This window comes from Amorphus coralli DSM 19760, from assembly GCF_000374525.1.
GTDB classification, from domain to species: Bacteria; Pseudomonadota; Alphaproteobacteria; order Rhizobiales; family Amorphaceae; genus Amorphus; species Amorphus coralli.
On record NZ_KB894570.1, the window covers coordinates 113,830 to 169,160 of the forward strand.

The 55,331-nt window shown below is 66.4% G+C and carries 56 protein-coding genes, 1 tRNA gene and 1 pseudogene (2 of these 58 only partly in view); 35 read left to right on the forward strand and 23 right to left on the reverse strand.

Annotated elements, in window-relative coordinates; genetic code table 11:
* On the forward strand, positions 1–97 hold the 3' portion of the coding sequence (locus tag C507_RS0100535) for an arabinose transporter (RefSeq protein WP_018697688.1). The gene continues 1,106 nt to the left of window position 1, outside the view; 97 of the gene's 1,203 nt are visible here — the last part of the coding sequence; the start codon falls outside the window, past its left edge; the stop codon is at positions 95–97.
* Positions 98–162: 65 nt separating this feature from the next.
* On the opposite strand, the gene C507_RS0100540 is transcribed toward C507_RS0100535, so the two are convergent.
* From C507_RS0100540 to C507_RS0100550, 3 genes are all read right to left on the reverse strand, one after another.
* On the reverse strand, positions 163–1,569 hold the full coding sequence (locus C507_RS0100540) for a TRAP transporter large permease (RefSeq protein WP_018697689.1): 1,407 nt from the start codon (positions 1,567–1,569) through the stop codon (positions 163–165).
* 3 nt (positions 1,570–1,572) lie between these two features.
* A complete protein-coding gene (locus C507_RS0100545) occupies positions 1,573–2,238 on the reverse strand; it encodes a TRAP transporter small permease subunit (protein WP_018697690.1) in 666 nt (221 codons plus the stop codon).
* 70 nt (positions 2,239–2,308) lie between these two features.
* Positions 2,309–3,337: a C4-dicarboxylate TRAP transporter substrate-binding protein gene (locus tag C507_RS0100550; protein ID WP_018697691.1), complete on the reverse strand. Its 1,029-nt coding sequence runs from the start codon at positions 3,335–3,337 to the stop codon at positions 2,309–2,311.
* 194 nt (positions 3,338–3,531) lie between these two features.
* On the opposite strand from C507_RS0100550, the gene C507_RS0100555 reads away from it, so the two are divergent.
* From C507_RS0100555 to C507_RS0100570, 4 genes are all read left to right on the forward strand, one after another.
* Positions 3,532–5,373, forward strand: coding sequence for an ATP-binding protein (locus tag C507_RS0100555; protein WP_083923318.1), 1,842 nt, complete (start codon positions 3,532–3,534; stop codon positions 5,371–5,373).
* Positions 5,366–6,721, forward strand: a complete 1,356-nt coding sequence (locus tag C507_RS0100560) for a sigma-54-dependent transcriptional regulator (protein WP_018697693.1) — start codon at positions 5,366–5,368, stop codon at positions 6,719–6,721. The genes C507_RS0100555 and C507_RS0100560 overlap by 8 nt, the downstream gene beginning before the upstream one ends.
* 239 nt (positions 6,722–6,960) lie before the next feature.
* Positions 6,961–7,356: a hypothetical protein gene (locus tag C507_RS0100565; RefSeq protein WP_018697694.1), complete on the forward strand. Its 396-nt coding sequence runs from the start codon at positions 6,961–6,963 to the stop codon at positions 7,354–7,356.
* A 3-nt stretch (positions 7,357–7,359) separates the two neighbouring features.
* The gene (locus tag C507_RS0100570) at positions 7,360–9,456 is read left to right on the forward strand and encodes a pyrroloquinoline quinone-dependent dehydrogenase (RefSeq protein ID WP_018697695.1); all 2,097 of its coding nucleotides are present in this window, start codon (positions 7,360–7,362) and stop codon (positions 9,454–9,456) included.
* A 73-nt stretch (positions 9,457–9,529) separates the two neighbouring features.
* Here the strand turns inward: C507_RS0100570 and C507_RS0100575 are convergent, their stop codons facing one another.
* Complete coding sequence (locus tag C507_RS0100575; RefSeq protein WP_018697696.1) at positions 9,530–9,880, reverse strand: nuclear transport factor 2 family protein; 351 nt, start codon at positions 9,878–9,880, stop codon at positions 9,530–9,532.
* Between the two features lie 117 nt (positions 9,881–9,997).
* On the opposite strand from C507_RS0100575, the gene C507_RS0100580 reads away from it, so the two are divergent.
* Together C507_RS0100580 and C507_RS0100585 are read left to right on the forward strand one after the other, a co-directional pair.
* A complete protein-coding gene (locus C507_RS0100580; protein ID WP_040400477.1) occupies positions 9,998–10,807 on the forward strand; it encodes a helix-turn-helix domain-containing protein in 810 nt (269 codons plus the stop codon).
* Positions 10,804–11,145, forward strand: coding sequence for a putative quinol monooxygenase (locus C507_RS0100585; protein WP_018697698.1), 342 nt, complete (start codon positions 10,804–10,806; stop codon positions 11,143–11,145). The genes C507_RS0100580 and C507_RS0100585 overlap by 4 nt, the downstream gene beginning before the upstream one ends.
* Here C507_RS0100585 and C507_RS0100590 read toward each other — a convergent pair.
* The 7 genes from C507_RS0100590 to hemB all read right to left on the reverse strand — a co-directional run bounded on the left by C507_RS0100590 (position 11,121) and on the right by hemB (position 18,494).
* A complete protein-coding gene (locus tag C507_RS0100590; protein ID WP_018697699.1) occupies positions 11,121–11,804 on the reverse strand; it encodes a L,D-transpeptidase in 684 nt (227 codons plus the stop codon). The genes C507_RS0100585 and C507_RS0100590 overlap by 25 nt on opposite strands.
* 513 nt (positions 11,805–12,317) lie before the next feature.
* Positions 12,318–12,572: a hypothetical protein gene (locus C507_RS0100595; RefSeq protein WP_018697700.1), complete on the reverse strand. Its 255-nt coding sequence runs from the start codon at positions 12,570–12,572 to the stop codon at positions 12,318–12,320.
* Positions 12,573–12,640: 68 nt separating this feature from the next.
* On the reverse strand, positions 12,641–13,384 hold the full coding sequence (locus C507_RS0100600) for an arginyltransferase (RefSeq protein WP_018697701.1): 744 nt from the start codon (positions 13,382–13,384) through the stop codon (positions 12,641–12,643).
* A gap of 83 nt (positions 13,385–13,467) precedes the next feature.
* Positions 13,468–15,297: a sodium:proton antiporter gene (locus C507_RS0100605; protein WP_018697702.1), complete on the reverse strand. Its 1,830-nt coding sequence runs from the start codon at positions 15,295–15,297 to the stop codon at positions 13,468–13,470.
* 251 nt (positions 15,298–15,548) lie between these two features.
* Entirely contained in the window at positions 15,549–16,067 is a 519-nt protein-coding gene (locus tag C507_RS0100610; RefSeq protein ID WP_018697703.1) for an RDD family protein, read from the reverse strand.
* A gap of 97 nt (positions 16,068–16,164) precedes the next feature.
* The gene (locus C507_RS0100615) at positions 16,165–17,421 is read right to left on the reverse strand and encodes a threonine ammonia-lyase (protein ID WP_018697704.1); all 1,257 of its coding nucleotides are present in this window, start codon (positions 17,419–17,421) and stop codon (positions 16,165–16,167) included.
* A 35-nt stretch (positions 17,422–17,456) separates the two neighbouring features.
* Entirely contained in the window at positions 17,457–18,494 is a 1,038-nt protein-coding gene (gene hemB, locus C507_RS0100620; protein ID WP_018697705.1) for a porphobilinogen synthase, read from the reverse strand.
* Positions 18,495–18,698: 204 nt separating this feature from the next.
* Here hemB and C507_RS0100625 point away from each other — a divergent pair, with 204 nt between their 5' ends.
* From C507_RS0100625 to mmsB, 3 genes are read left to right on the forward strand one after another with little or no spacing between them, the layout of a single operon-like run.
* Positions 18,699–19,739: an enoyl-CoA hydratase/isomerase family protein gene (locus C507_RS0100625; protein WP_018697706.1), complete on the forward strand. Its 1,041-nt coding sequence runs from the start codon at positions 18,699–18,701 to the stop codon at positions 19,737–19,739.
* Between the two features lie 60 nt (positions 19,740–19,799).
* Complete coding sequence (locus tag C507_RS0100630; protein ID WP_018697707.1) at positions 19,800–20,213, forward strand: DUF6163 family protein; 414 nt, start codon at positions 19,800–19,802, stop codon at positions 20,211–20,213.
* A 39-nt stretch (positions 20,214–20,252) separates the two neighbouring features.
* Positions 20,253–21,155, forward strand: coding sequence for a 3-hydroxyisobutyrate dehydrogenase (gene mmsB, locus C507_RS0100635; protein WP_018697708.1), 903 nt, complete (start codon positions 20,253–20,255; stop codon positions 21,153–21,155).
* A gap of 139 nt (positions 21,156–21,294) precedes the next feature.
* Here the strand turns inward: mmsB and C507_RS23535 are convergent, their stop codons facing one another.
* Positions 21,295–21,981: a CAP domain-containing protein gene (locus C507_RS23535; protein ID WP_083923319.1), complete on the reverse strand. Its 687-nt coding sequence runs from the start codon at positions 21,979–21,981 to the stop codon at positions 21,295–21,297.
* Complete coding sequence (locus C507_RS0100645; protein WP_018697710.1) at positions 21,902–22,666, reverse strand: LysM peptidoglycan-binding domain-containing protein; 765 nt, start codon at positions 22,664–22,666, stop codon at positions 21,902–21,904. The genes C507_RS23535 and C507_RS0100645 overlap by 80 nt, the downstream gene beginning before the upstream one ends.
* A 205-nt stretch (positions 22,667–22,871) precedes the next feature.
* Between C507_RS0100645 and C507_RS0100650 the strand changes: the two genes are divergently transcribed.
* On the forward strand, positions 22,872–23,381 hold the full coding sequence (locus tag C507_RS0100650; RefSeq protein ID WP_018697711.1) for a MarR family winged helix-turn-helix transcriptional regulator: 510 nt from the start codon (positions 22,872–22,874) through the stop codon (positions 23,379–23,381).
* A gap of 102 nt (positions 23,382–23,483) precedes the next feature.
* Here C507_RS0100650 and C507_RS19920 read toward each other — a convergent pair whose 3' ends face one another.
* The gene (locus tag C507_RS19920; RefSeq protein ID WP_018697712.1) at positions 23,484–24,311 is read right to left on the reverse strand and encodes a DUF1295 domain-containing protein; all 828 of its coding nucleotides are present in this window, start codon (positions 24,309–24,311) and stop codon (positions 23,484–23,486) included.
* 211 nt (positions 24,312–24,522) lie between these two features.
* Between C507_RS19920 and C507_RS0100660 the strand changes: the two genes are divergently transcribed.
* From C507_RS0100660 to C507_RS0100705, 10 genes are all read left to right on the forward strand, one after another.
* Complete coding sequence (locus C507_RS0100660) at positions 24,523–25,788, forward strand: L,D-transpeptidase family protein (RefSeq protein WP_018697713.1); 1,266 nt, start codon at positions 24,523–24,525, stop codon at positions 25,786–25,788.
* Positions 25,789–26,118: 330 nt separating this feature from the next.
* The gene (glyA, locus tag C507_RS0100665; RefSeq protein WP_018697714.1) at positions 26,119–27,438 is read left to right on the forward strand and encodes a serine hydroxymethyltransferase; all 1,320 of its coding nucleotides are present in this window, start codon (positions 26,119–26,121) and stop codon (positions 27,436–27,438) included.
* 6 nt (positions 27,439–27,444) lie between these two features.
* Positions 27,445–27,918 (forward strand): transcriptional regulator NrdR, encoded by a 474-nt coding sequence (gene nrdR, locus C507_RS0100670; RefSeq protein ID WP_026318723.1) that lies wholly within the window; start codon positions 27,445–27,447, stop codon positions 27,916–27,918.
* A 9-nt stretch (positions 27,919–27,927) separates the two neighbouring features.
* A complete protein-coding gene (ribD, locus tag C507_RS0100675; protein WP_018697716.1) occupies positions 27,928–29,067 on the forward strand; it encodes a bifunctional diaminohydroxyphosphoribosylaminopyrimidine deaminase/5-amino-6-(5-phosphoribosylamino)uracil reductase RibD in 1,140 nt (379 codons plus the stop codon).
* A gap of 25 nt (positions 29,068–29,092) precedes the next feature.
* Positions 29,093–29,719, forward strand: coding sequence for a riboflavin synthase (locus C507_RS0100680; RefSeq protein ID WP_018697717.1), 627 nt, complete (start codon positions 29,093–29,095; stop codon positions 29,717–29,719).
* Positions 29,720–29,858: 139 nt separating this feature from the next.
* Positions 29,859–30,311: a 6,7-dimethyl-8-ribityllumazine synthase gene (gene ribH / locus C507_RS0100685; protein WP_018697718.1), complete on the forward strand. Its 453-nt coding sequence runs from the start codon at positions 29,859–29,861 to the stop codon at positions 30,309–30,311.
* Between the two features lie 5 nt (positions 30,312–30,316).
* Positions 30,317–30,832, forward strand: coding sequence for a transcription antitermination factor NusB (nusB, locus tag C507_RS19925; protein ID WP_018697719.1), 516 nt, complete (start codon positions 30,317–30,319; stop codon positions 30,830–30,832).
* Positions 30,829–31,827 carry a thiamine-phosphate kinase gene (gene thiL / locus C507_RS0100695; protein WP_018697720.1) on the forward strand — a complete coding sequence of 333 codons (999 nt, stop codon included), beginning with the start codon at positions 30,829–30,831 and terminating at the stop codon, positions 31,825–31,827. The genes nusB and thiL overlap by 4 nt, the downstream gene beginning before the upstream one ends.
* Before the next feature lie 102 nt (positions 31,828–31,929).
* Complete coding sequence (locus C507_RS0100700) at positions 31,930–33,147, forward strand: MFS transporter (RefSeq protein ID WP_018697721.1); 1,218 nt, start codon at positions 31,930–31,932, stop codon at positions 33,145–33,147.
* A gap of 175 nt (positions 33,148–33,322) precedes the next feature.
* A complete protein-coding gene (locus C507_RS0100705) occupies positions 33,323–35,452 on the forward strand; it encodes a sodium-translocating pyrophosphatase (protein ID WP_018697722.1) in 2,130 nt (709 codons plus the stop codon).
* Between the two features lie 75 nt (positions 35,453–35,527).
* On the opposite strand, the gene C507_RS0100710 is transcribed toward C507_RS0100705, so the two are convergent.
* On the reverse strand, positions 35,528–36,028 hold the full coding sequence (locus C507_RS0100710) for an outer membrane protein assembly factor BamE (RefSeq protein ID WP_018697723.1): 501 nt from the start codon (positions 36,026–36,028) through the stop codon (positions 35,528–35,530).
* Positions 36,029–36,068: 40 nt separating this feature from the next.
* Here C507_RS0100710 and C507_RS19930 point away from each other — a divergent pair, with 40 nt between their 5' ends.
* From C507_RS19930 to C507_RS22935, 6 genes and pseudogenes are all read left to right on the forward strand, one after another.
* Positions 36,069–36,620: a ubiquinol-cytochrome C chaperone family protein gene (locus C507_RS19930; protein ID WP_018697724.1), complete on the forward strand. Its 552-nt coding sequence runs from the start codon at positions 36,069–36,071 to the stop codon at positions 36,618–36,620.
* On the forward strand, positions 36,617–37,156 hold the full coding sequence (locus C507_RS0100720) for a YceD family protein (protein ID WP_018697725.1): 540 nt from the start codon (positions 36,617–36,619) through the stop codon (positions 37,154–37,156). Before C507_RS19930 ends, C507_RS0100720 begins: the two co-directional genes overlap by 4 nt.
* Positions 37,157–37,403: 247 nt before the next feature.
* Positions 37,404–38,471: a phosphate acyltransferase PlsX gene (plsX, locus tag C507_RS0100725; RefSeq protein ID WP_018697726.1), complete on the forward strand. Its 1,068-nt coding sequence runs from the start codon at positions 37,404–37,406 to the stop codon at positions 38,469–38,471.
* Positions 38,468–39,445 (forward strand): beta-ketoacyl-ACP synthase III, encoded by a 978-nt coding sequence (locus C507_RS0100730; protein ID WP_018697727.1) that lies wholly within the window; start codon positions 38,468–38,470, stop codon positions 39,443–39,445. Before plsX ends, C507_RS0100730 begins: the two co-directional genes overlap by 4 nt.
* Before the next feature lie 144 nt (positions 39,446–39,589).
* A complete protein-coding gene (locus C507_RS0100735; RefSeq protein WP_018697728.1) occupies positions 39,590–39,907 on the forward strand; it encodes an integration host factor subunit alpha in 318 nt (105 codons plus the stop codon).
* Positions 39,908–40,135: 228 nt separating this feature from the next.
* A pseudogene (locus tag C507_RS22935) lies at positions 40,136–40,429 on the forward strand (MerR family transcriptional regulator); the annotation flags it as partial.
* Between the two features lie 819 nt (positions 40,430–41,248).
* Here C507_RS22935 and C507_RS0100745 read toward each other — a convergent pair.
* Both C507_RS0100745 and C507_RS0100750 read right to left on the reverse strand, forming a co-directional pair.
* On the reverse strand, positions 41,249–42,568 hold the full coding sequence (locus C507_RS0100745) for an O-antigen ligase family protein (protein ID WP_018697730.1): 1,320 nt from the start codon (positions 42,566–42,568) through the stop codon (positions 41,249–41,251).
* A gap of 306 nt (positions 42,569–42,874) precedes the next feature.
* A tRNA-Pro gene (locus C507_RS0100750) sits at positions 42,875–42,951 on the reverse strand.
* Positions 42,952–43,109: 158 nt separating this feature from the next.
* Here C507_RS0100750 and C507_RS0100755 point away from each other — a divergent pair.
* Complete coding sequence (locus C507_RS0100755) at positions 43,110–44,480, forward strand: P-loop NTPase family protein (protein ID WP_018697731.1); 1,371 nt, start codon at positions 43,110–43,112, stop codon at positions 44,478–44,480.
* Positions 44,481–44,504: 24 nt separating this feature from the next.
* Here C507_RS0100755 and C507_RS0100760 read toward each other — a convergent pair whose 3' ends face one another.
* Positions 44,505–44,720 carry a DUF2842 domain-containing protein gene (locus C507_RS0100760; protein WP_018697732.1) on the reverse strand — a complete coding sequence of 72 codons (216 nt, stop codon included), beginning with the start codon at positions 44,718–44,720 and terminating at the stop codon, positions 44,505–44,507.
* Positions 44,721–44,899: 179 nt separating this feature from the next.
* On the opposite strand from C507_RS0100760, the gene C507_RS19940 reads away from it, so the two are divergent.
* The gene (locus C507_RS19940) at positions 44,900–45,991 is read left to right on the forward strand and encodes a COX15/CtaA family protein (RefSeq protein ID WP_156829109.1); all 1,092 of its coding nucleotides are present in this window, start codon (positions 44,900–44,902) and stop codon (positions 45,989–45,991) included.
* Between the two features lie 105 nt (positions 45,992–46,096).
* On the opposite strand, the gene C507_RS0100770 is transcribed toward C507_RS19940, so the two are convergent.
* The 3 genes from C507_RS0100770 to C507_RS0100780 all read right to left on the reverse strand — a co-directional run bounded on the left by C507_RS0100770 (position 46,097) and on the right by C507_RS0100780 (position 48,999).
* Positions 46,097–47,380 carry an O-acetylhomoserine aminocarboxypropyltransferase gene (locus C507_RS0100770; protein ID WP_018697734.1) on the reverse strand — a complete coding sequence of 428 codons (1,284 nt, stop codon included), beginning with the start codon at positions 47,378–47,380 and terminating at the stop codon, positions 46,097–46,099.
* A gap of 220 nt (positions 47,381–47,600) precedes the next feature.
* Positions 47,601–48,158 carry a CoA-binding protein gene (locus C507_RS0100775; protein WP_018697735.1) on the reverse strand — a complete coding sequence of 186 codons (558 nt, stop codon included), beginning with the start codon at positions 48,156–48,158 and terminating at the stop codon, positions 47,601–47,603.
* 7 nt (positions 48,159–48,165) lie between these two features.
* Positions 48,166–48,999 carry an enoyl-CoA hydratase gene (locus C507_RS0100780; protein ID WP_018697736.1) on the reverse strand — a complete coding sequence of 278 codons (834 nt, stop codon included), beginning with the start codon at positions 48,997–48,999 and terminating at the stop codon, positions 48,166–48,168.
* A gap of 40 nt (positions 49,000–49,039) precedes the next feature.
* Here C507_RS0100780 and C507_RS0100785 point away from each other — a divergent pair, with 40 nt between their 5' ends.
* From C507_RS0100785 to rpsI, 3 genes are all read left to right on the forward strand, one after another.
* Positions 49,040–49,594, forward strand: a complete 555-nt coding sequence (locus C507_RS0100785; protein ID WP_169508932.1) for a PaaI family thioesterase — start codon at positions 49,040–49,042, stop codon at positions 49,592–49,594.
* 228 nt (positions 49,595–49,822) lie between these two features.
* Positions 49,823–50,287 carry a 50S ribosomal protein L13 gene (gene rplM / locus C507_RS0100790; RefSeq protein WP_018697738.1) on the forward strand — a complete coding sequence of 155 codons (465 nt, stop codon included), beginning with the start codon at positions 49,823–49,825 and terminating at the stop codon, positions 50,285–50,287.
* Positions 50,287–50,781 carry a 30S ribosomal protein S9 gene (gene rpsI, locus C507_RS0100795; RefSeq protein ID WP_018697739.1) on the forward strand — a complete coding sequence of 165 codons (495 nt, stop codon included), beginning with the start codon at positions 50,287–50,289 and terminating at the stop codon, positions 50,779–50,781. Before rplM ends, rpsI begins: the two co-directional genes overlap by 1 nt.
* A gap of 110 nt (positions 50,782–50,891) precedes the next feature.
* On the opposite strand, the gene C507_RS0100800 is transcribed toward rpsI, so the two are convergent.
* Positions 50,892–51,176, reverse strand: coding sequence for a winged helix-turn-helix transcriptional regulator (locus tag C507_RS0100800; RefSeq protein ID WP_210162082.1), 285 nt, complete (start codon positions 51,174–51,176; stop codon positions 50,892–50,894).
* Between the two features lie 144 nt (positions 51,177–51,320).
* On the opposite strand from C507_RS0100800, the gene C507_RS0100805 reads away from it, so the two are divergent.
* Positions 51,321–52,274 carry a DMT family transporter gene (locus tag C507_RS0100805; RefSeq protein ID WP_018697741.1) on the forward strand — a complete coding sequence of 318 codons (954 nt, stop codon included), beginning with the start codon at positions 51,321–51,323 and terminating at the stop codon, positions 52,272–52,274.
* Here the strand turns inward: C507_RS0100805 and C507_RS0100810 are convergent.
* Positions 52,264–53,877 (reverse strand): APC family permease, encoded by a 1,614-nt coding sequence (locus C507_RS0100810; protein WP_156829111.1) that lies wholly within the window; start codon positions 53,875–53,877, stop codon positions 52,264–52,266. The two genes, C507_RS0100805 and C507_RS0100810, sit on opposite strands and share 11 nt — an antisense overlap.
* 210 nt (positions 53,878–54,087) lie before the next feature.
* Here C507_RS0100810 and speB point away from each other — a divergent pair, with 210 nt between their 5' ends.
* The gene (speB, locus tag C507_RS0100815; RefSeq protein ID WP_018697743.1) at positions 54,088–55,065 is read left to right on the forward strand and encodes an agmatinase; all 978 of its coding nucleotides are present in this window, start codon (positions 54,088–54,090) and stop codon (positions 55,063–55,065) included.
* A 112-nt stretch (positions 55,066–55,177) separates the two neighbouring features.
* Positions 55,178–55,331, forward strand: partial view of an N-acetyl-gamma-glutamyl-phosphate reductase gene (argC, locus tag C507_RS0100820; protein WP_018697744.1) — the 5' end (the start) only. 899 nt of this gene lie beyond the right edge of the window; 154 of the gene's 1,053 nt are visible here — the first part of the coding sequence; it begins with the start codon at positions 55,178–55,180; its stop codon lies off the right edge, out of view.

Consider the following 55,331-nt stretch of genomic DNA (forward strand, 5'->3'; position numbering starts at 1 on the left):
CCTGGTGGGGGCGCTGGCGGCCGGTCTCGGGGTGCTGATCGGCCTGTCGCTGCTGCTGCGGCCTTCCGGTCCGATCAAGGCGAACGAGCCAGCCTGAAGAGCCCTTACACAGACGGGGGAAGTCGGCGCGCGACCATTGGGCTTGCGCGCCGGCTACCCTGTTCAGCCCATCGCCATGCGGGGCAGCCAGAGCACGATTGCCGGGAAGGCGATGAGCACGCCGATGGTGATGGCGTCGGCGATGAAGAAGGGCGTCACGCCGCGGAACACGTCCTGGACCGAGAGGTCGTCGCGCACGCCCGCCACCACGAAGCAGTTCAGTCCTATGGGTGGTGTTATCAGGCAGAATTCAGCCATCTTGACCACCAGGATACCGAACCACACCGCGCAAAGCGGCCCGCTCATGCCGAAGGCTGCGTCTTCCGCCGAGACCGCCATGCCGCCGTTGAGGGCCATCACGGCGGGGAAGACCACAGGCAGCGTCAGGAGCATCATGCCGATGGCGTCCATGAACATGCCGAGCACCGCGTAGGCCAGCAGGATCAGCACCAGCGTCATCCACGGCGACTGGTCGAGCCCGGAGATCCAGTCCGCGAACGCTGTCGGCAACTGCGCGAAGCCCAGGAAGCGAACATAGATCAGCACGCCCCAGATGATCGTGAAGATCATGATGGAGAGCTTGGCGGTTTCCATCAGCGCCGAGCGGAACTGCGGCCAGCGCATGCCGTGCCAGATGGCCATGCAGAAGATCACGAAGGCGCCGATTGCGCCGCCCTCCGTGGGCGTGCCCCAGGCCTGACCGCCGAACGGGTTGTAGACGAACAGAATGATCAGGGCGACGACGGCGACGACGGGCAGGACCGGCGGCAGCGACCGGAACCGCTGGCCCCAGGTGAACCCGTAGACCGGCGGGCCGAAGCCCTTGATCACGATGGCAAGGCCGACCACCAGGCCGCCATAGATCAGCGCCGAGACGAGACCGGGCAGGAAGCCGGCGAGCAGCAGCATGCCGACGTCCTGCTCAACGATGATGGCGTAGATCACCAGGATCGCGGACGGCGGAATGAGCGAGGCGAGGGTGCCGCCGGCGGCGACCACGCCGGCCGCGAAGCGCTTGTCGTAGCCGATCTTCAGCATCTCCGGAATCGCGACCCGGGCAAAGACGGCCGACGTGGCGATTGAGGCGCCCGACACGGCGGCGAATCCGGCGGTGGAGAAGATGGTGGCGACGGCGAGACCGCCGGGAAGCCAGGCCATCCAGCGCTTGGCCGCTTCGAACAGCGCCCTCGTCAGGCCAGCATAATAGGCGAGGTAGCCGATCAGGATGAAGGTCGGGATCAGCGAGAGCGACTGGCTGGACACCTTGGAATGCGGCACCTGGCCGGCAACCTTGGTGGCGATGCCGATGGCCCAGCCCAACTCGCCGGAATCGTAGCCCTTCTTGGACCAGAAGATCCAGACGAGGCCGATCAGGCCGGCGATTGCGGCGGCGAATGCCACCCGCATGCCGATGACGACCAGGACGAGGAGGCCACCGGTTACCCAGAGGCCGATTTCGATCGGTTCCATGGCTCAGGCCTCCCTTCCGCCGGCGGAGGAAGTTCCCTGGCCTGGGTCATCTGAAACCGCAGCAGCCTCGCGTGCGGCCTGGGTGGCGGCGTCGTCGATCAGCGGTACGGCAACAGGGCGCTCGGCGTTGGTGGCGATGGCGCGAATATAGCCCCAGAGCTGCAGCACCAGCCGCACCGACATCACCGAGAAAGCGACCGGCACGATCAGCTTCGCAGGCCAGATCGGCAGGGCGATGTCGATGGTGGAATCGCGTGACCACATGGGTGCGGCGAAATCGAACGAACGCAGGAAATGCGACCAGGAGCCCCAGACGAGCAGGATCATCAGAAGTAGGATGAAGAAGGTGGTGATGAACTCGGCCACCCACAGCGCCCGGCCGTGCAGCGAGCCAACTACGATATCCATGCGGATGTGACCGCCCAGACGCTGGACGTAGGCAATGCCGGTGATGGCGATGAGCGGCATGGCCTGCTCGATCCAGTCCACATAACCCGGCACGGGGTGATTGAAGAAGTTGCGGCCGCCGACGGAGATGACTGCCAGGATCATCAGCCCGAACACGGCGAGACCCGAGATCAGTCCCAGGAAGCTCTCAAGCCGGAAGAGGGCGCGATCCAGACGCGACAGGACCGTATCGTCGGACAGGATGGTGGCTGTGCCTGCCATGCGTTCTGCCCCTGCTTGGAATCGGAAAAGACCCCGCCTCGAAAGGCGGGGTCCCTTGGGAGGAAGCGGCCTAGTTGGAGCCGTTCTCGGCCTTGTAGTCCTGAATGAACTGGACCGTCTGGTCGTAGAGCTCCTGGGCAGGCAGGCCGCGGGCAGAATTCTCCTCGATCCAGGCCTGGGCGACCGGATCGGCGACGCGGCCGCGGAAGTCTTCGATCTCGGCGTCACTGTAGGTGACCGACTCGATGCCTTCTTCGTCCAGCTTCGGCTGCCACCGCTTCATGGTGTTGTTCTGGTAGAAGTCGACATAGTGGTCGAGAGCCTCGCCGACCGAACCCAGCAGCGCTTCGCGATGCTCGTCAGAGAGCGCGGCGAGGGCGTCGGTGTTGACCACCACCGGGCAGTTCACGGTGCCGGGGTTGAGGTTGGTGGTCCACCACTCGCCACCTTCCACGGTGCCGAACGAAAGGTGGGCGTGGGGGGCGAACGAGGCGCCCTGGATGACGCCGGAATCGAGCGCCTGGCGCACTTCGGTGGCGGACATGGAGGTCGGAACCGCGCCGACGCGCTCCATCGCCTCGCCGATGCCGCCGGTGGCGCGGACGGTGAAGCCTTCATAATCGGCGAGGGACTTCAGCGGCTCGCCCTTGCCGACGATGTTGTACTGGGGCATCGGCGACGGCATCAGCAGCGTCGCATTCCAGCGGTCGAGGTCCTCCTGAACGGCGGGATGCTGGTACAGCTCCTCCGACAGCGCGCGCTCAAGCTCAAGCGAGTCCACGCCGAGGAAGGGGAGTTCGAGAACGGTGATCGACGGGTTCTTGTCGCGGTGATAGCCGGCGCAGAACTGCGCCATCTCGAAGGCGCCGATGGAGATGCCGTCGAGGTTCTCGCGGTTGTTGGACAGGCCGCCGTAGGAAATGTTGAGGACGAAGTCGCCGTTGGTCTTTTCGTTGACAAGCTCGGCAAGCTTCTCGACGTGTTCGGTGAACGCGCGACGCTTGCCCCAGAGGGACACGTTCCATTCCTCGGCAAGGGCCGGCGCGACGGAGAGCGTCACGAACGTCGCTGCGAGCGTCAGGGTGGTCGTCTTCTTCATGCTATCCTCCCAGGATGTCTTCGGATGACTTTTTCGGACTCTTATAGCGCGCTCCGACAGCCTCCAATGAATCAAACCGCTGGACGATGCGGGGCCTGCCCTGCGGATTTCCGCAGGGCTCGCGGGGTGTCGATGCTGGTAGGTTCGCACATGTCACATCGTGCGCAAGTGGGGACGAGGCCGGAGGTGGAGCAATGACGTCGCGCGACGCATCGGCCAGTACCGTCGGAGCGACCGGAGCGGGCTCACGCGGCCGACGCCAGGCCGGGGGATTTCGCCAGCCCTATCTGCTACCCGTCGCCGTGGTGGTGTTTGCACTGGCCTGGCTGCTCATCGCGCTGGTCATGCCCTATTTCCGAGCCGACGAGCGGACGCGCGCCACCGGCCGGCTCATGGTCTACGAGACGACGCTGCGCGCGGAGATCGAGCGCTTCGAGCACCTGCCGTTCGTTCTGGCCAACGATCCGCGGCTGGTGGAGGTGGCGCGCGGCAGTGATCCGGCGGCGCTGAACCAGCGGCTCGAGACCTTCGCCGACCGTGCCGGAATCGAGGCCATCTACCTGATGGATGCCGACGGCCATACGATTGCGGCCTCCAACTACCGCGATGAAGGTTCATTCGTCGGCCAGAACTACAGCTTCCGCCCCTACTTCAAGGAGGCGAAGGCGGGGGGAACCGGCCATTTCTTCGGCGTCGGCGCGACCACCCGCCGCCCCGGCTATTTCATTGCCGTTCCGGTCCGCGACGCCGCCGGGGCGATCGTCGGGGTGATCGCGGTAAAGGTCAGTCTGGATGCGCTGGAGACCTCGTGGAACCGAAGCGGTGACGCCATCCTGGTCACCAACCGCGACGGGGTGGTTGTTCTGGCGTCGCAGCCGGACTGGCGTTACCGCACGGTTGTGGCGACCACGGACGCCGATCTGCAGCGGATCCGGGCAAATCGACAGTTCGGCGGTGCGGAGCTGACTGCCTTCTCGGGGGCGAGCGAACTGGGCGTTGCCGTTCCCCCGGCGTTTGCCGATGCCATCCATCTGACGACGAGCAACCTGCCGAATGGCTGGTCGCTCCACTATCTCGCCGACGATCAGGAAGCCCGGACACGAGCCTGGCTTCTTGCTGCCGGCATCCTCGTTCTGGCGATGTTGACGCTGCTGGCCGCCCAGCTCTTGCGCACGGCGCGGATGCGCCGCGCCCTCGGCCGGTCGGAGGCGGAGGAGGCGGCCCTGCGCCGCATGAACGAACGGCTCGCGCACGAGATCGAGGAGCGGCGTGCGGCGGAGCAGCGGCTGGAACAGACGGAGAGCGAGCTGCGCCGCGCCAGCCGGCTGGCCGCCCTCGGTCAGCTGGCGGCGTCGGTGAACCACGAACTGGCCCAGCCCATCGCCGCGATGCGCAACCAGCTCATCGCGCTCGATCTTTCGCGTGGAAAGACCGGCCCGTCCGATGCCGCCGCGGTGCCTGGCGACCGGCGCATGCTCGGCCGGCTCTCCTCGCTTCTCGATCGCATGGAAGGGATCACCCGGCAGCTGAAATTCTTCAGCAAGCCCGGCGACGGCATCATGACGCGGATCGACCTGCGCGAAGCCGTGCCGGAGGCGCTGGCGCTGGTTCAGCCCAACATCGATGCGCAGTCCGTATCGGTCGAGGTGGACCTGCCCGAGCGCCCGATCCCGATCCGGGGCAACAGGCTGCGCATCGAGCAGGTTCTGGTGAACCTCTTGCGCAACGGCATCGACGCCATGGAGGAGTGCGACGAGCCGCGCCTGCGGCTTGAACTCGGGCGGGACGGCGAGGGCGCGCGGCTGTTGGTCCGCGACAGCGGCACCGGCCTCGGCGACCGGACGATGGACGAGCTGGCCGAACCGTTCGTCACGTCCCGCGCCTCGGGAAAGGGCATGGGGCTCGGACTTTCCATCTCGCGCGAGATCGTGCGCGAGCACGGCGGTACGCTGCGGGCCTGGAACGGTGGCTTCGGCGAGGACGGGGCCGTCTTCGAGGTGACCTTTCCGATGATCTCGGATCAGGACGATGATTGAGACCCAACGCCCTGCCGCTCTGCCGCGGCGCATCCTCGTCGTCGATGACGACGCCGGCATGCGGGACTCGCTAGACGACCTCCTGTCGGCGGCCGGCTGGCACGTGACGACAGTGGGGCGGGCGGCGACCGCGCTGGCCCGCCTGCCGGAGGTCAATCCCGACGTGGTGCTGGCCGACGTGCGCATGCCCGGCATGTCGGGACTGGAACTGCTGCGCGAACTGGCGAAGCCGGAAATGCCGCCGGTGGTCCTCATTTCCGCGCATGGCGACATCGCGATGGCGGTCAGCGCCGTGCAAGAGGGCGCCTACAGCTTCGTGGAGAAGCCGTACGACCCGCACAGGCTCCTGAGCGTCGTGCAGCACGCCGCCGACCAGTTCCGGCTGGCGGCGGACACGAGGCGGCTACGCGCGCGTCTGGCCAGCCTTTCGGGGCTCGACCGGATCCTCCTCGGTCAGACCGAGGAGATCCGCGCCTTGCGCCGCGATGTGATCGATCTTGCCGATTCCAATGCTCCCGTCCTGATCGTGGGCGAGACCGGGACTGGCAAGGAACTGGTGGCCCGGGCGCTGCACGATCTCGGAGCCCGGCCGGGTGGGCCGTTCGTTCCCATCAACTGCGCAACGCTGGAACAGGAGCGGTTCGAGCCGGAGATGTTCGGCGCGAAGGATGGTCCCCGCGGCTTCCTGCTTGCCGCCGATCGCGGCTCGCTGTTCCTCGACGAGATCTGCAGCTGTCCGGAACGGGTGCAGGCGAAGCTGTTGAGGGCCATCGAAACCGGCTCGTTCAATCCGGTCGGAGCCGCTGGTGCGGCGTCCTCCGACTTCCGGCTGATCTCCGCCTCCAATCTCGAGCCGGAGCAGGCCGTTCGCGACGGGCTGCTGCGCGCCGACGTCTTCTACCGCATCAACACTTTCGTGCTGCGCCTGTCGCCGTTGCGCCAGCGGCTGGAAGACCTGCCACTGCTTTACTCCCATTTCCTCGACGAGTTCGCGCTGGTCTACGAGATCGAGCCCCCACAGCCGAGCCACGAGGACATGGCGGCGCTGCTCGCCCATGACTGGCCCGGCAACGTTCGCGAGCTGCGCCACGTCGCCGAGCGCCATGTACTGGCAGCGCGCCGGGGCAGGGGGTCGGCGGCCGAGGCGATCTCTTACGACCAGCAGCGCCTCGACGTGCCGGGCACCCTGCGCGAGGCGGTCGCCGCCTTCGAGCGGGAGATGGTGGGCCGCGCGATCCGGGCCCACGCCGGCCGGATGGACGCGGCCGCCGAGGCGCTCGGCATCGGCCGGCGAACCCTGAACGAGAAAATCGTGAAGCTCGGCCTCGACAAGGATACGTGGCTCTAACCGCTGGTTGGTGCGTGTCACCTCACGAAGACTGCAGGCCGGGATCCCGTGAGCAGATCCTGAGCGAAGGTGACCGGCCGTTTCCAACTCCTTTCCGTCCCGCCTCTCAAATTCGCATCACCGCATCCGGAACGTCCGGAAGCCTGTTCCGTTGTCGCAAGTGTGGCGAAGTCGTGTCGCCGGCCATCGGACGGCCGCCGGCTCGTCCAGTCGCGCAGAAGAGGCAGAAGGAGGGCACAATGACCGCTCGAAGCGAGAAGACGGGCTATTACGGGGCCTGGCTCCTGTGTATCGCCGCGCTTGCAGCGCTGATCATCGCCGTGTTCGACACGGTCAACGCCGGAAACGGTATCGCGTTCACGCCGGGTGCCTATCTGGTCGTGGCAACCACGGCGCTGCTCCTCATCGGCTCGATCGGGCTTTTGATCTCCACCAGCCTGCCGCGCTGGATGACAGTCATTCTGTCGATCCTCGTTCTGCTCGACATCCTCGGGACCGGGTTTGCGGCCTGGCTGCTGCAGGCACCGGCGCTTCTTGCCGCGGTCTCTGCCGCGGGCCTGGGCTGGCTGATCTACATCGTCATCGATCCTTCCCGCGAGCATCGTCCGTCCCAGCCCGTTGCGAAGGGAGCCTGACCCATGAGCGCACGCACCGCATCGCTTGCTCTTTCCACCGCCCTGGCTCTCTCGTTGGCGGCCTCTCCGGCATCCGCCCAGACCACGGACACGGCCCCGCAGGATGACGGCCAGTCATCGGGAACGACCAGTCTTTCGACGTCTGGGGCGGGGCAGGCCGATGACGCCTCGCCCGAAGCATCCGGCAATGGGCTGGGGCGCGTGACCGCGGGTCCGGCCGCGAACGACGACAAGGCTGCGGCCGGAAAGCGTGGTCCCGACCGGTGGATGGAGACGTCGGAAACCTGGGCCACGTTCAACGGGGACCTGAGAGCCCAGAAATATTCGCCTGCAGATCAGATCACGCCGGAGAATGTCGGCGACCTGGAGCAGGTTTGGGAATACCACACCGGCGATGTCTCCGACGGATCCGGCGACATTCCCACCAGCGTGTGGTCGGCGACGCCGCTGTTCGTGAACGACACGCTCTATCTCGGCACGCCCTTCTACCGGATCATCGCATTGGAGCCGGACACCGGCGAGGAGAAGTGGACCTACGATCCGAAGGCGCGGCTTGAGGCGCTGACCCAGCCGGCGATGAAGAACCGGGGCGTCGCCTACTGGCAGGCCGACGAACTGGCCGACGGCGAGGCCTGCCAGAAGATCGTCTACATCGGCACGATGGACGCCAAGCTGCACGGCGTCGATGCCGACAGCGGCGAACCGTGCGCAGGCTTCGGCGAAAACGGCGTGGTGGACGTCAACCAGTGGAACACCATCAACGCCAAGTGGCCTCTTTCCCTGCTTCAGCCGCCGACGGTCTATAACGACACCCTGTTCCTCGGTTGGGCTGGCAAGGACTGGACGCATGCGGCCGCGCCTCCCGGCAGCATCTTCGCGCTCGATGCCCGATCGGGCGACATGAAGTGGATGTTCAATGCCCTGCCGAAGCATGTCATTGAAAGCACCGGCACGGCCAACGTCTGGGCGTCCATGTCGATCGACCCGGAGCGGGGGATCCTCTACATTCCGGTCTCCTCTCCGAGCCCCAACTATTACGGCGGCAACCGTACGGAGGAGCTTCCGCTCGCCACCTCGGTGACCGCCCTGGATACAGACACTGGCGAGGTCGTGTGGAGCCGCCAACTGGTCCACCATGACATCTGGGATTACGACACCGGGTCGGCTGCGACGCTGGTCGATATCCAGAAGGACGGCGAGACCATTCCCGCCCTGGTGCAGTCGTCCAAGCAGGGCTTCCTCTACGTCCTCAACCGGGAAACCGGCGAGCCGATCTTCCCGATCGAGGAACGTGAAGTGCCGGCCTCCGACGCCAGGGGCGAACAGGCCGCGCCGACGCAGCCCTGGGTTCCCAAGCCGCAACCGGTTGTCCCGGATGAGTGGCCCGGTGTCTCACCGCTCGCCGATGCCGTGGCGTTCGGCGGATGCTCGGCGCGGGCGGAAAAGCTGCGCTGGGAGGGGCGTTTCACACCGCCGAGCGTAGAGGGTACGATTGCCTACCCCCCGACGACCGGCGGGTCGCAATGGGGTGGCGGTGCCGTCGATCCGGAAAGCGGCATCTACGTCATCAACTCCAACTCGGTGGTGCAGATCTACACGCTGGTTCCGCGCGAGGATTTCGAGGAGAAGTCTCAGGACGGCGAGACCAGCGGCTTCTACCAGCAGGGCGACGTGCCCTACGGCTTCAAGCTGGAGACGTTCTTGAACTGGGCCGGCATGCCGTGCTGGAACCCGCCCTACGGCATGATCGCCGCGTACGACCTCAACAGCGGAGAGAGGCTCTGGAACCGGCCCTTTGGCCAGGTTCAGAAGCACGGCTTCTACATGCCGGAATCCTGGGGTTCGGTGACCATCGGCGGCCCGGCGATCACGAAATCCGGCCTGGTCTTCATCGGTGCCTCGATGGACAGCCGCGTTCGCGCGATCGACGTGAAGACCGGGGACACCTTGTGGAAGCATCTGGTCGATGCGCCGGCGGTCTCCATGCCGGCGGTCTACACCTACAAGGGCCGTCAGTACGTGACGTTTGCCGTCGGCGGTAACACGATCCTGCTGCCCAAGGTGTCAGACCAGGTGGTGACCTTCGCGTTGCCCGAATAGCAACGGCACCACCCCGATCATCGAGGCCCCGCGTTCCTGCCGGACGCGGGGCCTTCTCTCGTCAGGAGCGGAACTAGTCCAGAAAGCCGGTCACCGAGGCGATGCGGCCGTGCTCGTCGAGCCGCACGAAGTCGGTGCCCCGGGCAACGGGCGTTTCCTGTGGGGACAGGAGCGTCCAGGAAAAGCGAACCACGTCGCCGTGCCCGTCCGGTGCTGTTGTCAGGCAGAAGGTGTGCCCCGGGAACTGCTCACGGGCGCCGGCAATCATCGCCGCAATCCCTTCGTGCCCACACCCCTTCATCATCGGATCGGCGTAGTGGCTGTCCTCCGCCCAGCGCGCCTGCAGGACCGCCATCCGGTCGTCCGGGTCGGGCTCGTTCCAGGTGGCAAGGTAGGCCTCTGCGATGAAATCGGGATCGTGCATGGTGGATCTCCTCAGGACATATCAGTTCGTCCGTCGGAGACTGTCGTCGGATTTGCCCCGCATCCATTACCTGCGAGGTCATGGAAGAGCCGCGGCCCATGTCGCATGATCGCCCCCATGACGATCGAGACGGACTTCAACACAAGCGTGGGCGGCATGCTCCGCGGCTGGCGCCAACGCCGCCGGCTGAGCCAGCTCGACCTGGCGCTCGGCGCCGAGATCTCCACGCGACACCTGTCATTCGTGGAGACCGGCAGGGCGCGGCCGAGCCGGGAGGTCATCCTGCGCCTGGCGGAGGAACTGGCGGTGCCGCTGCGCGGTCGCAACGCGCTGCTGGTCGCGGGGGGCTTCGCGCCGCTTCACCCGGAGCGACCGCTCGAGGCCCCCGACATGACGCCGGCACGGGACGCGGTGGAACGTATCCTTCGCGCTCACGAGCCCTATCCGGCATTGGCCATCGATCGGCACTGGACCATGGTCGCGGCCAATCGGGCGGTCGGCGTCTTTCTGGATGGTGTGGCACCGGCGCTGCTGGACCCACCGGTCAACGCTTTGCGGCTGACGCTTCATCCCGACGGGCTGGCGCCACGGATCGACAATCTCGGCGAATGGCGGGCCCATCTGCTTCACCGGCTGAGTTGCCAGGTCGACCAGACGGCGGATCCGGACCTTGCCGATCTCCTTGATGAACTGGCCGCCTATCCGTCCCGCGCCAGCCGAGAACCGGCCGCGATCAGGACGGGAATCGTGGTGCCGCTGCAGGTGAGAACGGCCGGCGGCGAGTGCCTGTCCTTCCTCTCCACGACAACCGTGTTCGGCACACCGGCCGACGTTACGCTGGAGGAGATTGCGCTGGAAAGCCTGTTTCCCGCCGACGATGCAACACGGCGGATCCTGTCCGCCATGCCTTTGGGAGACGTGGAATGAGCGTGACCTACGCCATCCGGTTCGCGGTCAGGCCGGAGCATCGCGCGCGCTTCGAACGCCTGCTTGGCGGCGTCCTCGACCGGATGCGGCACGAGGCGTCCTTCGTGGACGCGGCGCTGCATGCGAACCCGGACGATGCCTGCGATGTGCTTCTGGTCGAGACCTGGCAGAGCCACGAGGATGTGCTCGCCGTTCAGCTTGGCCGGGACTACAGGTCCGAGTGGCACGCGGCCCTCGAGGAGATCCTCGAGAAGCCGCGCGAAGTCTCGATGTGGCAGCGCAGCCGGCTCGACCGCGCCGCCGATCAGGAGGCTCAGGCCGTGCCGGCGTCCTCGTAGGATGGCAGAACGATGACCTTGGCGCCGACCGGCACGCGGCCATAGAGATCGATGATGTCCTGATTGAACAGCCGCACGCAGCCCGAAGACACCTTCTTGCCGATGGTGTGCGGCTCGGTGGTGCCGTGGATGCGGTACAGCGTGTCGCGACCGTTCTGGTAGAGATAGAGGGCGCGAGGGCCGAGCGGATTGTCGGGACCGCCCTCGACGCCGCCGGCATAGGGGCCGTAGCGTTCGGGTTCGCGGGCGATCATGTCCTTGGTCGGCGTCCAGCGCGGCCACTCGGCCTTGCGACCGATGTCTGCTTCGCCCTGGAAGTTGAAGGCTTCCGTCTTGCCCACGCCCACGCCGTAGCGCAGCGCCTTGCCGCCCTCGCGGACGAGATAGAGGAACCGGGCCGTCGGATCGACGACGATGGTGCCGGGCCGCTCACGGGTCGGGTAGTCGACCTCCTGGCGCAGCAGGCGCGGATCGATCTTGGACACGTCGACGGCCGGGATCGGCCACGGTTCCGTGGTGATCGGCCCGTACATGGCGACGTAGTAGGGATCGGGAACGTAGGCATTGGCGGCCGTCTGCATCGTCGACTGGCGCTGCGAGACACAGCCGCCGACAGCGAGGGCAAGACCGACGAGGACAGACCGTCTGCTGAGAGACATTGTTACTCCGTTACAAAACTTCGAGTGAGAGCTGGGGAGGACAGTTGGCATGGCCCGGTGCGCTCGGGAGGGCACCCTTCGAGAGACAGGTCGTCACGGCCGCAGCATCGAGGGGCGGGAAATTGCTGGCATCTTCAGTTCGCACATTCGGGCAGTGGGGACCCGGCACGGTTTCTCACGTTCCCGCGATCCGCAGGCGCGAGGGCCAAGCCGGGCTTCGTTCGTCTGGGCGATGCGGTTGCGGTGCGATAACGGCGCAATTGCGAACAAGTTTCGGCGCCTCTCATATTCGTGTGGAGGCGGCTGGCATCTCCCGGCCGGTGTGGCCGAACGTCCACACATGGACACGGCCGATGCGCGTCACTGGCCCCAGGGGCAGCAGGAGGCCAGCACGGCAGGCGAGCGTGCTTGCCCCGAACAGCGGAGTGCTGACTGTAAGGAGAGACGTATCAGTGCTGGATTGCGGATCCGGCCGCGGGCTGGCGGATCGCGGCGCCAGACGGGCCCATAGCTCTACCGGTCGATGCGCATCCGTCCGGAGCGGGCGGCCTCGACCAGTTCCTCGTGCTCGCGCCGGCGGCGGGCCTGGGCGATGACGATGATCGCATGAAGCGAGGGAATGAGCAGCAGGAAGGCGAACGTGAACAGCGTCAGCAGCGACAGCACGATGACGAGCACGATCAGGATCAGGTTGAAGATCGCCGAAAAGATCTTGCCCTCGATGAGGAGCGCAAGCGGCGGAAGGAAGAAGGCAAGCACATAGATCATGGTCGCTCGGCTCCGCTGTGGAACACGTCTGGCCGGCGGGCGCCGGGCCAGATCAAGATAGGAACTGGTCAGACCCGCTGCCAGCCCTGAGGCCCGAGATGCTCCTGAGGCCGGAAGCGGCTCTTGTAGTCCATCTTCGGCGAGCCATCGACCCAGTAGCCCAGATAGACGAAGGGAAGGCCGCGCTCGCGGGCGCGCCGGATGTGGTCGAGGATCATGTAGGTGCCGAGGCTGCGCCGCGTCTCTTCCGGGTCGAAGAAGGAATAGACCATCGAAAGCCCGTCGGAGAGCACGTCGGTCAGCGCGGTGGCGACGAGGGGACCGTCTCCGCGGCCGGTGAGGCCGCTGTCGGGACCTGCCTTGCGGTATTCCACCAGCATGGTGTCGACATGGGTGTCCTCCACCATCATGGCGTAATCGAGCACCGACATTTCCGCCATGCCGCCGGTGGCGTGCCGGGAGTCCAGGTAGGAGCGGAACAGCGAATATTGCTCGGAGGAGGGGGCGGCCGGGATTTCCTCTCCGATCAGGTCACGGGAGGCGCCCAGGATCCGCTTGAAGGATCGGGTCCAGTCGAATGCGTCGACCACTACCCGCACCGAGATGCACGACTTGCAGCCCTCGCAGGCTGGCCGATAGGCGATGTTCTGGGAGCGGCGGAAGCCGCCCTGGGTGAGCACGTCATTCAGGGCGGAGGCCCGGTCGCCGACCAGGTGGGTGAACACCTTCCGCTCCATCCGGTCGTCCAGATAGGGGCAGGGCGCGGCAGCGGTCAGGTAGAATTGCGGATTGTCGCTGTATTGCCGCGTCATCGCCTGTCAGTCCGGTCTTTCCTCAGCGCCCCGTCGGCGCACGTGCGCGCGTCCCCGTTCGCATAGCCGACTCGGCACAGGCTTCACAATCCGTAGACCCAGGGCGCCGCCAGCGAGAATGTCACCCATAAGATAACCACCAGCGGTGTTCCGGCGACAAGAAAATCGCTGAACCGGTAATGGCCGGGCCCCATGACCAGGAGATTCGTCTGATAGGCGACCGGCGTCGCGAAGGAGCAGTTCGATGCGAGGATGACCGTGACCACGAACGGTTCTGCCGGAACCCCCAGCCGTTCGGCGATGCCGATGGCCACGGGTGTGAAGAGGACGGCGGCGGCGTTGTTGGTGACGACGTTGGTGGCGAGGGCGATCACAAGGAAGAGGGCCGACGCGACGACGGCGGGCGACTGGCCGTCCGACAGCGCCAGTACTCCGTTGGCCACCGCTGCGGCGCCGCCGGTGGCCTGAAGGGCTGTGGCGGACGCGATCGCGGCAGCGACCAGCATGACGATGCGGCTGTCGATCACCCGGGTCGCCTGGCGCACGTTGAGGCAGCCGAACAAGACCATGGCGAGGGCGCCGACAAGCGCGGCGACCACGATGGGGGCGATTTCCAGGGCGCTGGCAACGATCACGGCCGCGAAGATGAGCGCGGCGCGGGGCGCCTTCGCGCGCTGCGGCAGGTCGCTCGCCGTCCAGTCCACCAGAAGCACGTCGTGATTGGCGCGCAGCCGGTCGATGTGATCGCGGCTGCCGGCAAAGAGCAGCACGTCCCCGGCCTCAAGGCGGATCTCGGTCATTGCGGTTCGCGGCATGCGGCTGCGGCGCTGCAAGCCGAGCACGACGCAGCCCGTTTCCGTCCTGAGCCCCGAACGGGCCGTCGTGCGGCCGATGAGGCGCGAGCCTGGTGCGACGACGGCTTCGGCCAGCGTGACCGTGCCCGCCGGCAGGGCAACGGGCTCGGCATCCTGGGAAGCCGCTGCTTCGGTCATGACCGGTGTGCGCCGCGACAGGGTCCGTTCCAGCGCGGCTCTGGTCGCGGCGACGATGACGAGGTCGCCCGGCCGCAGCGTCACGTCCTCGAATGGGGGCAGAAAGGCCCGCTCGCCGCGCTGGACGAGGCGGACGGTCATGTCGGCGAGTTCGGGAAACAGGCCGGTTCTGGACCGTGCTCCTTCCAGCGGGTGGCCGTCGCGGATCGCGATCTCCGCAATGAACTGTCGTCCGGCGGCGCCGAGGGCTTCGTCGGCCATGGACTGGCGCGGCACCAGCAGCTTCGGCATGATCCCCAGCACGTAGACCGCTCCGACCGCGACGAGGATCAGGGCGATCGGCGTGAAGGAGAAAAAGCCCAGATCGACCGCGCCGGAGCGCCGCGCCACGTCAACCGCCAGAAGGTTGGTGGACGAGCCGATCAACGTTGTCATCCCGCCAAGAATGGTGATGAAGGACAGCGGCATCAGAAGCCGCGACGAAGACCGTTTGGTCGCCGTGGCGAGGGCCACGATGACCGGCAGCACCATGACCACGACGGGCGTGTTGTTCATGAAGGCACTCAGCGCGCCGATAACCAGGAAGACCCCGGCAAGGGCCAGCTTGCCCCGCCGGTCGACCGCCCCGACGATCAACCGCGCGGGCCGGTCCAGCGCGTCGGTGTGGTAAAGGCCCTGGCCCACGACCAGCAGCGCCAGGATGGTAATGAGACCCGGGTTGGCGAAACCGGAAAGCAGGGCTTCGGCCGTGAGCGCTTCCCCGGCGACCGGCAGCCCGGCCAGCGGGAACAGGATCAGGTAGGCAACGATCACCCCGAGGCTGATCGCCTCGATGGAGTATCGCTCCGTCGCGTAAAGCACGACTGAGACCGCGATCACGGCAAATGTCAGTCCCATGGACAGATCTGGCAGCGACATCATCCGAGGTGATCCGGGCTGTTGAACGCGCGGTGACGGACAATGCAAACGCCGCACCGACCGTCCCGCCCCCTTGCGATGCGCACGATACGCCAAGCGCCCGGCCGCTCTCGCGGTCGGGCACGGGCGCCGACAGGGTCAGCCAGTTAGACCGTATGGCACGTCTGGATAGAAGAAACGGCCTGCTCGCCAGACGCGCCCTTTGCGGAAACCTGTTCCGCGGCCGCGATCAATCGCGTCGAGCGATGCGGTGCTCAGGCGTCGACAGGCTCGGCAATACCCGTTTCCAGCCGCGCAAGGGCGCCGGAATCCACCATCACGGTGCCGATGACCATGTCATGCAGCAGGCGCTTACGGTCGGAGAAGAAGGCCACCAGAAGCACCAGCGGCGTCAGGATGCTCACCGATGCGTAGAACAGGACGGCGTGGATGGCAGCCAGCAGCGGATAGACCTTGCCGCCGTGGAACAGGCGAAGCTCGATGCCCATCGCGCGCATGCCGGGTGTCGCGGAGGCGCGGCCACCGAGCGTGAACGCGATATAGAGGAGCGCCACCGCCGGCCAGAGAATGGCGAACAGCACCCATGCCAGCCCGAAAGTGATGATGCCGAGAAGCAGCACCGCGATCGACGCCGCAAACATCAGCACCGTGATGAGGATGCAGTCGATCACGAACGCCATCGAGCGCCGGAAGCGCACTCCAGAATAAAGCTCCGGGTGGGCAAATGGGTCGAACAGGGGATGGTCCTGCCTGTATTCGGCCGCAGCGCTCATGATCGGTCTCCCTCTAGAAAGGCCAACAGGAGATGGTATCGGCCGGTGCCGATGTCAAAGCAGGGCGCGGATTTCGGCCCTGCCGCCGGGCCAGGTCTCAGAAGTGCGATTCCGCCGCGTCGAGCCGGTCCACCGTCAGGCCGAGGGCTTCGATGCCGGTGACGATCTCCGCGGCGTGGGCGGCGTCGCGGGTCTCGACCGTGAAATCCACCGACGTTCCCTTGGCGGGAATGTTCAGGAAGAGCCTGTGGTGGGAAACCTCGAGAATGTTGCCGCCGAGTTGGCCGATGACGCTGGCGATCTCGCCAAGCACGCCCGGCCGATCGTGGATGACCACACGGATCGCGACGATCCGCTCGGCACGCGCAAGCTCGCGCACCATGATGGACGCGAGGATGCGCGCATCGATGTTTCCGCCGCACAGCACCAGGCCGATCCTGCGCCCGGCGAAGCGTTCCGGCGCCCGCATAACCGCAGCGAGGCCAGCGGCGCCGGCGCCCTCGGCCATCGTTTTCTGATGCGTGAGGTAGGCGTTCACCGCGCGTTCGATGGAAGGTTCGTCGACGAGGATGATGTCGTCGACCATGTCCCGGACGATGGAGAGCGTCAGGTCGCCGACATTCTTGACGGCGATGCCCTCGGCAAGGGTGTTGCCGCCACACGCAACCGCGTCGCCCCTGAGCGCGCCCCACATCGACGGGTAGAGAGCCGTCTCCGTTCCGATGATGGCGATGTCGGGCTTCAGCGCCTTGGCGGCGATGGCGATGCCGGAAATCAGCCCGCCGCCTCCGATCGGCACGACGAGGGTATCAAGGTCCGGCCGATCCTCCAGCATTTCCAGGGCGATGGTTCCCTGGCCGCGGATCACGTCCGGATCGTTGTAGGGGTGGATCAGTGTCAGGTCGTGCTCGGCCTGCAGCCGCTCGCATTCGATCTGGGTTTCCGCCAGCGTCTCGCCCTTGAGAACGACACGCGCCCCACGCGCCTGGGTCGACTGAACCTTCACGAACGGGGTGGTCTCCGGCATCACGATGGTCGCCGGGATGCCCAGCCAGCTGGCGTGGTGGGCCACCGCCTGCGCGTGGTTGCCGGCCGACATGGCGATGACGCCCTGACGCCTCTCCTCCTCGCTGAGCTGCAGCATGCGCACCAGCGCGCCGCGATCCTTGAAGGAGTTCGTGACCTGCATGTTCTCGTACTTCACGACCACTTCCGCGCCGGTGATTTGTGAGAGCTTCGGCGCGGGGAGGAAGGGCGTGCGGACGATGTGGTCGTTGATGAGGCGGGCGGCGTCGCGGATCGCCTCCAGGTCGGGTCGGGCAGCGGAAGGGGCGTCGGCGTGGGCGGTTGTCATCTTCTTGTTCCCTTCCGCTCTCTGTCCGTCGGGGCTCAGGAACGGTCGGCCCGGAGCCGCTCCGCGGCCCTGACCGCAAAGTAGGTCAGCACCCCATCGGCGCCGGCGCGCTTGAAGGACTGCAGGCTTTCCATCATCACCCGGTCGCCGTCGAGCCAGCCGTTGCGGGCCGCGCCCTCGAGCATCGCATACTCGCCCGAGACCTGGTAGGCGAAGGTCGGCACGCGGAAGGCCTCTTTCACCCGGCAGATGATGTCGAGATAGGGCATGCCCGGCTTCACCATCACCATGTCGGCCGCTTCGGCGAGGTCGAGTTCCACCTCGCGCAGCGCTTCCGCGGCGTTGCCCGGATCCATCTGATAGGTGCGCTTGTCGCCCTTCAGCGCCGCGTTGGAGCCGATGGCGTCGCGAAACGGCCCGTAGAACGCCGAGGCATACTTCGCAGCGTAGGACATGATCTGCACGTGCTCAAAGCCGGCGTCGTCGAGGACGGCGCGGATGGCGCCGATACGCCCGTCCATCATGTCGGAGGGGGCGATCACGTCGGCGCCGGCCTCCGCCTGCACGAGCGCCTGACCGCAGAGCTGGGTCACGGAGGCGTCGTTGAGGATCTCGTCGCCGGACATCAGCCCATCGTGGCCATGGCTTGTGTAGGGATCCAGCGCAACGTCGGTCACCACACCGATGCCGGGGACGGCGGCCTTGATGGCGCGTACGGTGCGACAGACGAGGTTCTGATCGTTCAGGGCTTCGCTGCCCGTGGGGTCACGCAGATCGTTGTCGGTGTAGGGAAACAGCGCGATTGCGGGGATGCCGAGGGAGGCCGCTTTCTCAACGTCGCGAACCACCTGGTCCATGGAAAGCCGGTTCACGCCGGGCATCGTTGGTACCGGCTCGCGCACTCCCTCGCCATCGATGACGAAGATCGGCCAGATCAGATCATCGACGGTCAGGGTCGTTTCCCGCACCAGCCGCCGCGTCCAGTCGTTCTGGCGCAGCCGGCGCGGGCGGTGGCCCTGCAGGATGTCGCGCATCTGCGGCTGCGGCCCGGCAGTTGGGCGGTCGAGCTTCATGGATGTCTCCGGCCTCTGTCGTGTCGGCGGTGCAGGGCGCGTCCGATTGCGCGCCCCGGTACCGCTCGATCCTTATTAGGCCCGTTGCCGCCGCTTGGCCAAGTGCCGCGGCGGCTCGCGCGCTTGCGCTTTGCCACGGGCAGGGGATTCACGCTAGGGAGAGTGCCGGACACGCATCACGCGGACAACGACGAGCGGAGCAGGATGAGCGACGAGGTCATCTTCGAACGATACGATTCGACGGGTCTCGTGATCCTGAACCGGCCGAGCGCGCTCAACGCCCTCACGCACGACATGGTCCGTGCACTTTACGCCACCCTCGTCGACTGGGCGAACGATCCGCACGTCCGACAGGTGATCGTGACGGCGGCTGGCGGAAAGGCCTTCTCCGCCGGCGGCGACATTCGTGCCATCTGGGCGATCGGCCAGGAGCGCTATGACGAAGCCGTCTCGTTCTTCCGCGACGAATACCGGCTCAACGCGCTGATCAAGCGCTACCCCAAGCCTTACGTGGCCTTCCTCGACGGCATCTGCATGGGTGGGGGCGTAGGCATCTCGGTGCACGGGTCGCACCGTGTCGCCAGCGAGAAGACCGTTTTCGCCATGCCGGAGACCGGCATAGGGTTCTTCCCGGACGTCGGCGGATCCTATGTTCTGTCCCGAATGCCGGGCAAATCCGGACTGTACGCCGGCCTCACGGCTGCGCGGCTGGGCCAGGCCGACTGCGCCTGGGCCGGGCTCGCGACCCACAGTGTCGAATCGGCTTCCATGGATGCCGTGCTGAAGCGGTTGCTGGACGGCGCCGACCTGGAGAAGACGCTTGCCCAGGCGTCCATCGTGCCCGAATTTTCGCCGCTGCAGGAACTCGCCAGCGACATCGACCACTACTTCTCCGGATCGAGCGTGGCGGAGATCTTGGCAGCCCTCGAGGGGGCCGGGGCGGATCGCAAGTGGGCGCGCGAGACGCACGAAACGCTGCTCAAGCGCGCGCCGAGCTCGCTTGCCATCACCTTCGAGGAAATCGCGCGCGCTCGCGACCTGTCCTTCGAGGAGTGCATGGCGATGGAGTATCGCATCGTCTCCCGGATCCTGCAGCACGAGGATTTTTACGAGGGCGTGCGGGCCGTCATAGTCGACAAGGACAACGCCCCTCAGTGGACACCGAGACACGTCACGGATCTTGATCCTGCCGTCATTGCAGAGCATTTCAAGCCGCTCGGCGAGCGCGAACTCGTCTTCGACTGAGCGGCGCTCCGGTTCCATCCGGACTGCGCCTCACGCCATCACCCGCACACGAAGCAGCGCATGATCGACATCGAAGGGCTCAAGGTCGAGACCACCCGGTTCAGCTGGCGCACCGCGATGACGGTCTACATGCGCGCGGTCGGGTTGATCTGGATCTTCAGCGGCATCGCCGAATGGGCGCGGATCATCGGGATGCTGGAGGTGCGCGGGGTCTGGTTCTGGGACCTCGGCGTGGAGATGCAGGTCGCGGTGGTTTATTTCGCCGTGCTCAGTCTTGTGGCCGGCGTCGGCCTTTGGCTGACCGTCTCCTGGGGGACGGTTCTTTGGATCCTTGCGGCGGCAAGCCAGATCCTCTGCCACACGGTCTTCGCGGATGTGTTCGGGTCCGGCTATCTGGTGATTGGCGCAAACGTCCTGTCGATGTTCGTCTTCATCGGGCTTGTCGTGATGGTCGAGCGCGAGGACCCGAGCTAGTCGTTTTTCCGGTATCAGACGGTCGAGGAGGGGATGCCCATGGCACGGATCGGCTTCATCGGACTTGGCAATATGGGCGGGCCGATGGCCGCCAACCTGATCAAGGCGGGCCACGATGTGATCGGGCTCGATCTCGACGAGGCTGCGCTCGCGCGTTTTACAGACGCCGGCGGCCGCAAGGCGGCATCGCTCGTCGATCTGGCATCCGAGGCCGACGCGGTCATCACCATGTTGCCCGCGGGGCAGCACGTCCGGTCCACCTATCTCGGCGATGATGGCGTCGTGGCACTGGTGCGCCCCGGCTCGATCCTGATCGACTGTTCGACCATCGACGTGGCCACGTCGAGACAGGTGGCCGAGCGGGCGGATCAGGCCGGCATCGCCATGGTCGACGCTCCCGTCTCCGGCGGCGTGGGTGGGGCCGAGGCCGGTACGCTGACCTTCATGGTCGGTGGAACGGCCGAGGCGTTCGAGGCGGCGAAGCCGCTGCTGGAGGTCATGGGCAAGACGGTGGTTCACGCCGGCGGTGCCGGCAACGGTCAGGCCGCTAAGATCTGCAACAACATGATTCTCGGCATCTCGATGATCGGCGTGTCGGAGGCCTTCAATCTGGCCGACAGTCTCGGGCTGGACAGGCAGGCGCTGTTCGACATCGCGTCGACGGCCTCCGGCCAGTGCTGGTCTCTGACCACCTATTGCCCGGTCCCGGGGCCAGTGCCGACCTCGCCGGCGAACCGCGATTACCAGGCGGGATTCACCGGTGCGATGATGCTCAAGGACCTGAACCTCGCCCAGGAAGCGGCGCGCACGACCGGAACGGCCACGCCGCTCGGGGCGGGCGCTCAGCAGCTCTACACGCTGTTCGCCAGCGACGGGCAGGCGGGGCGCGACTTCTCAGCCATCATTGAGTATCTGCGCGGCAGAGACGACGAACCCAGCTAGAGCTTATTGGCCGGCGTTGAAGCCGGGCGTTCCGTCAGTACATATGCGATCGCCCACCCGATCGTCGCCGGTTTCTGGCTTGAAGCCGTGCAGGTAAGGCGCTGACTGGAAAGGCGTTCTTTCATGTCGCAGCAGTCGGTCAGAGAAGGGGAATGCCGCCGGCTCGGCGCATGTCCTCATCTGTGACCGGTCCGTAGAACTCCTCCACCGCGTAGTGTTTTCCGTCGTCGGTCTCGGCGAGGCCGAACCCGTAGGCGGTCACCTCCGGCTTGAGAATATGGGCGCGGTGGTGCGGGCTTCCCATCCATTGGCCGTGCAACTGGCGCACGGCGGCTGCGTCGGCGGGCACGGCGCAGCGATAGCAGCGCGCGATATTCTCCGCGAAATGGCCGAAGGATGAGCCGCCGGCACGCTGGACGCGCTCGGGCGGACCGGCGCCGAAGCGCGACGTATGGGAATAGTAGTCATGGCGCCGCATGTCGTTCGCGTGGGCCTGGGCGGCGGCGTTCAGCGTCTTGTCCAGAGCCAATGGCGGCAGACCTTCCCGGCTCCTCGCCTCGTTTACGAGAGCAAGGCTCTGGGCACGGAGGGCCGGCAGGTTCGAACCACCTCCCGATGGCGTGCCGCATCCCGCGGCCAGACCTGCCAAGACGACCAACGTCGCCACCCGCGCGGCGCGTTTGCCGCGCGGACGGTCGATTTCACGCACTGTTTTCAAATTGCCCGATCCGTTGTGCGACCGATGTCTATTGAGCGTCCACGGTGACCGGGTCGGAGGTGAGGCGCAATCGGTTCGTCTCGATGACATAGACGATCTGCGAGCCATCTTCGGCGGTCTCCGGGATGCGGATGCGGGTGTCGAGTGTGCCGCTTGCCGTGGTGGTCGCGGTTTCGAGGGGCGTCATCGTGCCGTCCGGCTCGCCGGAAGCAACCTCAACGTTCGCGCCGCCGGGAAGACCGCTGGCGCTGATCAGAACGTCGTCGCCCGGGGCGACCGTCGCCGGCTCGACGGTGATGTCCGCGCCGACGGCCAGCGGAGCCTCGGCGCCCGGAATGCCTACGCGAGACCCGACCTCGTTGAGGTTGTCGCGCAGTTCCGGATGATCATCGAGATATTCGGAGACGGATTGCCCGGCACGGTCGGCGGCATCCTGGATCTCCTGGCTTGCCCGATCGCTCAGGTCGCGAACCTTGTCGCCGGCCTGCTGGGCGGCGCTGCGAAGGTCGCTGCCGGTGCTCTGCAGGGCGCCGCGGGCGCGGTCGGCCCAGCCGCCGAGTGCACTCGGCAGGGCGACGGCGGTGCCGGCGGCAACAGTGGAGCCTCCCGCGAGGTCCGGGTTGGCGTCGCTGATCTCATCTACGGTGACCGAGCAGCGGTCCGCGACGTCCGACAGCGTCTCGCCTTCCTGAACGACGGTGGCCGAGCCACAATCGGGAGCGGCGAAGGAGATCGGTGCGGTCGCCAGGATCAGGGCGACGGCCAGGGTCGGGCTCAGGGTCAGGCGGTTCATGGGGGTTTCTCCTCGTGTATCCGTAGGGACGAACGGTGCAGGCGCGGCGGCGTTCCGACAAAAGAGCGTGGCATCCATGCCACAGTGGGGCGATTCACTCCCGATTCATCTTGTCCCTTAAGGACCCCTTTAGCGCCGGCCGCGAGGGTGGCCCCTGTTGCACGCGCCCAATTCAAGACGGTGCGGCACCACAGGAGGCTCAACCATGACGATGCATATCGGAGCGCCGGCGCGCCCGGCGGCCCTCAGCGCCGAGGATCTGAAGCCGGTCTATCTCGACGCGGTGAAGCTGGTAGAGCGCGTTCATCGCCGCTTTCTCGATGTGGTGAAGGACGAGTTCGACAGGCTCGGCCGCACCGACGTGTCCAACGTCCAGGCTGTCCTGATCTACTATATCGGCGACAGCGCGGTGACGGCCAGCGAGCTCAAGACCCGCGGCTACTATCTCGGGTCCAACGTCTCCTACAACGTCAAGAAACTGGTCGAGCAGAAGCTGGTGCGCCAGGAGCGGTCCGACAGCGACAAGCGCACCGTGCGGCTGACCCTGACGGAAGAAGGCCAGGAGATCGCAGCGATCGTCGAGGCGCTGTTCGATCGCCACATTCAGACCATGACGGCCATCAGCGCCATCGATCCGTCGGACCTTCAGGCCATGACCACCACTCTCCAGCGGCTCGACCGGTTCTGGCAGGATCAGATCCTGTATCGGCTTTGATCTGAGTTGCCGATCTAAGGGTCAAAAGGGCCTATACTCCCAATATGTTATCCTGATTTCCTTATCCTTGGGCGATAAGGATGCGTCGGCTTGGTCGCGCTGTCAGCCTGCCCCCGGTGCCACCGGTTCTGCCGCTGTGGCGGCCGGTTTCGGTGGACGGGGAAGGAGGGCGCTGGTGCGGGCCCTGTAGGCTGCAAAGTCGGGCCGCGATGCTGCGGCATGGTCTTCCGTCAGCCGCAGCGACACCGTCCTGACGACGACGGTCAGCACGATGGGACCGAGGAAAGCCCAGAGACTGCCAGACAGCGCGTAGGCGGTCAGTGCCAGGCCCCACCACAGCACGATCTCGCCGAAGTAGTTGGGATGCCGGCTCCATGCCCACAGGCCGCTGTCGAGCGTGCGCGCGTGATTGGCCGGGTCCGCCTTGTGGCGCTTGAGCTGATTGTCGGCGACCCACTCGAGGCCAAAGCCCGCCGCAAAAACCGCAAGGCCGACAAGGGCGAGTGCGGTGGATACCGGTTCATGAGAGGCGGAGAGCGAAGTCAGGACCGGAAAGGCGATCAGCCACTGCAGGAACGCCTGCAGAAGAAACACCGTGAACAGGCTCTTCCACCAGTAGGCCGCGCCGCCGGCCTGGCGAAACCGCTCGTAGCGGCCGTCTTCGACGCCTGCCCGGCGGTGGCGCCGCACGAGATGGATGGTAAGCCGGGCTGCCCAGGCAACGAGCGCTGCGAGAAAGGCGATCTGGAGACCGTTCGGGGGCCCGGAAAGCGCAAGCGTTGCGATCGCAAGCGCCACGAAACCGGGTGCCCAGACATAATCGATGATGCTCGCATCGCGGATCGCGACATGAATTCGCCACACGATGGTGAACAAGACGCATGCAAGCGCGAAGGTCGATATCAGGATCAGCAGCGGGGGGGCGTTCATCGTACCTCCGAATTCCGGCCGGATGGGGCCGGATGCGTCTGGACACCTTCACCGGGTTTTGATGCCGGCACGCGACGTTCGCCCTCGTGCGCACTCTTTGTTTGTTAACTGTCCGCGTGTTAACCCTGCCGTCAGGATTAGGTGGGCGCGACCGAGTTTCGCTGGAGAACCGATGATGATCGTACGTCCTGTTCGGACCCCTGGATCAGTGATGCGCAAGGCTGTCATGCGAATCGTCGCGGGCGCGGCGGTGGCCGGGTCGGTGATGATTGCGGGGCTTGCGCCCCAGCCTGTCCTTGCGCAGGGGTCCGCGCTGCAGGCGCTTCAGGACTACAAGGCGCGCGCGGAGTGGGCGGATCGCTTCGATGCCACGCTGCCCGCGGTCAATGCGGTGAAGTCTTCGGAGCCCACGCTCTCGCCGGAGACTGCGACCTACCTTGAGCTTGCCATCCAGCGCTATAACCAGATCGTGGCCCAGGGTGGCTGGCCGATGGTGCCGCCCGGCGAGCCGACCCTGCGCCTTGGCGTGAGGAACGACAAGGTCCAGGTGCTGCGCCAGCGCCTGATGATCTCCGGTGACCTGAGCCAGACGGCCGGGTCGGCGCAGACCTTCGATTCCTATGTCGATGCCGCGGTGCGCCGCTTCCAGCTGCGTCACGGCCTCAATGCCGACGGCGTGGTTGACCAGGCAACGCTGCAGGCCCTCAACGTTCCTGCCCAGACCCGTCTGCGTCAGCTTGAAACCAACCTGGTCCGTGTGCGGTCCATGTCCGGCTTCGCGGGCGACCGCTACGTGATGGTCAACATCCCGGCCGCGGAGATCGAGGCGGTCGAGAATGGTCGCGTCCGCTCGCGCCACACCGGCGTCGTCGGCAAGATCGACCGCCCGTCGCCTGAGCTGTCGAGCAAGATTCACGAGCTGAATTTCGGCCCGTACTGGACGGTGCCGGTCTCCATCATCAAGAAGGATCTGATCCCGAAGATGAAGGAAGATCCGGAGTACCTCGCCCGCAATAAGATCAAGATCTACCGCTGGGGCAACACCGAGCAGGAGCTGTTGCCGAGCGAGATCGACTGGAACACCGACGAGGCGGCCCAGTACATGTTCCGGCAGGAGCCGGGTGAGGGGAACTCGCTCGGCACGGTGAAGATCAATTTCCACAATCAGCATCAGGTGTACATGCACGACACGCCGGCGAAGAACCTGTTCGGTCAGGACTTCCGCTTCCACTCCTCCGGCTGTGTGCGCGTCCAGAATGTTCGTGAGCTGATCACCTGGCTGCTCGAGGGCAATGGCTGGGACCGGGCGCAGGTCGACCAGACCATCCGCTCGGGCGAGCGTCTCGACGTGAAGCTCAAGGTCCAGACGCCCGTCTACTTCGCTTACATCACGGCCTGGGCCACCGCCGACGGCGTGGTGCACTTCCGCCCCGACATCTACAACCGCGACGGGGCAGAGGGCCTGGCCCTTCGCTAGGGCGGCTCCCCGAGTTCCGGGTTCGATTCGAGAAAACGGCGTCCTTCCGGGGCGCCGTTTTTGCGTTCGATCGCGACGCGGTGGGCGGCGCCGTGCCGCGCCCCGGCCGCTGTTGCATTGCGCGGGCGCCGACACTATCGTCCGCCGCGAGCAAGAGGGCGTCGCATCCAGGCCCGCCGCCTTCTCCTGTCCGGGCGAGACCCTCCCGGAGCGCTCGGGAACTGTGGCCACCCAACTCGTCAGTCAGGGGCGCATGCCCGGGCCCGTTCGGCGGGCCAGCCGTCTGCATTTCTGGATGTCGCCCAGGTCCTCGACCAGAAAGATGAGATCATGACGACTAGCAGCTCTTCTTCCGCCGCTTTCGAACCCCGCGAAGAGGGGTTCTTCACCACCGGTCTCGCGGATGCCGATCCCGAGATCTTCGGCTCGATCGAGAAAGAACTCGGTCGCCAGCGGCATGAGATCGAGCTGATCGCGTCGGAGAACATCGTCTCCCGCGCGGTTCTCGAGGCGCAGGGCTCGGTGCTGACCAACAAGTACGCCGAAGGCTATCCGGGCCGGCGCTACTACGGCGGCTGCCAGTTCGTCGATATCGCTGAGAACCTGGCAATCGAGCGACTGACGCGCCTGTTCGACTGCCAGTTCGCAAACGTGCAGCCGAATTCCGGCAGCCAGGCGAACCAGGCCGTGATGATGGCGCTCGCCACGCCCGGTGACACGGTGCTCGGCATGAGCCTCGATGCCGGCGGCCACCTGACCCACGGCGCCAAGCCGAACATGTCCGGCAAGTGGTTCAACGCCATCCAGTATGGCGTCGGCCACAACTCCGGGACCATCGACTACGATCAGGTCGAGGCGCTGGCGCGCGAGCACAAGCCGAAGGTGATCATCGCCGGCGGTTCCGCCTATTCGCGGACCATCGATTTCGCGCGCTTCCGCGCAGTTGCCGACGAGGTTGGCGCCTGGTTCATGGTGGATATGGCGCATTTCGCCGGACTCGTTGCCGGCGGCATCATTCCGAGCCCGCTTCCGCACGCCCACGTGGTCACCTCCACGACCCACAAGACGCTGCGCGGCCCGCGCGGCGGCATCGTGCTGACCAACGACGCAGACATCGCCAAGAAGGTCAATTCGGCGGTGTTCCCGGGCCTGCAGGGTGGTCCGCTGATGCACGTGATCGCCGGCAAGGCGGTGGCGTTCGGCGAGGCGCTGAAGCCGTCGTTCAAGCTCTATGCCCGCCAGGTGGTCGACAACGCCAAGGCGCTTGCGGAGACGTTGCGCGAAAACGGCTTCGACATCGTCTCCGGTGGCACCGACACGCACCTGATGCTGGTTGATCTGCGCCCGAAGGGCATCACCGGCAAGGCCGCCGAGGCGGCGCTGGAGCGGGCCGGCATCACCTGCAACAAGAACGGTGTCCCCGGCGATCCGGAGAAGCCGACCATCACGTCCGGCGTCCGGCTCGGCACCCCGGCCGCGACGTCGCGCGGCTTCGGCGTAGCGGAGTTCCGCGAGGTCGGCCTGATGATCACCGAGGTGGTCGACGGGCTGGTGAAGACGGGTGGCGAGGAGAACGCTGGCGTCGAGGCCGGCGTCAACGATCGGGTGCGGGCGCTGACCGACCGCTTCCCCATCTACCAGGGTCTCTGAGCCCCGATGCGGTGCCCGTATTGCGGCGGCGATGAAACGCAGGTGAAGGACTCCCGTTCGACGGAGGACGACACTGCCATTCGCCGCCGCCGCGTCTGTCTGACCTGCGGCGGCCGCTTCACCACCTTCGAGCGGGTGCAACTGCGCGAGCTGACTGTGGTCAAGCGGTCGGGCAAGCGCATGCCGTTCGATCGCGACAAGCTGATGCGCTCGGTGCAGGTCGCCATGCGCAAGCGGCCGACACCGCCGGAGCAGGTCGAGCAGATGGTGTCCGGTATCGTTCGCCAGCTGGAAAGTTCCGGCGAGAGCGAGGTTACCGCGGAAGAGATCGGCAACCTGGTCATGACCGCGCTCAAGATGGTGGACGACGTGGCCTATGTCCGCTTCGCCTCCGTCTACAAGGATTTCCGCGAGGCCAAGGATTTCGAGGCCTTTATCGGCGAGTTGGCGCAGCCGGACGCCGACCTCCCTCAGGACTAGAGACATCCCGTGACCGCGCTGAGTGCCGATGAGCAGGCCGAGCTGGATCGGCGTTTCATGGCCGCCGCTCTGGCGCTCGGCCGGCGCAATGCGGGCCATACCTGGCCGAACCCTGCTGTCGGCACCGTCATCGTGCGATACGACGGGCGGACCCCCATCGTTGTGGCGCGCGGCTGGACCGCCGAGGGCGGCCGGCCGCACGCGGAAGTGCGCGCGCTGGCGCAGGCCGGCCAAGCGGCGCGCGGCGCGACCTGCTACGTCAGCCTCGAGCCGTGCGCCCATTTCGGCCGGACCGGCCCCTGTTCCAATGCCCTCATCAATGCCGGCGTTGGCCGCGTTGTAAGCGCCTTCGATGATCCCAATCCACTCGTGTTCGGACGTGGACTGGCGCGCCTGGAGGCAGCCGGCATCCAGGTGACGTCCGGCGTTCTCACCGAGCGGGCCCGCCGCGACCACGCCGGCCACGTGCGCCGCATGGTGGACGGGCGGCCGCACGTGCGCCTCAAGCTGGCGATCTCCGCGGATGGCGCCATCGGTCGCGAAGGCACCGGCAACCTGCCGATTTCCGGTCCCATGGCGAAGGCACGCACCTATGTCCTGCGCACCGAGACCGATGCCGTGCTCATCGGTGTTGGGACGGCGCTCGCCGACGATCCGCTGCTGACCTGTCGCATTCCGGGGCTTGAGGGCCGCTCGCCAGTCCGCGTAGTGCTCGACCCGACGGCTCGCCTTCCGCTGGACAGCCGTCTGGTGCGCACCGCCTACGAGGCGCCGCTCTGGGTAGTGGTCGGTCCCGATGCGCCACGCGAACGGGTCAATGCGCTGGCCGAAGCCGGTGCCACGATCGTTTCCCGCCTGATCCGTCCGAGCGGCTATCTCGATCTTCACGACGTGCTGCGCGGCCTTGCCGACCGCGGCCTGACGACGGTCCTTGTCGAGGGCGGCGCCCGGGTTGCGCGGTCCTTCGTGGAGGCCGATCTCGTCGACGAGGCGATCGTCTATCGCTCGAAGACCGTGGTGGGGCCGGGCGCCGTGCCGGCCCTCGATGGTATCGATCCTGAAACGGTATTCGGCCAGCCGGCGTTCGCGATCCTCGACGAGACACTGGCCGGTGAGGATCGCGTGACCCATTTGTGGCGGGCGGACTGACCGCGAGAGAGCCAAGGACGAAGCGATGTTTACCGGGATTGTCACCGATGTGGGTCGGGTCGTCAGCGTGGAACCTGCGGAGGCCGGTGTCCGCGCGGTGATCGAGAGCGCCTATCCCGCCGAAGGAATCGCCATCGGGGCGTCCATTGCGTGCTCGGGTGTCTGCCTCACGGTGGTCGAGCGTCATCCGACGGACGCCGGCGGTTCGCGCTTTGCCGTGGACATCTCGCCGGAAACCCTCGACCGCTCAAGCCTCGGCCGCTGGCAGTCCGGCACCCGGATCAACCTGGAACGTTCGCTCACGCTGGGCGACGAACTTGGCGGTCACATCGTCACCGGTCACATCGATGGCGTGGCGAGCCTTCTTGAGCGCACCGAAGAGGGCGATATGGCGCGATTTTCCTTCGCGGCGCCGCCGGCTCTGTCGCGCTTCATCGCGGAGAAGGGGTCCGTGGCGCTCGACGGAACCTCGCTGACGGTGAACACCGTCGCCGGTGATGTTTTCACCGTCATGCTGATTCCCCACACGCTGCTGGTCACCACCTGGGACGACGCCAGGGAAGGGGACGCGGTCAATCTCGAGGTCGACATGATGGCGCGCTACGTCGCCCGCCTGCAGGAGGCCTCGGCCGCCCCGTCGGCGCAGAGCTGATCCGCACCCGGCGACTGGACAAAGACGGCCCCGCATGGTTCGTCTCTGCTCTCGAATTCGGATGACTTGTCGCCGCCTCCGCGGCGCGACGCTTGATCGTCGCGCGCCGGTGGGCGCATTCCAGTTTGGCTTTTGAACGATGAACCAGACCGCCCCCCACGCCCTCGTCATCGAGGCGCGGTTCTACGACGATCTCGCCAATGCCCTCTATGACGGGGTGCGGCAGGTGTTCGATGCCCGCGGCGTTACGCATGAACGCATTGCCGTGCCTGGCGTTCTCGAGATCCCGTCGGCCATGTCCATGGCACTGACGGCGGCGGAGGAAGGCAAGGCAGACTTCGACCTGATCGTGGCCATCGGCTGCGTGATCCGCGGCGAGACCAGTCACTACGACGTTGTCGCCAACGAATCGAACCGGGCCATCATGGAACTCGTGATCGAGACCGGCGTGCCCTTCGGCAACGGCATCCTGACCGTCGAGACGGCCGAGCAGGCCTGGGAGCGGGCAAGCGTGGAGCGACGCAACAAGGGTGGTTTTGCCGCCGAGGCGGCGCTGTCCATGTACGAGCTCGCCGCCCGCTTCGGAGCGTGACTGCCATGACGGAAGCCGGCGAGCCGATTCCCACACCGGGCGAACGCCCTGCCAACCAGCGCGGCGTTGCGCGGCTTGCTGCCGTGCAGGCCCTGTACCAGCTCGAGATCACGAGCGCGCCCGTCAACGACGTGATCGCCGAGTTCGAGCTTTTCCGTCTCAAGCAGGACATCGAGGGCGAAAGCCTGCGTGATCTCGATTTCGCATGGTTCCGCTCGATCGTGGGCGGCGTGGTGTCCGACCAGCGCGAGATCGATCCGCGCGTCAACGCCGCACTCGCGCAAGACTGGCCGCTGAAGCGCGTCGACGCCACGCTGCGCGCCATCCTGCGCTGCGGCGTCTTCGAGCTGCTGCGGCGCGCCGACGTGCCCGCGCGCGTGGCGATCAACGAGTATGTGGAGGTTGCCAAGGCCTTCTTCGACGGCGACGAACCGCGCATCGTCAACGGTGTGCTCGACAGGATCGGCCGCGAACTGCGGGCGAAGGAGCTGCCGGGCGCACCCGGCATGCCGCGCACATGACGGACGATGATCGGCCCGGCGAGTTCGAGCTGATCGAGCGCTACCTTGCGCCTCTCGCCACCGACAAGGGGGCGGCGGGGCTCAAGGACGACGCGGCCATTGTCCATCCCAACACCCGCACCGACATCGTTCTCACCAAGGACGCTCTGGCAGCAGGCGTGCACTTCTTTCTCGACGATCCGGCCGGAACGATCGCCGCCAAGGCGCTGCGTGTGAACCTCTCCGACCTGGCCGCCAAGGGTGCGGATGCCTTCGGCTACCTCATGGCCCTGGCCCTGCCGGCGGACTGGACGGAGGAGTGGCTTGCCGCCTTCGTCGAGGGGCTTGCCGCCGACCAGGCGCGTTACGGGGTGACGCTGCTTGGCGGCGACACGCTGAAGGCGTCGGGCGGGCTGACGGTCTCCATCACCGCTCTCGGCCGGCTCCCGGAAGGGGCAATCGTGCGCCGTTCTGGGGCGCGGCCGGGCGATCGGCTTTTCGTCACCGGCACCATTGGAGACGCCGCCCTCGGGCTGGCGCTGCGGCTGGAGCCCGAGCTCGCGGACCGCTGGCGCCTGTCGGCCGAGGCGCAGGCCCATCTCGCCGATCGCTATCTTCTGCCGCAGCCGCGAACTGCTGCCGCCCGGGCAGTGCGAACCCATGCGCACGCCGCCCTGGACGTGTCCGATGGGCTGTGCGGCGACATGAAGCGCATGGCCAAGGCGTCGGGCGTGGCCATGCGGGTCGACGCACAGCGCATCCCGCTGTCTTCCGCCGTGGCCACCGCGGTTGCCATGGAGCCGGAGGCGCTCGGACGCGCTCTGCGTGGGGGCGACGACTACGAGATCGTGGCTGCCGTTCCGGCCGCGGATGCGGAGAGCTTCGTCGCCGAGATTCGCGACGCCGGACTGGCGGTGGAAGAGATCGGGGTGGTGGAGGAGGGGGCCGGCGTGCGCATAGACGGCCGCGACGGTGAGCCGCTGGACCTGGGGGCGGGGGCCTTCCACCACTTCTGACGGCTGCTCGCGCGCCGTTCTTGCTCCAGCGTGACGGTGGGCGCATGGTGCGCCTCCGCAACAAGGTCGGGGTTCCACCCGCCGGTTCTCGGTCGAGTTCCCATGTCCAATCCCGAAGCGACGCACCTGATCGACGATACGCTCGCGCGTCGCAACGCCCTGCTGCTCGCCGCCGCGCAGGCCACCGGCGGCGCGATGATGCCGATTGCGATCGCGACGGGGGGGCTGGCGGGCTTTTATCTGCTCGGGGACGACAAGTCGCTTGCCACCCTGCCGGTGACGACGCTGGTGCTGGGCACGGCATGCGGGACCGTGCCGGCGGCGCTGCTGATGCGTCGCGTCGGCCGTCGTCCCGGCTTCATGGTCGGGGCCGGGATCGGCGTGGCGGGAGGGATCGCGGCCTGCCTCGCGGTCCTGTCCGGCGTGTTCCTGTTCTTCTGCCTCGCGACCTGGCTGACAGGCTTCGCGGGCGCCTTCGTTCAGCAATACCGCTTCGCCGCCGCCGATACAGCCAGCGCGGCGTTTCGGCCGAAGGCGATCTCCTGGGTGCTCGCCGGCGGTGTGATCACCGGCGTTGTCGGACCGCAGACGGTGATCTTCACCCGGGATCTGTTCTCGCCCATCCCCTTCGCTGGCGCCTTCGCTGCCCAGGCCGTGCTCTGCCTGGTCGCGATGGTCATCCTCGCCTTCGTGTCGATCCCGAAGCCGGTGAAACCGACCCACGCCACCGGGGGCGGCCGATCGCTGCCGACCATTCTGGCCGAGCCGCGCATTGCGATCGCGGTGCTCTGTGCCGTGGTCAGCTACGCCCTGATGAGCCTGGTGATGACGGCCGCGCCGCTGGCCATGGTCCAGTGCGGCTTCTCCGAAGGCCAGGCGGCGCTCGGCATCCAGTGGCACGTGATCGCCATGTTCGCACCGAGCTTCTTCACGGGCACGCTGATCGCCCGCTACGGCCGCGAGCGGATCACCGCGGCCGGTATGGCCCTGCTCCTTGGTGCAGGCATCGTCGCCCTCACGGGCATCACGCTCGCCCATTTCTGGATCGCTCTGGTCCTGCTCGGCCTCGGCTGGAATTTCGGCTTTATCGGCGCGACGGCGATGCTGACCGATGCCCAGCGTCCGGAGGAACGGGCGAGGGTGCAAGCGGCAAACGACTTCATGGTCTTCGGCGTGGTTGCGGTCGCCTCGTTCTCGTCGGGCAAGATCCTGAACGCCGCGGGCTGGGAGTCGGTGAACCTGACACTGGTGCCCTTCGTGGTGCTCGGCTTCGTGGCATTGGCCTGGCTGACGATGACCGGCCGCCACCGCGCGGCGTAACCTCCCGCACGCGATCCCGTTTTGACCACCGAACGGTTGTGGTCTTGACGCCTTTCACCTCCACCGTCACCAATATTCCCGTTCCTGCCGCCGTTCCGGCGAAGCAAAGCAAGAAAAGCAGGGCATTCACGCGCACCGCCCCCCGGGCGGTCTGCGCCTCGGGAGGAGGATGAGAATGGTTGGTGTTCTGATCGTAATTCTGTGCGGGTTGCTTTCGGTGCTCTACGGCATCTGGGCGATCCGCTCGGTGATGTCGGCCGATGCCGGCAGCCAGCGGATGCAGGAAATAGCCGGAGCCATCCAGGAAGGCGCACAGGCCTACCTGACACGCCAGTACACCACCATCGCCATTGTCGGCGTCGTGATCTTCATCATCGTTGCTTTGCTGCTCGGGGTGACCGTCGCCATCGGCTTTGCCATTGGAGCGATCCTGTCCGCCTTTGCGGGCTTCATCGGCATGCTGGTCTCCGTCCGGGCCAACGTACGCGTGGCTCAGGCTTCCAGCCGCAGCCTCGCCGCCGGCCTCGACATTGCCTTCAAGTCGGGGGCTGTTACCGGCATGCTGGTGGCCGGCCTCGCGCTCCTGGGCGTCGCGGGCTACTACCTGATCCTCACCGCCGGCATGGGCTACTCGGTTGGCGACCGGTTGGTGATCGATGCGCTCGTTGCGCTCGGCTTCGGCGCTTCGCTGATCTCCATCTTTGCCCGTCTGGGCGGCGGCATCTTCACCAAGGGCGCCGATGTCGGCGGCGATCTCGTCGGCAAGGTTGAGGCCGGCATCCCGGAGGACGATCCGCGCAACCCGGCTACCATCGCCGACAATGTCGGCGACAATGTCGGCGACTGCGCCGGCATGGCCGCCGACCTGTTCGAGACCTATGCGGTGACCGTTGTCGCGACGATGGTGCTCGCGGCGATTTTCTTCGCCGGTACCGACACGGTGGGCGCTGCGGCTCTCTATCCGCTCGCCATTGGTGGCGCCTGCGTGGTGACCTCCATCATCGGCACCTTCTTCGTGAAGCTCGGTGCCAAGCAATCCATCATGGGGGCGCTCTATCGCGGCTTCATCACGACGGCGGTTCTGTCCCTGATCGTGCTTCTGCCGGTGACCTGGTTGGTCTTCGGTAGCCTGACGACCGAACTGACCACCGCCGGTGGCCTCGCCTACACGCCGCTCGCGCTCTACTTCTGCGGCATCGCCGGCCTCGCCGTGACCGGCCTGATCGTCTGGATCACGGAGTACTACACCGGCACCGGCTTCCGTCCGGTCCGCTCCATTGCGGCCGCCTCGCAGACGGGCCACGGCACCAACGTGATCCAGGGGCTGGCGATCTCGCTGGAGGCGACCGCGCTTCCGGCCATCGTCATCATTGCCGGCATCATCGTGACCAACGCGCTTGCGGGCCTGTTCGGCATCGCCATCGCGGTGACAACGATGCTGGCGCTTGCCGGCATGGTCGTGGCACTGGATGCGTTCGGGCCGGTAACCGACAACGCCGGCGGCATTGCCGAGATGGCCGACCTCCCGGCGGAAGTGCGCGAAACCACCGACGCGCTTGATGCCGTCGGCAACACCACCAAGGCCGTCACCAAAGGCTACGCTATCGGCTCCGCCGGTCTCGGCGCCCTGGTCCTGTTCGCTGCATACAACCAGGACCTCCAGTACTTCATCGCCAACTCCGAGGAGTATCCGTACTTCCAGGACATCGCGGCCGGCTCGCTCGATTTCTCGCTGGTCAACCCGTACGTGGTGGTTGGGCTGTTTTTCGGCGGGCTGCTGCCGTTCCTGTTCGGCGGTATCGCCATGACGGCGGTCGGCCGTGCGGCCAGTGCCGTGGTGCAGGAGGTCCGCCGGCAGTTCAAGGAAAACCCCGGGATCATGGAAGGGACGGTGCGTCCGGACTACGGCCGCGCGGTGGACATGCTGACCCGGGCGGCGATCAAGGAAATGATCATCCCGTCGCTGCTGCCTGTCCTCTCGCCGATCGTCGTCTACTTCGTGGTCTTCGCCATCGCCGGAAAGGCCCATGCCTTCGCCGCGGTGGGCGCCATGCTGCTCGGCGTGATCGTCACCGGTCTCTTCGTGGCGATCTCCATGACGGCCGGCGGCGGCGCCTGGGACAATGCGAAGAAGTACATCGAGGACGGCAACTACGGTGGCAAGGGCTCCGAGGCGCACAAGGCCGCGGTCACCGGTGATACCGTCGGCGATCCCTACAAGGATACGGCCGGACCGGCAGTGAACCCGATGATCAAGATCACCAACATCGTGGCCTTGCTGCTCCTGGCGGTACTGGCCCACTGATCAGGGCGCCTGCCCGCACACCAAAACGCCCGCGACCGCATCGGCCGCGGGCGTCTTTGTTTCGCATTGGCTGCGTCAAAGGGTCGGACGCAGCACGCCCTTGAGAACCTGCGACACAAACCCGAGATCTTCACCCGTGGTCGGCGTCTTGCGGGCGATGTAGTCGAAGACCTTGCCGTCCTTCAGGCCGTATTCGGCGATCTCCTGCACCCGGCCGTCGGAATCGAAGTAGACCGCGAGGATGCGGCGATCGACGGTGCGGGGATTGAGGAAGCGGACCGGTTGCAACTCGGTCTGCGAGATGTAGTAAAACACCTCATTGTTGGTCACGCCCTTGGTGGATGGAGTGCCGAGAGCCAGTTCGACCTGTTCGCGGCTGGCGCCGACAGGCGCCTGGGCCAGCTGCTCCTGGGTGATCTTCTGTCCGTGGACGAAGGTTTCCGACGTGCCGCAGGCGGACAGGCCCACGACGAGGAGAAGCGCCGCGAGGCTGGCCCGGGTGAGGGGCATCGCCTTCGGCGCGAAACGATCGGCCCCTGAGCGGGCTTTGGATGTGGTGCGCAAGATCGGGTCCATTCGGGTCCGGGCAGCGTCCGTAGCGGCACGTGAACGAAGCATGGTTTTCGGTTTATTCAATCGTCACAAGGGTGTTGAGGTCGACGGTCTGTACCGGTCGATCGTGGCACAGGCGCGGCATCCGGTCTTTTATCGCGACTGGTCGGTCGCCGATACCGTCGATGGCCGTTTCGAGATGCTTGTTCTTCATCTCGTGCTAAGCGTCGAGCGTCTGCGGGGCGAAAACCGGGCGATTTCCCCAGCGGGACAGGCCGTTTTCGATCTCTTCCTGAAGGATATGGATCGCTCCCTGCGCGAGATGGGCGTGGGCGATCTGTCCGTCGGCAAACGCATGAAAAAGCTCGGCAAGCAGGTCTACGGCCGATTCGATGCCTTCGGCCCCGCGCTTGCCGCCGGCGACAGGCAGACCCTGGCAGAGGCCATTGACCGCAATGTCTTCGCCGGTGATCCCAAGCCCGACGATGCGAACCGTCTTGCCGGCTATGCGTTGACGGCGGCGGAGCAATTGGCATCGCAGTCGACTTCCGATATCGAGTCGGGACGGGTCAACTGGCCCGAACCGGACCAAACAGAACGAGGCATCGACGGATGACGGGGACCTTTCCGCTCAGCCATCCGATTTCCGTGGACGACGTGTCGCCGAGCGGCGAGACGATCACGTTCCGGGCAGGGGAAGGCGAACTCGCCGCGCTTGCCGAGGCGTTCGACGTGGCGGAGCTGACGTCGCTGGAAGCGGCGCTGACGGTGAAGCCATGGCGTCGCGACGGCCTGTCCGTGGCCGGGACGGTGACGGCGACCGTCACCCAGCCGTGTGTCGTGACGCTGGCGCCGGTGGCCCAGACCGTGTCGGAGGACATCGATCTCCGGTTCCAGCCGGCCTCCCGCATGCGCCGTCAGGACGACGAAATTTCCGTCGATCCGGATGCTCCCGATCCGCCGGAAGTCTTCGATGGCGACTCGCTCGACCTCGGCGCCATCGCCGCGGAACATGTCGCGCTTGGTATCGACCTTTATCCGCGTGCCCCTGGTGCCCGCTTCGAACCCGTGGTCGAAGACGAGGAGGAAGAGGACGAGGAGCCGTCGCCCTTCGCGGTTCTGGAACGTCTCAAGCGCGGCGAAACCGAATGATGCGGCCTGTCATCGGGCCGGAGAATGTGGTTGTACGGAAAGACGAAACGGGTATTGTCCTGCGGCCGCTCGGCACGCCCTTTTCGTCGGGCCTTCAGGTCCGGCAAGCCAGAAGCGAGGAGCGCGGTTATGCGCGCGACCACCACCGGCAGGAGTTCGGCGATCGGTTCGGCCCCGTGCCTGTCCCAGGCTCCGCTGACAGCAGTTGGCGCCGCGCATGAACACAGACCCTAGGTCCAACAAGCAAATGGCGAAAAGCGTCACGCTCTCGATCGATGCCATGGGCGGAGACGGTGGGCCCGAGGTAATCCTTCCCGGCGCAAGCATCGCTCTCCAGCGGTGCCCTGACATCAGGTATCAGATCTTCGGAAAGCTCGAGGAAGTCGAACCGATCCTCGACACGCTGCCGGAGTTGAAGGCGGTCAGCGGCGTCCATCACTGCGAGATCGCGGTGTCCATGGATGACAAGCCGAGCCAGGCGCTGCGCCAGGGCCGCTGGAAGTCTTCCATGTGGAAGGCGCTTGAATGCGCCAAGGACGGCGACGCCGGCGCGGTCGTTTCGGCGGGCAACACCGGCGCGCTGATGGCGATGGCCAAGTTCTGCCTGCGTCCGATGCCCGATATCGAACGACCGGCCATTGCCGCCATCTGGCCGACCATGCGCGGTGAATCCATCGTGCTGGACGTCGGCGCGACCATCGGCGCGGACGCCCAGCAGTTGATCGACTACGCCATCCTCGGCGGCGCCATGGCCCGAGCCGTTTTCGGCATCGAACGGCCGAGCGTCGGCCTCCTCAATGTCGGCGTCGAGGAGGTGAAGGGGCTGGAGGAGATCAAGACCGCCGGCCGCATGCTGCGTGAGCACGACCTCGCGTCCATCGACTATTTCGGCTTCGTCGAAGGCGACGACCTGGGCAAGGGCACGGTCGACGTTGTCGTCACCGAGGGCTTTTCCGGCAACATTGCGCTGAAGACCGCCGAGGGCACCGCCCGGCAGATTTCGCAGTATCTGCGCTCGGCCATGAGCCGCACCATCCAGGCGCAGCTCGGCTATCTCCTGGCCCGGCCGGCCTTCGACCGGCTGAGGGAGAAGATGGACCCGCGCAAGGTGAACGGCGGGGTGTTCCTGGGCCTCAACGGGCTCGTCATAAAGAGCCACGGCGGCACTGACGCGGAAGGCTTCGCGGCGGCCGTCGAACTGGCCTACGACATGGTTCGAAACGACCTGATGAACCGTATTTCCACGGATCTGGAGGCCTATCATGCCTCCGGCGCGGCCGTCCTCGCCGACCGCGGAAAGGAGACCGCGAAGTGAGTTTCACCCGTTCGGTGGTGCTGGGCTGCGGGAGCGCGCTTCCCGATCGCGTGCTGACCAACGCGGATCTCGCGGTCATGGTCGACACCTCCCACGAATGGATCCTGCAGCGCACCGGGATCAGTGAACGGCGCATCGCGGCGCCCGACGAGACCACGTGCGATCTGGGCCTTCGCGCCGCGCAGCGTGCACTCGTGGATGCGGGTCTCGCGCCGCAGGACATCGACCTGATCATTCTCGCGACGGCGACGCCGGACAACACGTTTCCCGCCACGGCCGTCTCCATCCAGGAGCGCCTCGGCATCAACACCGGCATGGCGTTCGACCTGCAGGCGGTCTGCTCCGGCTTTGTCTACGCGCTGACCACGGCTGACGCCTATCTGCGCAACGGTCTCGCGCAGCGGGCGCTGGTCATTGGCGCGGAGACCTTTTCCCGCATCCTGGACTGGGAGGACCGGACGACGTGCGTGCTGTTCGGCGATGGCGCCGGCGCGGTCGTTCTGGAGGCGCAGGAGGGGACCGGCGCCGTGTCCGATCGCGGACTGCTGGCCAGCAAGCTGCGCTCCGACGGGCGCCACAAGGAAAAGCTCTTCGTCGACGGCGGCCCATCCTCGACACAAACCGTCGGTCATCTGCGGATGCAGGGCCGCGAGGTCTTCAAGCATGCCGTCGCGATGATCACCGACGTGATCGAGGCGGTGTTCGAGCAGTCCGGCATGACGGCCGAGGACATCGACTGGTTCGTGCCCCACCAGGCCAACAAGCGCATCATCGATGCCTCGGCTCGCAAGCTCGGCATCGCCGACGAGAAGGTGGTTTCCACCGTCGACCGGCACGGCAACACGTCGGCCGCGTCGATCCCGCTGGCCCTTGATGTCGCCGTCAAGGACGGCCGGATCAAGCGCGGCGATCTGGTGCTTCTGGAGGCGATGGGCGGCGGCTTTACGTGGGGCGCAGTGCTTCTGCGCTGGTGAGCGTAACATAAACGTCGCAAGGGCGGTTTCTAATACCGGCCATGGACTTGCGTAGTTGACCGGGGTTTCCCGGCGCAATACCGTTAACAGGTCTGTCGGGGGGCCTGTCGCCGTCCGACCTTATCCTTTTTCGGCGAGGAGGCCATGGCGGGACGGACCGTTACGCGGGCGGACCTGTGTGAGGCTGTTTATCAGAAGGTCGGTCTCTCCCGCACGGAGTCGGCCGACCTCGTGGAAATGGTCATCCGGGAAATCGCCGAGACGCTGGTCGATGGGGAGACCGTCAAGCTGTCCTCGTTCGGGACCTTCACCATCCGGGAGAAGGGCGAGCGGGTCGGCCGCAATCCCAAGACCGGCGAAGAAGTGCCGATCGCGCCGCGTCGTGTGATGGTCTTCAAGCCGTCCAACGTGCTGAAGAAGAAGATCAACGACGCGCTCGCACCGGAGCCGGTGGCAGAGTAGGCGGTTGCGTCCGCTCGGACTCTCGCACGCGCGCTCGGGCCCGGATTTCCTTCCATTCGACAGGCTGGTCGCGATCCTGCTGCAGGGGTTGCCCGCCGGTGGTGCGTCCGGGCTTGCGTTCGTCGCCGGATAAGGCTTTAGACTCAGCCGAGTGGGCGATTCAGCTCATGCGGGCGGAAGGACCTCGACGGTGAACGCTCTGGAATCAGTCAGCCGAAGGCGGAGCCCGTGAGCGCTGGTAGCGATCAGAAGGGACCGGAAGCCTACCGGACCATCAGCGAGGTCGCGGCGGATCTCGACCTGCCGCAGCATGTCCTGCGCTTCTGGGAAACCAAGTTCGGCCAGATCAAGCCCATGAAGCGGGCGGGTGGCCGGCGCTTCTATCGTCCGCAGGATGTGGACCTGCTGCGCGGCATCCAGCATCTCCTTTATTCCGAAGGCCTGACCATCCGCGGCGTGCAGAAGGTTCTGCGCGAACAGGGGTCGAAGCATGTCGGGGCGATCGGGAGGGGGGAGGCCGATGCCGCCACGCCGGTCTCTGCGCCGCCACCGAAGCTCAAACCCGCCCGGTTCCGTGAAACGCCGGTGGACGAGGCACAGGCCTTCTTTCCCTTTTCCGACGAGGCCGACGAGCCAGCGGAGGCGGCGCCCGTCCCGGCGCAGCCGCGCCCGGCGATGCTCAAGCCTGTCGATGGTGAATTCGATGACGAGGATGCGACGCCAACGGCCTATGCAAAGCGGCGTCGCGAGGTTCCGCCCGTGAGCGAAGGTTATGAGACGGACGAAGCGCCCGCCGCTCCGCGCAGGGAACCGGCCGCACCAAGGAGCCAGCCGCGCATGAGGGCCGAAGAGTCGGCACCCGAGCCCGCGCCCATGGTGGAAGACGAACCGCTGCCGAAGGGGATCCTGCCGGAGGACGCGGCACCGACACCGGATGCGGAAAGCCATCACTCCGGCTTCCGCTTCCTTGATCGGCTGAAACGGGAGGCGCACCCCTCCCGGACGGTTCCCGGCGAGGGCAACCTGTCGCGCGAGGACGTGCGCGATCTGCAGGCAGCGTTGTTCGAACTGCTTGAGTGCAAGCGGCTTCTGGATCGCACCCGCTAGGCCGATGGGCGGCGCGTCCGGCCGCGCACACGGCGGTTCGACGGCGCACCAGATCGACCCGCGCAAAAAAAAAAGACGGCGAAGCCCCCAGCCACACCGTCCGAGTTGCGCAGGCGCGTGGCGGCTGGACCGCCGCGCGCCAGAGCGGACAGCGGGACAGTGCCACCGTCGCATGACGTCGCAATGACGGCTTCGCAGCCACGCGTTGCGGGCAAGGATGCGATGGAAAGACCGTCAGCGCAGGATGGCGGACCGGCTGACGCGCGGCCTCGTTGCAGGCCTGGCTGACCGCGCCTCCCGTGCTCGCAGGTCCGCGCTCCAACCGAACACCAGCACGGACACGAGCAGGAGCACGGTGCCGGCCGCCGCCGCCGGGAAAAACAGGCTGCTCTCCAGGATGTTCATTAGCAGGATGCCTGTAATCAGGCAGGCGACACCGTAGACCGGTGCAGCGGCTCCGATGGTTTCCCGCGTTCCCCGGAAAATACGGCCGAGCGCGACGATCAGCGCAGCCAGATAAACCAGAACCGCTATCACCCCCGCCAGCCCGAGCTGGATGGCGAGATCCAGGTAGCCGTTATGGGACTGGTTGTAGCGCAGCATCAGCTGGTAGAGGCCGGTCCACCAGCCAACCTTGTCGCGCAGCGGATGCGCGTAGTCCGGCACCGACCAGTGCGCACCAAACCCATCGCCAACGAAAGGCGCTTCGGAAATGTAGTAGAGCGCCACGCGCCAGAGGTCGGTTCGGCCAGTGAAGCTGGCATCGCCGCTGCCGAGCTCCACCCAGTTCGCCAGCGACAGGTCGAGCGCGCCGCTAATGAAGAATGCAGCCGACAGCGCTGCGGCAATCAATGAAACGACCAGTGCGGTCGATCCGCGCCCGGCGCGCAGCAGGATCAGCGCCGGGAGGATGCCGACAAGCGTGATGGCGAACACGCCGATGCTGTTCTTCGACTGGGTGAGAAGCAGGAAAACGCTACCGGCCACGAACAGGCCAGCGAGCGCCAGCCGGACGAGCGGATTGCGGGCAACGAAGATCTGCGGCCCGATAAAGGCCAGCGCGATGAAGGCGAAGATGCCCGCCATGTTCTTGTGCAGATGAATGGCGGCGAGTCCGATCGGGGTCCAGCTGCGGCCGGGAGCAACGACCGTGGCGATGAGGTCCACCGAGAGCGCGGCGGCGCAGGTTGTCGCGCAGACCGCGAGGAAGCGATCGGCGGGGCGGATCCAGGCCACCGCCGCCACGGCAATGGTGAAGTAGATCCAGTAGACGAACGTCCGGCGAATGGTGAGGTCGGGAAAGCGCGACCAGACCACCGAAGCGGCCATCAGGCCCAGCACGATCAGTATCGGCCAGCAGGCCTTTAGCAGCTGCAGCACCCGGTAAGGGCGCGCAAAGCACAGCACCAGCGCGACGGCGAACATGGACAGAAGGAGGAGCCGGCGGCGTGGGTCTCCGTCGGCCGACACGCCGCTGCCGCCTTCCAGCCGCATGAACGGGTAGATTCCGATCAACTCGTAGACGAGCAGGGCGGCGAGGAGGGCCGTGGCCACCCACGCAAGGCCGGTTTCCAGCCGTTGCGCGGCCCGGCTGCGCGCGGACGGAGCAGTTGGCGCGCCCGGCTGGATCAGGCCGCTGGCAGCGCGGACCGCTGGCGCCGGTCGTGGTTTCAGGAAGGGAGAGGGTCCCGCAAGGGGGCGCGGTTTCATCGCCGGGACACGAACCTCGATCTTTTCGGGCTCGCCGACGGTAGTGGAAGGGCGCGCGGTGGCCAAGCCGGGAGCATGTCCGACGCACGCATGCGGGGGAGGAGCCGTCACCGGCCTCTGCACGCTATCGTATGTGTACGGGAGAAGAAGTGGTCGGAGCGGCGGGACTCGAACCCACGACCTCCTGCGCCCCATGCAGGCGCGCTACCAGGCTGCGCTACGCTCCGACGGTGCACGCTCAGTATCTGTTTGGCGGCCCGTGTTCAAGCGGCAAACGGAGGAGAGGAACAACTCTTCCTCTGAATCGGTCGGATGCGGCCGGCGGTGTTAACGGAGGCCTTACGGTTGGTGAGTCACTCTGGCTGCGTGGAGGACATTCGCAGCCATGCGCCTACCGGCCCCGATCACTGATTTCACCTCCGACGACGCGCACCGCCCGGCAGCGGGTCTCCTGCGCCGGCTGCCGTCGCTAGCGCTGACGGTCCTGGGGCTTGCCGCCTTCTTCGCGCTGGTCACCGCTCTGACCGCGCCGACCGAACACAAGGCCCGCATCGCGCTGTGGATTGCGCCGGGCGCTCCCCAGTCTCTCGATGCCGTTGCCATTGCCCCGCTTGCCGAGTCAGCGGCCCTGAAGGCCGCGACGCTCGCCGAGCTCGGCCGCCATCACCGCGAAGACCGCCTCCGTGCGGCGCTTCCGGCGCTGTCGCCTGCCGATCCCTTTGCCCGATTCGGCGCACTCATCGCGCCACCGGCCCGTTCCTCCGACGACCGCCTCGTTGCCGGCCTGTCGCGCCGCCTCGACGTCGAGGCGACCAGCCGCACCACGCTCGTGGTCTCCGTGACGGCCCGCGATGCGACGATTGCGGCCGATGCCGCGGGCGCCTTCGCCGCTGACCTGTCCACCCGGCTGGAGCGCGCCCTCGGCGCCCGCTCGCCCGTTCGTGTGACCGGACGGTCTGTGGAGGCGATCTCGCGCATCGATCCGACCACCATCGGCATTGCCGGCGTCTTCATGTTCGGTGTGGCCGCCTCCGCTGCCTTCCACCGCAGGGGGCGCGCGGTGGTCAAGCTGCGCAAGCCCGCGCTGCCGGTCACCGCGTCGCTGCCGTCGGCGGGGGCGGAATGGATCGTGACCCGCCGCTCCAGTGAAAATGACCGCTTTCCCCGTCGGGTCGGCACGAGCCGGCACGAAGAGGCGCTCTCGTCGGCGGTGTGGCAGGCACTCGCCGCACGCGAAGAGGCCCCGAAGCGGCTCGTCGTCACCGGCACCCGGGAAGGCCGCGAGCACCTGGCCAGCAACCTTGCCGCCGAAGTGGCCCGCTCCGGCGGTCGCGCGCTCATAGTCGACCTTGCCGACGATCTGGCATCTTCCGTCGAAATCATCCGCGCCGGTTTCCGCGATCTCGCCGCCGGCACGGTGTCCTGCGATGCCGCGATCGTTCGCAACGCGTCTTCGGGCGTGCACTTCATGTCCAAGGGATTTGCCACTGCCGAGACCAGCGATGAGATCGAGGCTGGCGAGGAAGCGCTTGCGGCACTCGAGGCCGCCTACGACCTGCTGATCATCCTTGCCGACGAGGCGAGCGAGGCCGATCCGCTCGAGGCGATGGCCTATCGCGGCGCAGTCGCCCTGATCGTTGCGCACCGCTCCGACGCGCGCATCTGGCCGCGGCTCGACGGGCTCGCCGCCTGTGGCATCGCCGATGCACTGTTGTGCCCGCTCGATCCGGGCACGGCGTCCATCGACCTGGTCTGACGCCGGCTCGCAGCCCGGGGGGCGTCAGGCGTCTTCGGGATCCGGGCGCGCCATCCAGCGGATCAGCAGACCGGCGGGAACGATCCAGGCCAGCCCGGCAATCCCGTAGTAGATGGTTTGCACGAGCGTCGAGGCGTCGGCGAAAAACAAAGCGCCGATCATCATCGCCAGAAGCGCATAGACGATCACGTAGACCGCCATCACGGTCGTGCCGATCAGCTTGCGTAGATTCTGGCTCATTCCTGCTCCTGCCTGTAGCGCCGAAGGCCCCGGTTCGTCGTCGCGACCCGGCACTGACCATGTTGCGGGTCGCACGGGCAGCATCGATGCGTCCGCTGGACGCACGCGACCGTTCCGTTTGCGGCAAATCCGACCGGGTGATCTATATCCCGCTGCAAACCAACGGCGAAAGGGCAGGCATGTCCGAAGTTTCCATCCCCCACGACCGGCAGTCCGGCGGGCTCGGCGCGATCCGGGTCTGGCTCCTCTGCGTTGCAGCGCTCATCGTTCTCATGATCGTCGTGGGCGGGGCGACGCGGCTCACCGATTCAGGCCTGTCCATCACCGAGTGGAAGCCGATCCATGGTGTGGTGCCGCCGCTCAACGCCGCCGAATGGGAAGAGGAGTTCGCCAAGTATCGGCAGATCCCCGAGTACCAGTTGATCAACAAGGGCATGTCGCTGTCCGAGTTCAAGGAGATCTTCTGGTGGGAGTGGGGGCACCGCTTCCTCGGCCGCTTCATCGGTGTCGCTTTTTTCGTGCCCATGGTCTGGTTCTGGGCACGCGGTCAGGTGCCGGGCTGGCTGAAGCCCCGGCTTGTCGTTCTCCTGGCGCTTGGCGGGCTGCAGGGAGCCGTTGGCTGGTGGATGGTGGCGTCCGGGCTCGTCGACCGCGTGGACGTCAGCCAGTACCGGCTGGCGACGCACCTGACGCTGGCCTGCGTCATCCTCGCCGCCATTGTCTGGACCGCGGAAAGCCTGCGGATTCGGGCACGAGAGAAACTCGATCCGCTGCCGGGTGGTCTGCGCACCGCGGCGCGGGTGGGCGTGGCCCTTGTGCTGCTGCAGATCTTTCTCGGTGGGCTCGTCGCAGGCCTCGACGCGGGTTTCGCCTACAACACCTGGCCGCTGATGGACGGAGCGCTGGTGCCGGCGGGGTTGCTGTTCCAGGATCCGTGGTGGATCAACGCCTTCGAGAACACGTTGACGGTCCAGTTTGACCATCGGGTGGTGGCCTACCTGCTGCTGGCGTTCGTGGTCTTTCAATGGTGGCTGGTCAACAGGCGCGCCCCGGGCTCTGCGGCATCGCGTCGGGTGACGGTGCTGGCCAGCCTCGTCGTTCTGCAGGCGGCCATCGGCATCGTCACCCTGGTCACGGTCGTGCCGCTCGAACTCGGCCTGCTTCACCAGTTCATGGCGGCCGTGGTGCTCTGGAGCGCCATCGCGCACGCACGCTGGACCAGCGCGGAGACCGATGCCGCCGCGGCCTCGGGACTTGTCGCGCCTCGCTAAGCGACGGCCTGATCCCCGGACAGAAAAAAGGCCGCGCCCCTTTAAGAGGCGCGGCCAACGCTTTGACTGACCGGGCGATTCAGTCCCGCTCGTGTGCGATCAGGCCTATTTCGACAGCGCCTGGTCGAGATCGGCGATGATGTCGTCCGCATCCTCGATGCCGATGGAAATCCTCACCACGTCCGGCCCGGCGCCGGCAGCGACCTTCTGGTCGTCGTCCAACTGGCGGTGCGTGGTCGAGGCCGGATGAATGACCAGCGAGCGCGTGTCGCCGATATTCGCCAGGTGCGAGAACATCTGCACGTTTGACACCAGCGACACGCCGGCGTCGTATCCGCCCTTCAGGCCGAACGTGAACACCGCGCCGGCGCCCTTCGGGCAGTAGCGCTTGGCGAGTGCGTGGTACTTGTCGCCCTCAAGACCCGGATAGCTGACCCAGGCGACGGCCGGATGGCCGGCCAGGAATTCGGCGACCTTCTGCGCGTTGTTGGAGTGGCGCTGCATCCTCAGCGGCAGGGTCTCGATGCCCGTCAAGATCAGGAAGGCGTTGAACGGCGACAGGGCCGGGCCAAGATCGCGCAGGCCGAGCACGCGGCAGGCGATGGCGAAGGCGAAATTGCCGAACGTCTCGTGCAGCACCATGCCCTGATACTCCGGGCGCGGCTCGGAGAGCATCGGGTAGTTGCCGCTCTCCGACCAGTTGAACGAACCGCCGTCCACGATGAGTCCGCCGATGGAGTTGCCGTGGCCACCGAGAAACTTGGTGGCCGAATGCACGATGATGTCGGCGCCATGCTCGAACGGCCGGACTAGGTAGGGCGTCGCCATAGTGTTGTCGACGATAAGCGGCACGCCGGCGCGCTTGGCGATCTTGGAGATCGCCTCGATGTCGACGACAACGCCGCCCGGGTTGGCGATCGATTCGATGAAGATCGCCTTGGTCTTGTCGGTGATGGCGGCCTCGAACGACGAAACGTCGTCGGGATCGGCCCACTTCACGTTCCACCCGAAGCTCTTGTAGGAGTGGGTGAACTGGTTGATCGAGCCGCCGTAGAGCTTGCGCGATGCCACGAACTCGTCGCCCGGCTGCAGAAGGGCGTGGAACACCAGCACCTGGGCGGCATGGCCCGAGGCGACGGCCAGCGCCGCCGTGCCGCCTTCGAGCGCCGCAACACGCTCTTCCAGAACCGCGTTCGTCGGGTTGGTGATGCGGGTGTAGATGTTGCCGAAGGCCTGCAGGCCGAACAGGGAGGCAGCATGATCGACGTCGTCGAAGACGAAGGACGTCGTCTGGTAGATCGGCGTCGCACGCGCGCCCGTGGTCGGATCGGGCTGGGCTCCGGCATGAATGGCGAGCGTCGAGAATCCGGGCTCGTGGGCGTCGGACATGCGATTTCTCCCTGACTGTTTGTCGCGCGGGTATCGACGCGGGCCGCCGGTGGCATGAGCCGGAACCGGGCCGCGGTCGGTGCGGAGCGCGTGTGGACACCAACGCCGGAGTTTTCGCCTACGGAAAGGCCGGGGTCAAAGCCGAAGACGTTTGCGCGCGGGGCGCTCGGGGAAATGGCCTGCCTTTCGGCGATGCCGATCGGGGAATGGGCTTCCGGCGTCAGTCGTCCCGTTTCAGCCCCAGGTGCTGGACGCCGCCCATGCGGGCCGGCCGCTTCGCCGAGATCGTGCGCGAGTTTACGCCCGTCCACGAGATCTCGCCGCACAGCCGCGCATACTCGATCTTCGGGCACCGGTTCATCACCACGGCGATGTTCTCCGCCTCCAGCCGTTCCGCGGCTGCGTCGTTGCGGATGCCGAGCTGCAACCAGACGACCTTCGGACGGGTGGGAAGGGCCAGGATCTCGTCGACGACGCCTGGAACCGCCTCGGACGCCCGGAAGACGTCGACCATGTCGACGGGCTCGGGGATGGCAGCCAGGGAAGCGAACACCGGCTGGCCGAGGATTTCCTTGCCGGCCTGGCCAGGATTGATCGGCAGCACCCGGTAGCCTTTCGCCAGCAGGTATTTCTGCACGAAATAGGAGGGCCGGACGGTGTTGGCGCTGGCGCCGATCACGGCGATGCTCGACACTCCGTTCAGAACCGCGCGGATGTAGGTGTCGCTGTACCGGTCATGATCGACCGGGCCGGCGAGAGGCGATGCGCTGTCGGTCATCTGCGGATCAGCGTCCCTGCCACTCGGGATCGCGCTTGCCGACGAAGGCGGTCAGGCCCTCGTGGCCGTCCGACGTCATCAGGTTGTCGACCATCACCGTCGAGCAGTGGGCATAGGCGTCCCGCAGGCCCTTCTCGATCTGCGTGTAATAGGCCTCCTTGCCCATTTGCAGGACGAGCGGCGACTTCTCCGCGACCTTGTCCGCCAGGGCCATGGTCTCCTCGGTAAGGCGCTCCTCCGGCACGACGCGATTGACGAGGCCGATGCGGAGCGCGTGCTCGGCGTCGATCAGGTCGCCGGTCATCAACATCTCCAGCGCCGCCTTGCGGTCGACAACGCGCGACAGCGGCACCATCGGCGTGGAGCAGAACAGGCCAAAGGTCACGCCGGTTGTGCCGAACCGGGCTTCTTCGGCGGCGACCGCCATGTCGCAGGCGGCGACGAGCTGGCAGCCGGCCGCGGCCGCGACGGTGCGCACCTCGGCAATGACGGGACGCGGGTTGCGGGCGATCCCGTACATGAGCGCCGAGCACTGGTCGAACAGGCGCTCGAAGTAGCCGCGGCCACCGTCCTCGTCGTCATAGTGGGCCGTCATGGCCTTGAGATCGTGGCCGGCGGAAAAGGCGGGCCCTTCGCCGGCGATCACCACGCAGCGGACCGCGTCGTCGTCGGCGGCGCGCTCCAGCGCCGCGTCGAGCGCGGCCATCATCTCGGTGGTGAGAAGGTTGCGGCGCCTGGTGTCGCAAAGCGTCAGCCGTCGAACCCGGCCTACGGTCTCCTCGCGCACGAAATCCTCGGGGGAGGCGGCCTCCGCTTCGGTCGGCTTGGGCTGCGCGCTCATGGCTGGCGTCCTCTCGGGGGCGGGAACAGGAGGGCGCTCCGTGAAACCGGTCAGCGCCCCGCAATCGGACGGTGCCCCGGAACGCCCGGCGTTGCAATATGAGCCACAAGCGGGCCGGATGGCAGGGGCGCGCGAAAACCGCACGGGAGAAGACAGCATGCAGGGTGCCGGCGAGATCGCGGCCTTTCTGGCGCGGGAGTTTCCCGCGGTATTCGGGCCTGAGCGTGGCTGCGTCGTCGATGTCGCGGAGGCGGGAAGGGCGGTCTGCCGCCTCGTCCCCACCGACGATCACCTGCGTCCGGGGGACATCGTGTCGGGGCCGACCATGATGATGCTGGCCGATGCCACGGCCTACGCGGCCCTCCTGTCGGTGTATCCCGGCGCCATCCATGCCGTGACAACCAACCTCAGCATCAACTTCCTGCGGGCGCTCAAGGCGACCCATCCGATCGTGGCTGAATGCGAAATCATCAAGCCGGGCAAGCGGCTGGCGGTGCTGACCTGCGAGGTGCGCGGGAAGGAGAGTGACGAGCCGGCCGCGCATGTGGTCATGACCTACTCGCTGCCGCCCGTCACACGGGATACGGTATTATAATACCAATGGTGCAAGCGTCTGTTTTAAGGGCCTAAATTGGCCAAGACAGCGCTTGACGCGCGCGCCGAACCCGCTTATGTCAGCCTCCACTCGCCTGAAATGGCTGTCGTCGTGACGGTCGGTGCTCGCGCCGCCGCCGGGATGGCCGTTTTGCGTGGCGGGACAGATTTCAGGTCTATCCGCGTTCGGCCGGTCCGGATGCGCGGTCGATCCAGGAAGGATGAAGCAATGAAGACTCCGTCGGTAAAACCGGCCGAAGTCGAGAAGAAGTGGATCGTGATCGACGCCTCCGACCTCGTGGTCGGTCGCCTTGCGTCGATCGTGGCCAACCGTCTTCGCGGCAAGCACAAGGCCATCTATACGCCGCACGTCGACTGCGGCGACAACGTCATCATCGTCAACGCCGAGAAGGTTCGCCTGACCGGTCGTAAGTACGAGCAGAAGAAGTATTTCTGGCACACCGGCTATCCGGGCGGCATCAAGGAGCGCACCGCGCGTGCGACCATCGAGGGCCGGTTCCCGGAGCGTGTGGTCGAGGCGGCTGTGCGTCGCATGATCCCGCGTGGCCCGCTTGGCCGCCAGCAGTTCAAGAACCTCTACGTCTATGCCGGTCCCGATCACCCGCACGAGGCCCAGAAGCCCGAGGCGGTGGACGTGGCGGCCATGAACACCAAGAACCAGAGGGAAGCGTAATGTCCGACCAGCTTCAGTCTCTCGAAGAGCTCGGATCGGCCCTCGGCAGCGACGGCGCTCAGGGCGAGGCCCAGCAGCAGCCGGTGCACGTCCAGAAGCTCGACGCCCAGGGCCGCGCCTATGCGACCGGCAAGCGCAAGGACGCCGTCGCCCGCGTGTGGGTGCGTCCGGGCACGGGCAAGATCCAGATCAACAAGAAGGACTACACGGACTATTTTGCCCGTCCGGTCCTTCAGATGGTGATCCGCCAGCCGATCGTCGCCGCTGACCGCGACGGCCAGTTCGACGTCATCGCGACGGTGTCCGGCGGCGGCCTTTCCGGCCAGGCCGGTGCGGTCCGTCACGGCATCTCCAAGGCGCTGACCCACTACGAGCCGGAGCTTCGCCCCGTGCTCAAGCGTGGCGGCTTCCTGACCCGCGACTCCCGCGTGGTCGAGCGTAAGAAGTACGGCCGGGCCAAGGCTCGCCGGAGCTTCCAGTTCTCCAAGCGCTGACCGCGCAGGGAGGGGCACCGTCTCGCCTTTCCCGCCGGATGCAGACATGCGAAAGGGCCCGCCGGCTGGTGGGCCCTTTCCTTTTGGGGTTGGTTGGCGACTGTGCGGCTTCAGCTGTCGCGGCCGGCGTCCAGGCTCGGCACCCATTCCATCGCCCAGTCGCCCAGCGGCTCCAGGTGCTGGAACAGGTCGCGCCCGCTGACGGTCAGGGCGTAGCCATCGTGCGCCTTCTCCACCAGCCCAACCGAGCGCAGCTCCTTCAGGCGGGTGTTCAGCACGCTCGGGGAGGCTGATCCGCATCTCTCCTGCAGGTCCCGGAAGGTCCGCGAGCCGTCGCTCAGATTCCATAAGACTCCCATCGCCCATCGGCGGCTCAACAGGTCGAAGAGCACCATGATGGGCTGGCCACTGCGGGATCCCCGCACCGGGCTGCCGGGCGCCGCGACCGGACGGGCCTCATTATTCACGAGATTTCCTTTGCTACTAAAATGAAAGCGTCGTATTGCTACGAATATCGTAGCGTACGGTGGAGGGGGACGATGCGCAAGGTGGCCGCGGCTGATGTCGGTCTCTGGCTGGCGCTCGCACTGATGTGGAGCTCGTCCTACACGGCGATCAAGATCGGTGTTGCCGCGCTGGATCCTGCCGTCCTCGTGGCCGGACGGCTGCTTGTCGGCAGCATCGTCATCTACGCGGCCCTGCGGATGCGCGGCATGCGGCTCTCGCGGGAGCCGGCCGTCTGGGTGTCCTACGCGGCAACCGGTCTTCTCGGCAGCGCAATCCCGTTCCTGCTGATCACATATGGCGAGCAGTCGGTGGACAGCGGGCTCGCCGCGATCCTCATGGGCACGGTCCCGGTCGTGACACTTCTGCTGGCCGCGGGCGTGGTGCCAAGCGAACGTCTGACGGCGCGGAGCGCGATCGGAGTCGCTGGAGGGTTCGCCGGCGTAATCGTCCTGATCGGGCCGTCGTCGCTGGTGGAACTGGGAGCGCAGCTCAAGGGGCAGGTGGCGATCATCGGGGCGACGGTCTGCTATGCGCTTTCGACCGTCTACATCAGGCGTTTCGTGACGCGGCCGGCGCTGGAAATGGCCGCAGGGTCGCTTCTTGTCGCGACGGTCTTCATGATCGGGATCGTGACGGTGAGCGGAGCCGGCCTCTCCACGTTGAAGCTCACGCCGGCGTCGCTGGGAGTGATCGTCTACCTTGGTCTGTTCTCAACAGCCTGCGCGAACCTGATCTACTTCCATCTCGTGCCCCGGCTCGGGGCAACGCGCATGGCACAGGTGAATTTCGCGGTGCCGGTCGGCGGTGCCGCCTTGGGCGCGCTTCTGCTCGGAGAAAGCCTGACCGCCCAGAAGCTCGCGGCCCTCTTCATCATCGTCGGCTCCGTCTATCTGGGAACGACGCGCGGAAGGGTCCGTCACGCGGCCGCGACGGACAGCGACCGTGTCGGGCAGGAGGCCGCAGAGGAACAGGGCGCTACTCGGTGATGTCCTTGGCGTCGAATTCGGCGCGTTCGAAGATGCGCTCTTCTTCCATGTAGCGGTCGAACTTGTCCTTGCTCAGCTTGCAGCGCTGGGCGTACCAGAACACCGCGATGGCAAGGGCCGTGAGCAGCATCTGGTCCCATCCGAATGGGATGACGCCGATTCCGTTGCCGAAATGGCCGAGATAGGAAATGAGCGCCACGCCGATCACGTAGGGGATCAGCCAGACGGCCTCGGCGAGATCCAGGACGATGTGCTTGCGCCCCATCACCCAGCGGCCGACCGCGAACCAGATGAAGCCGACGAGCAGCGCCAGGCCCAGCCGCCAGATCGTGTCCCAGCCGCTCCAGTAGACCACCAGCGTCGCCACGATGAAGGCGGCCCCGGCGGTCAACTTCACCGCGGGTACTTTGAACGAGCGCGGATGGTCGGGCAGCAGCTGGCGCAGGGCCACCACCGCAATCGGCCCGACGATGAAGGACAGCACGATAGCCGCGCCGTTGAGGGCCACCACCTCGTTGAACGGCATCAGGATGAAGAACAGCGACGACACGACGAAGTTCAGGAGCAGCGCGTAGAGCGGCACGCCGCGGCTGGAGATCTGCATGAAGAAGCGCGAGAAGAAGCCGTTCTGCGCCAGCGCCAGCGCCAGTCGGCCGTTGGAGCCGGACGACACGAGGCCGGCGGCGAAGGTCGAGGCCACCGCGCCGACGTTGAGAAGGCTCACCAGCCACAGCATGCCGATGGCAGAGGCGATCGCGGCCATCGGGCCGAGCTGGTGGCCGAGCGAAAGATTCTTCCAGCCGTTCGCTACCTGGTCGGGCTGGACCGCGCCGATGAAGGCGGTCTGAAGCAGCGTGTAGAGCAGGAAAGCGATGCCGACGGCGAGAAGCAGCGCAGCGGGAATCGTGAATTTTGGGTTCTTCGTTTCACCGGCCATGTCGATGGCGTGGCGGAAGCCGATGAAGGCGAAGATCACGCCGCCGCTGGAGACGGCCGCCAGTATGCCCTGCACGCCGTAGGGCGCGAAGCCGCCAGTCGTCTCGCTGGTGAAGTTGCCGCTGTCGAAGATGGTCACGATGATCACCCCGGCGAGCAGCAGCGGGATGCCGATCTTCGCCCAGGTGAGGGTGGAGTTCAGGTAGGCGAAGAACTTCACGCCGGCGGCGTTGATGAGGGTGAAGACCAGAAGGAGCCCGGTGCAGATGGCAATGCCCCAGCCCGACAACGTGCCGGTTCCTTCGCCCACGTAGAGCCAGTCGGCGTGCGGGGCGAGGTAGTGGAGCATGGCCTCCACCTCGATCGGCGCGGTCGTGTTGTAGCCCACCCAGGCCGACCAGCCCATGGCCATGGAGACGACGTTGCCGTGGCTGAACTGGGGAACGCGCGCGATGCCGCCGGGGACGGGCAGCATGGCGGAGATCTCGGCGAAGGTAACGGCAAGCAGCAGCATGGCGACGGCGCCGATACCCCAAGAAATGAGGCTGGCGGGACCGGCATACTGGCTCGCCTGAAGCGGTGCGAACAGCCAGCCGGATCCGATCATCCCGCTGATGGCCACGAAGGTGAGACCGATCAGACCGATCTCGCGCTTCATATGATGCATCGAAAACCCCCCGGACGCGGTCTCCGCTCGATCGCGACCGCCATATCGTTCCCCTGGCGCAAGCGTACGCGGATTCCGGCTGCCTTGTCAGCGGTTGAAAATGGAAGTCCTTGAAAATCCTTCGCTGTCGCCGGTGCCGTTGTCGGGCAGGGGCAAAGCGGCTACATCAGGTGCGAGTACAGTCCGAACGTCCGAAGAGGCCGACCCCCGATGGCCGACCATGCGCTGCCGCGGCCGACCGACAACGCCTTTGTCGGCGAGTCCGTCTACGGCGGTTCCCATGAAGCGACCTATGCCGGCGTGACATCCTTCATGCGCCGCCGGCTGACGCGTGACCTGACAGGTGTGGACCTGGTGGTCTGGGGCATTCCGTTCGACGCGGCAGTCTCCAACCGGCCCGGTACGCGGTTCGGTCCGCAGGCGGTGCGGCGCGCCTCGGCGATCTTCGACGGCGATCCTCAATATCCATTCCAGGCCGATCCGTTCGAGACGTTGGCGGTCGTCGACTACGGCGACTGCGCGCTCGACTACGGCTACCATCAGGAAGTGCCCGGCGAGATCGAACGCCAGGCCGGTGCGATCCTCGATGCCGGCTGCCACCTGTTCTCCATTGGTGGCGACCACTTCGTCACGCTGCCACTGCTGCGCGCCCATGCCGCCCGGCACGGGCCGTTGGCGCTCGTCCAGTTCGACGCCCATCAGGACACCTGGCCCGACCGGGCCGGCCGGCTCGATCACGGCAGCTTCGTCGGCCGTGCGGTCAAGGAAGGGATCGTCGATCCCCAGCGCTCCATCCAGATCGGCATCCGGACCCATGCGCCGGAAACCTTCGGCATCGAGATCATCGGCGGTGACGACGTCGAGCGCCTTGGCGTGGACGGCGTGACCCATCGCATCCTCGACCGGGTCGGCACTGGCGCGGCCTACATGACCTTCGACATCGACTGCCTCGACCCGGCCTTTGCGCCTGGCACCGGCACGCCGGTTGCGGGCGGCCTCACCAGCCGGGAGGCGATGATCATCCTGCGCGGCCTGGGCGGGCTGGAGTTCGTCGGCGGTGACGTCGTCGAGGTTTCGCCGCCCTACGATCATGCCGACATCACGGCCATCGCCGGGTCGACCGTCGCCATGTCCTATATCGGCATGCAGGCGCAGCGACGACGAGACGGGGGCGCGCCGCGCACCTGACGCGGGTTTTGACGACCCGGATACGACGCGACGCGCCCTGCCGCCGGTCTCTAACCATCCTCACATGTTCCGTTGCGCCCGTTGCGGGTGCCCAGCCTCCAGGAGGCCCTTCATGTCCAAGACCATCAACGTCGCCATTCTCGGTGCGTCCGGCTACACCGGCGCTGAGCTCGTCCGGCTCCTGCTGCGGCATCCGACTTTCCGGATCGCCGCGCTATCGGCCGACAGCAAGGCCGGCCGTACCATGGCGGAGGTCTTTCCGCAGT

Bases quoted from the DNA above. Each gene is read 5' to 3' on its own strand.
- C507_RS0100540 (WP_018697689.1), bottom strand. From the start codon at position 1,569: ATGGAACCGATCGAAATCGGCCTCTGGGTAACCGGTGGCCTCCTCGTC.
- C507_RS0100545 (WP_018697690.1), bottom strand. From the start codon at position 2,238: ATGGCAGGCACAGCCACCATCCTGTCCGACGATACGGTCCTGTCGCGT.
- C507_RS0100550 (WP_018697691.1), bottom strand. From the start codon at position 3,337: ATGAAGAAGACGACCACCCTGACGCTCGCAGCGACGTTCGTGACGCTC.
- C507_RS0100555 (WP_083923318.1), top strand. From the start codon at position 3,532: ATGACGTCGCGCGACGCATCGGCCAGTACCGTCGGAGCGACCGGAGCG.
- C507_RS0100560 (WP_018697693.1), top strand. From the start codon at position 5,366: ATGATTGAGACCCAACGCCCTGCCGCTCTGCCGCGGCGCATCCTCGTC.
- C507_RS0100565 (WP_018697694.1), top strand. From the start codon at position 6,961: ATGACCGCTCGAAGCGAGAAGACGGGCTATTACGGGGCCTGGCTCCTG.
- C507_RS0100570 (WP_018697695.1), top strand. From the start codon at position 7,360: ATGAGCGCACGCACCGCATCGCTTGCTCTTTCCACCGCCCTGGCTCTC.
- C507_RS0100575 (WP_018697696.1), bottom strand. From the start codon at position 9,880: ATGCACGATCCCGATTTCATCGCAGAGGCCTACCTTGCCACCTGGAAC.
- C507_RS0100580 (WP_040400477.1), top strand. From the start codon at position 9,998: ATGACGATCGAGACGGACTTCAACACAAGCGTGGGCGGCATGCTCCGC.
- C507_RS0100585 (WP_018697698.1), top strand. From the start codon at position 10,804: ATGAGCGTGACCTACGCCATCCGGTTCGCGGTCAGGCCGGAGCATCGC.
- C507_RS0100590 (WP_018697699.1), bottom strand. From the start codon at position 11,804: ATGTCTCTCAGCAGACGGTCTGTCCTCGTCGGTCTTGCCCTCGCTGTC.
- C507_RS0100595 (WP_018697700.1), bottom strand. From the start codon at position 12,572: ATGATCTATGTGCTTGCCTTCTTCCTTCCGCCGCTTGCGCTCCTCATC.
- C507_RS0100600 (WP_018697701.1), bottom strand. From the start codon at position 13,384: ATGACGCGGCAATACAGCGACAATCCGCAATTCTACCTGACCGCTGCC.
- C507_RS0100605 (WP_018697702.1), bottom strand. From the start codon at position 15,297: ATGATGTCGCTGCCAGATCTGTCCATGGGACTGACATTTGCCGTGATC.
- C507_RS0100610 (WP_018697703.1), bottom strand. From the start codon at position 16,067: ATGAGCGCTGCGGCCGAATACAGGCAGGACCATCCCCTGTTCGACCCA.
- C507_RS0100615 (WP_018697704.1), bottom strand. From the start codon at position 17,421: ATGACAACCGCCCACGCCGACGCCCCTTCCGCTGCCCGACCCGACCTG.
- hemB (WP_018697705.1), bottom strand. From the start codon at position 18,494: ATGAAGCTCGACCGCCCAACTGCCGGGCCGCAGCCGCAGATGCGCGAC.
- C507_RS0100625 (WP_018697706.1), top strand. From the start codon at position 18,699: ATGAGCGACGAGGTCATCTTCGAACGATACGATTCGACGGGTCTCGTG.
- C507_RS0100630 (WP_018697707.1), top strand. From the start codon at position 19,800: ATGATCGACATCGAAGGGCTCAAGGTCGAGACCACCCGGTTCAGCTGG.
- mmsB (WP_018697708.1), top strand. From the start codon at position 20,253: ATGGCACGGATCGGCTTCATCGGACTTGGCAATATGGGCGGGCCGATG.
- C507_RS23535 (WP_083923319.1), bottom strand. From the start codon at position 21,981: ATGGCTCGCAGATCGTCTATGTCATCGAGACGAACCGATTGCGCCTCA.
- C507_RS0100645 (WP_018697710.1), bottom strand. From the start codon at position 22,666: ATGAACCGCCTGACCCTGAGCCCGACCCTGGCCGTCGCCCTGATCCTG.
- C507_RS0100650 (WP_018697711.1), top strand. From the start codon at position 22,872: ATGACGATGCATATCGGAGCGCCGGCGCGCCCGGCGGCCCTCAGCGCC.
- C507_RS19920 (WP_018697712.1), bottom strand. From the start codon at position 24,311: ATGAACGCCCCCCCGCTGCTGATCCTGATATCGACCTTCGCGCTTGCA.
- C507_RS0100660 (WP_018697713.1), top strand. From the start codon at position 24,523: ATGCGCAAGGCTGTCATGCGAATCGTCGCGGGCGCGGCGGTGGCCGGG.
- glyA (WP_018697714.1), top strand. From the start codon at position 26,119: ATGACGACTAGCAGCTCTTCTTCCGCCGCTTTCGAACCCCGCGAAGAG.
- nrdR (WP_026318723.1), top strand. From the start codon at position 27,445: ATGCGGTGCCCGTATTGCGGCGGCGATGAAACGCAGGTGAAGGACTCC.
- C507_RS0100680 (WP_018697717.1), top strand. From the start codon at position 29,093: ATGTTTACCGGGATTGTCACCGATGTGGGTCGGGTCGTCAGCGTGGAA.
- ribH (WP_018697718.1), top strand. From the start codon at position 29,859: ATGAACCAGACCGCCCCCCACGCCCTCGTCATCGAGGCGCGGTTCTAC.
- nusB (WP_018697719.1), top strand. From the start codon at position 30,317: ATGACGGAAGCCGGCGAGCCGATTCCCACACCGGGCGAACGCCCTGCC.
- thiL (WP_018697720.1), top strand. From the start codon at position 30,829: ATGACGGACGATGATCGGCCCGGCGAGTTCGAGCTGATCGAGCGCTAC.
- C507_RS0100700 (WP_018697721.1), top strand. From the start codon at position 31,930: ATGTCCAATCCCGAAGCGACGCACCTGATCGACGATACGCTCGCGCGT.
- C507_RS0100705 (WP_018697722.1), top strand. From the start codon at position 33,323: ATGGTTGGTGTTCTGATCGTAATTCTGTGCGGGTTGCTTTCGGTGCTC.
- C507_RS0100710 (WP_018697723.1), bottom strand. From the start codon at position 36,028: ATGGACCCGATCTTGCGCACCACATCCAAAGCCCGCTCAGGGGCCGAT.
- C507_RS19930 (WP_018697724.1), top strand. From the start codon at position 36,069: ATGGTTTTCGGTTTATTCAATCGTCACAAGGGTGTTGAGGTCGACGGT.
- C507_RS0100720 (WP_018697725.1), top strand. From the start codon at position 36,617: ATGACGGGGACCTTTCCGCTCAGCCATCCGATTTCCGTGGACGACGTG.
- plsX (WP_018697726.1), top strand. From the start codon at position 37,404: ATGGCGAAAAGCGTCACGCTCTCGATCGATGCCATGGGCGGAGACGGT.
- C507_RS0100735 (WP_018697728.1), top strand. From the start codon at position 39,590: ATGGCGGGACGGACCGTTACGCGGGCGGACCTGTGTGAGGCTGTTTAT.
- C507_RS0100755 (WP_018697731.1), top strand. From the start codon at position 43,110: ATGCGCCTACCGGCCCCGATCACTGATTTCACCTCCGACGACGCGCAC.
- C507_RS0100760 (WP_018697732.1), bottom strand. From the start codon at position 44,720: ATGAGCCAGAATCTACGCAAGCTGATCGGCACGACCGTGATGGCGGTC.
- C507_RS19940 (WP_156829109.1), top strand. From the start codon at position 44,900: ATGTCCGAAGTTTCCATCCCCCACGACCGGCAGTCCGGCGGGCTCGGC.
- C507_RS0100770 (WP_018697734.1), bottom strand. From the start codon at position 47,380: ATGTCCGACGCCCACGAGCCCGGATTCTCGACGCTCGCCATTCATGCC.
- C507_RS0100775 (WP_018697735.1), bottom strand. From the start codon at position 48,158: ATGACCGACAGCGCATCGCCTCTCGCCGGCCCGGTCGATCATGACCGG.
- C507_RS0100780 (WP_018697736.1), bottom strand. From the start codon at position 48,999: ATGAGCGCGCAGCCCAAGCCGACCGAAGCGGAGGCCGCCTCCCCCGAG.
- rplM (WP_018697738.1), top strand. From the start codon at position 49,823: ATGAAGACTCCGTCGGTAAAACCGGCCGAAGTCGAGAAGAAGTGGATC.
- rpsI (WP_018697739.1), top strand. From the start codon at position 50,287: ATGTCCGACCAGCTTCAGTCTCTCGAAGAGCTCGGATCGGCCCTCGGC.
- C507_RS0100800 (WP_210162082.1), bottom strand. From the start codon at position 51,176: ATGGTGCTCTTCGACCTGTTGAGCCGCCGATGGGCGATGGGAGTCTTA.
- C507_RS0100805 (WP_018697741.1), top strand. From the start codon at position 51,321: ATGCGCAAGGTGGCCGCGGCTGATGTCGGTCTCTGGCTGGCGCTCGCA.
- C507_RS0100810 (WP_156829111.1), bottom strand. From the start codon at position 53,877: ATGCATCATATGAAGCGCGAGATCGGTCTGATCGGTCTCACCTTCGTG.
- speB (WP_018697743.1), top strand. From the start codon at position 54,088: ATGGCCGACCATGCGCTGCCGCGGCCGACCGACAACGCCTTTGTCGGC.